At 57.5% G+C, this 43,823-nt stretch carries 42 protein-coding genes and 1 tRNA gene (1 of these 43 only partly in view); 11 read left to right on the top strand and 32 right to left on the bottom strand.

The features are described 5' to 3' along the window. Positions 1-87: 87 nt before the first annotated feature. The 8 genes from HY298_03030 to rplM form a co-directional block, all read right to left on the bottom strand. Complete coding sequence (locus HY298_03030) at positions 88-246, bottom strand: hypothetical protein (protein ID MBI3849254.1); 159 nt, start codon at positions 244-246, stop codon at positions 88-90. Further along, the gene (gene mazF, locus HY298_03025; GenBank protein MBI3849253.1) at positions 239-586 is read right to left on the bottom strand and encodes an endoribonuclease MazF; all 348 of its coding nucleotides are present in this window, start codon (positions 584-586) and stop codon (positions 239-241) included. The genes HY298_03030 and mazF overlap by 8 nt, the downstream gene beginning before the upstream one ends. Then, on the bottom strand, positions 587-829 hold the full coding sequence (locus tag HY298_03020) for an AbrB/MazE/SpoVT family DNA-binding domain-containing protein (GenBank protein MBI3849252.1): 243 nt from the start codon (positions 827-829) through the stop codon (positions 587-589). A gap of 47 nt (positions 830-876) precedes the next feature. Continuing rightward, the gene (gene argJ, locus HY298_03015) at positions 877-2,262 is read right to left on the bottom strand and encodes a bifunctional glutamate N-acetyltransferase/amino-acid acetyltransferase ArgJ (protein ID MBI3849251.1); all 1,386 of its coding nucleotides are present in this window, start codon (positions 2,260-2,262) and stop codon (positions 877-879) included. A gap of 167 nt (positions 2,263-2,429) precedes the next feature. Beyond that, positions 2,430-3,734 (bottom strand): acetylxylan esterase, encoded by a 1,305-nt coding sequence (locus HY298_03010; protein ID MBI3849250.1) that lies wholly within the window; start codon positions 3,732-3,734, stop codon positions 2,430-2,432. Then, complete coding sequence (locus HY298_03005) at positions 3,731-4,801, bottom strand: N-acetyl-gamma-glutamyl-phosphate reductase (GenBank protein ID MBI3849249.1); 1,071 nt, start codon at positions 4,799-4,801, stop codon at positions 3,731-3,733. The genes HY298_03010 and HY298_03005 overlap by 4 nt, the downstream gene beginning before the upstream one ends. Positions 4,802-4,917: 116 nt before the next feature. Then, a complete protein-coding gene (rpsI, locus tag HY298_03000; protein MBI3849248.1) occupies positions 4,918-5,319 on the bottom strand; it encodes a 30S ribosomal protein S9 in 402 nt (133 codons plus the stop codon). 38 nt (positions 5,320-5,357) lie between these two features. Further along, positions 5,358-5,792, bottom strand: coding sequence for a 50S ribosomal protein L13 (rplM, locus tag HY298_02995; protein ID MBI3849247.1), 435 nt, complete (start codon positions 5,790-5,792; stop codon positions 5,358-5,360). Positions 5,793-5,982: 190 nt separating this feature from the next. On the opposite strand from rplM, the gene HY298_02990 reads away from it, so the two are divergent. After that, complete coding sequence (locus tag HY298_02990; protein MBI3849246.1) at positions 5,983-7,239, top strand: Glu/Leu/Phe/Val dehydrogenase; 1,257 nt, start codon at positions 5,983-5,985, stop codon at positions 7,237-7,239. A gap of 40 nt (positions 7,240-7,279) precedes the next feature. On the opposite strand, the gene HY298_02985 is transcribed toward HY298_02990, so the two are convergent. Both HY298_02985 and HY298_02980 read right to left on the bottom strand, forming a co-directional pair. Beyond that, entirely contained in the window at positions 7,280-7,456 is a 177-nt protein-coding gene (locus HY298_02985; GenBank protein ID MBI3849245.1) for a type II toxin-antitoxin system HicA family toxin, read from the bottom strand. After that, on the bottom strand, positions 7,453-7,644 hold the full coding sequence (locus HY298_02980; GenBank protein ID MBI3849244.1) for a type II toxin-antitoxin system HicB family antitoxin: 192 nt from the start codon (positions 7,642-7,644) through the stop codon (positions 7,453-7,455). Before HY298_02980 ends, HY298_02985 begins: the two co-directional genes overlap by 4 nt. Before the next feature lie 42 nt (positions 7,645-7,686). On the opposite strand from HY298_02980, the gene HY298_02975 reads away from it, so the two are divergent. The 9 genes from HY298_02975 (at position 7,687) to purH (ending at position 14,998) form a co-directional block, all read left to right on the top strand. Then, the gene (locus tag HY298_02975; protein ID MBI3849243.1) at positions 7,687-7,920 is read left to right on the top strand and encodes a hypothetical protein; all 234 of its coding nucleotides are present in this window, start codon (positions 7,687-7,689) and stop codon (positions 7,918-7,920) included. A gap of 129 nt (positions 7,921-8,049) precedes the next feature. Continuing rightward, the gene (locus HY298_02970) at positions 8,050-8,205 is read left to right on the top strand and encodes a small basic protein (protein ID MBI3849242.1); all 156 of its coding nucleotides are present in this window, start codon (positions 8,050-8,052) and stop codon (positions 8,203-8,205) included. A 93-nt stretch (positions 8,206-8,298) separates the two neighbouring features. Next, the gene (locus HY298_02965; GenBank protein ID MBI3849241.1) at positions 8,299-9,012 is read left to right on the top strand and encodes an rRNA pseudouridine synthase; all 714 of its coding nucleotides are present in this window, start codon (positions 8,299-8,301) and stop codon (positions 9,010-9,012) included. Continuing rightward, positions 9,009-10,100: an SH3 domain-containing protein gene (locus HY298_02960; GenBank protein MBI3849240.1), complete on the top strand. Its 1,092-nt coding sequence runs from the start codon at positions 9,009-9,011 to the stop codon at positions 10,098-10,100. The genes HY298_02965 and HY298_02960 overlap by 4 nt, the downstream gene beginning before the upstream one ends. Further along, the gene (locus tag HY298_02955) at positions 10,100-10,996 is read left to right on the top strand and encodes a bifunctional 5,10-methylenetetrahydrofolate dehydrogenase/5,10-methenyltetrahydrofolate cyclohydrolase (protein MBI3849239.1); all 897 of its coding nucleotides are present in this window, start codon (positions 10,100-10,102) and stop codon (positions 10,994-10,996) included. The genes HY298_02960 and HY298_02955 overlap by 1 nt, the downstream gene beginning before the upstream one ends. Before the next feature lie 28 nt (positions 10,997-11,024). After that, positions 11,025-11,468: a hypothetical protein gene (locus tag HY298_02950; protein MBI3849238.1), complete on the top strand. Its 444-nt coding sequence runs from the start codon at positions 11,025-11,027 to the stop codon at positions 11,466-11,468. 16 nt (positions 11,469-11,484) lie between these two features. Further along, positions 11,485-12,369 carry a hypothetical protein gene (locus tag HY298_02945; protein ID MBI3849237.1) on the top strand — a complete coding sequence of 295 codons (885 nt, stop codon included), beginning with the start codon at positions 11,485-11,487 and terminating at the stop codon, positions 12,367-12,369. Between the two features lie 79 nt (positions 12,370-12,448). After that, a complete protein-coding gene (locus HY298_02940; GenBank protein MBI3849236.1) occupies positions 12,449-13,219 on the top strand; it encodes a LysM peptidoglycan-binding domain-containing protein in 771 nt (256 codons plus the stop codon). A 207-nt stretch (positions 13,220-13,426) separates the two neighbouring features. Continuing rightward, positions 13,427-14,998, top strand: coding sequence for a bifunctional phosphoribosylaminoimidazolecarboxamide formyltransferase/IMP cyclohydrolase (purH, locus tag HY298_02935; GenBank protein MBI3849235.1), 1,572 nt, complete (start codon positions 13,427-13,429; stop codon positions 14,996-14,998). Here purH and HY298_02930 read toward each other — a convergent pair. The 4 genes from HY298_02930 to HY298_02915 all read right to left on the bottom strand — a co-directional run bounded on the left by HY298_02930 (position 14,995) and on the right by HY298_02915 (position 19,619). Further along, positions 14,995-15,384 carry an FHA domain-containing protein gene (locus tag HY298_02930; GenBank protein MBI3849234.1) on the bottom strand — a complete coding sequence of 130 codons (390 nt, stop codon included), beginning with the start codon at positions 15,382-15,384 and terminating at the stop codon, positions 14,995-14,997. The genes purH and HY298_02930 overlap by 4 nt on opposite strands. After that, entirely contained in the window at positions 15,384-16,070 is a 687-nt protein-coding gene (locus HY298_02925) for a polysaccharide export protein (protein ID MBI3849233.1), read from the bottom strand. Before HY298_02925 ends, HY298_02930 begins: the two co-directional genes overlap by 1 nt. 28 nt (positions 16,071-16,098) lie before the next feature. Beyond that, a complete protein-coding gene (locus tag HY298_02920; GenBank protein ID MBI3849232.1) occupies positions 16,099-18,252 on the bottom strand; it encodes a polysaccharide biosynthesis tyrosine autokinase in 2,154 nt (717 codons plus the stop codon). Positions 18,253-18,329: 77 nt separating this feature from the next. Further along, the gene (locus HY298_02915; GenBank protein ID MBI3849231.1) at positions 18,330-19,619 is read right to left on the bottom strand and encodes an outer membrane beta-barrel protein; all 1,290 of its coding nucleotides are present in this window, start codon (positions 19,617-19,619) and stop codon (positions 18,330-18,332) included. A 776-nt stretch (positions 19,620-20,395) separates the two neighbouring features. On the opposite strand from HY298_02915, the gene HY298_02910 reads away from it, so the two are divergent. Then, positions 20,396-20,470 (top strand) — tRNA-Val (locus tag HY298_02910). Between the two features lie 6 nt (positions 20,471-20,476). Here the strand turns inward: HY298_02910 and HY298_02905 are convergent. From HY298_02905 to HY298_02820, 18 genes are all read right to left on the bottom strand, one after another. Then, positions 20,477-21,949, bottom strand: coding sequence for a DUF1501 domain-containing protein (locus HY298_02905; protein MBI3849230.1), 1,473 nt, complete (start codon positions 21,947-21,949; stop codon positions 20,477-20,479). A gap of 3 nt (positions 21,950-21,952) precedes the next feature. Continuing rightward, positions 21,953-25,063, bottom strand: a complete 3,111-nt coding sequence (locus HY298_02900; GenBank protein ID MBI3849229.1) for a DUF1553 domain-containing protein — start codon at positions 25,061-25,063, stop codon at positions 21,953-21,955. A gap of 84 nt (positions 25,064-25,147) precedes the next feature. Beyond that, positions 25,148-26,719, bottom strand: a complete 1,572-nt coding sequence (locus HY298_02895) for a ThuA domain-containing protein (GenBank protein ID MBI3849228.1) — start codon at positions 26,717-26,719, stop codon at positions 25,148-25,150. An 82-nt stretch (positions 26,720-26,801) separates the two neighbouring features. Next, positions 26,802-27,971, bottom strand: coding sequence for an alpha-hydroxy-acid oxidizing protein (locus tag HY298_02890; protein MBI3849227.1), 1,170 nt, complete (start codon positions 27,969-27,971; stop codon positions 26,802-26,804). A gap of 2 nt (positions 27,972-27,973) precedes the next feature. Continuing rightward, positions 27,974-28,795: a HEAT repeat domain-containing protein gene (locus HY298_02885; GenBank protein MBI3849226.1), complete on the bottom strand. Its 822-nt coding sequence runs from the start codon at positions 28,793-28,795 to the stop codon at positions 27,974-27,976. Between the two features lie 421 nt (positions 28,796-29,216). Continuing rightward, positions 29,217-29,477 carry a DUF2283 domain-containing protein gene (locus tag HY298_02880; GenBank protein MBI3849225.1) on the bottom strand — a complete coding sequence of 87 codons (261 nt, stop codon included), beginning with the start codon at positions 29,475-29,477 and terminating at the stop codon, positions 29,217-29,219. Between the two features lie 114 nt (positions 29,478-29,591). Then, complete coding sequence (locus HY298_02875) at positions 29,592-29,825, bottom strand: DUF4926 domain-containing protein (GenBank protein ID MBI3849224.1); 234 nt, start codon at positions 29,823-29,825, stop codon at positions 29,592-29,594. Continuing rightward, a complete protein-coding gene (locus HY298_02870; GenBank protein MBI3849223.1) occupies positions 29,825-30,163 on the bottom strand; it encodes a hypothetical protein in 339 nt (112 codons plus the stop codon). The genes HY298_02875 and HY298_02870 overlap by 1 nt, the downstream gene beginning before the upstream one ends. Beyond that, positions 30,160-30,456, bottom strand: coding sequence for a hypothetical protein (locus tag HY298_02865; GenBank protein ID MBI3849222.1), 297 nt, complete (start codon positions 30,454-30,456; stop codon positions 30,160-30,162). Before HY298_02865 ends, HY298_02870 begins: the two co-directional genes overlap by 4 nt. A 165-nt stretch (positions 30,457-30,621) precedes the next feature. Then, positions 30,622-32,922 carry an adenine-specific DNA methylase gene (locus HY298_02860; GenBank protein MBI3849221.1) on the bottom strand — a complete coding sequence of 767 codons (2,301 nt, stop codon included), beginning with the start codon at positions 32,920-32,922 and terminating at the stop codon, positions 30,622-30,624. Continuing rightward, a complete protein-coding gene (locus HY298_02855) occupies positions 32,915-33,715 on the bottom strand; it encodes a hypothetical protein (GenBank protein ID MBI3849220.1) in 801 nt (266 codons plus the stop codon). The genes HY298_02860 and HY298_02855 overlap by 8 nt, the downstream gene beginning before the upstream one ends. A 57-nt stretch (positions 33,716-33,772) precedes the next feature. Continuing rightward, entirely contained in the window at positions 33,773-34,603 is an 831-nt protein-coding gene (locus HY298_02850; GenBank protein ID MBI3849219.1) for a trypsin-like peptidase domain-containing protein, read from the bottom strand. A gap of 8 nt (positions 34,604-34,611) precedes the next feature. Next, positions 34,612-34,770: a hypothetical protein gene (locus tag HY298_02845; protein ID MBI3849218.1), complete on the bottom strand. Its 159-nt coding sequence runs from the start codon at positions 34,768-34,770 to the stop codon at positions 34,612-34,614. A gap of 400 nt (positions 34,771-35,170) precedes the next feature. Beyond that, positions 35,171-36,616: a DUF1501 domain-containing protein gene (locus tag HY298_02840; protein ID MBI3849217.1), complete on the bottom strand. Its 1,446-nt coding sequence runs from the start codon at positions 36,614-36,616 to the stop codon at positions 35,171-35,173. 5 nt (positions 36,617-36,621) lie between these two features. Beyond that, positions 36,622-39,843, bottom strand: coding sequence for a DUF1553 domain-containing protein (locus tag HY298_02835; GenBank protein ID MBI3849216.1), 3,222 nt, complete (start codon positions 39,841-39,843; stop codon positions 36,622-36,624). Positions 39,844-40,046: 203 nt separating this feature from the next. Beyond that, positions 40,047-41,516: a DUF1501 domain-containing protein gene (locus tag HY298_02830; GenBank protein ID MBI3849215.1), complete on the bottom strand. Its 1,470-nt coding sequence runs from the start codon at positions 41,514-41,516 to the stop codon at positions 40,047-40,049. 137 nt (positions 41,517-41,653) lie between these two features. Next, positions 41,654-42,031: a four helix bundle protein gene (locus tag HY298_02825; GenBank protein MBI3849214.1), complete on the bottom strand. Its 378-nt coding sequence runs from the start codon at positions 42,029-42,031 to the stop codon at positions 41,654-41,656. A gap of 98 nt (positions 42,032-42,129) precedes the next feature. Further along, positions 42,130-43,823 carry the 3' portion of a PSD1 domain-containing protein gene (locus HY298_02820; GenBank protein MBI3849213.1) on the bottom strand. 1,456 nt of this gene lie beyond the right edge of the window, so 1,694 of the gene's 3,150 nt are visible here — the last part of the coding sequence; the start codon falls outside the window, past its right edge; the stop codon is at positions 42,130-42,132.

The raw sequence follows: 43,823 nt of genomic DNA, 5'->3' as shown, positions 1-43,823 counted from the left end.
TTCCAGACCGACTACATTCTTCTGTTCCATAGGTGTCCTGAGGGTTGTGCCGCCATCGTGTGATGGCAGCAGGTTTTTTTGTCCCCCTCAGGATGCCTTTTTTCCACCCCCCGCCGTCCACAACTTTTGGAAATTTCTCGTCGGGTCGGTCACGTCACCTTTGATAAAGTCCACGCACTCTTCAGTCAGGTCGGCGGCATACATGACGGCACTGGACCTATCGAGTTTGCGCGGAGGCCTATTCATCTTCGAGTTCAACAAGCGGTCGGAGGCGCGCGAGAATGTCGGCCAGCGTTTCCAAATCCAGTTCGCCGATAAATTCAACGCGGCGCGCGTGCCAGTCGAGATTGCGGACTTGATCCGCCAGTACCACGCCAGTCACGGGCGCATTTTGCGGCAGGTTGGCTTCAAACGGATAGTCTTTGGCGCGGTTGGTGATCGGGCAGAACAATGCCAGGCCTGAAGGTTTGTTGTAGCTGCGGGGCGACAGGACGACGGCGGGACGCCGCCCGGCTTGCTCGTGCCCGGCTTGCGGGCTGAAGTTTATCCACACCACGTCGCCACGGTCAGGCACGTAGGCAGCCATTTACCAGATTTCCTTTCCCATGGCTTTGCCCCAATCGGTTTCCGGGTGACGGTTTTGCGAAGTGATCCTGGAAACGAGTTCCTTGAGCGAATACTTCCGCGGCCTGATCGGTTTCACGACCATGCGTCCGTTTTCCACCGAAAGACTGACCGCACTGCCTTTCTTGATGCAGGTTTGATGCGCGAACGCCTTGGGAATGCGCAGCGCCAGACTATTTCCCCATTGTTGAACCACGGTTTTCATAATGTAGCTACAAAAAGACTACCGCCCTTTCGCGGCCCGTCAAGTGTTCAACCTCCGAGTGTCGTCGGGTCGGTCACGTCGCCTTTGTTGTAGTCAACGTAGGCTTCGGTCAAGTCGGCGGCATACATCACGGCGCTGGACTTGCCGAGGTTCAGGTTGATATGCAAATCAAATTCCTTCGGCGCGACGGTCGCACAGAGTTGTTTGAACGTTGTGTCGGTCGGCTGGCCGCGCTTGAGACTCCACAAAATCTTCAGGCTACCGGGGGCGCTGTAGCCAATATCAATCTTTTCCTCAACGACCGTCGCCGGGCTGTAGCCGATGGCGTCAATGATGCGTCCCCAATTCGGATCGCCGCCGTGCCAGCTTGTTTTCACCAACGCACTGTTGGCCACGGCCCGCGCGGCGGCATCAGCGTCTTGAATAGACCTCGCGCCGTTCACCCGCACAGTCACAACGCGATGCACGCCTTCGCCATCACGCACGATCATCTTGGCGAGTTCAAGACAGACGTGGTCGAGCGCGGATTGAAAAACTTCAAAGTTCCGTGGCAGCCGACGTGAGTCGGCTCCAACTTCGCCTCCATTTTTTGAAGTGAGCCTCCTCACGTCGGCTGCTACGAGAGGAGGATTTCCCGCCAGCCCATTCGCCAGCACGAGCACCGTGTCGTTGGTACTCATGTCGCCGTCCACAGTGATGCGATTTAAACTGTTGGCCACGGCTTCCTGCAACGCGGTCTGCAATGCCTTCGCTTCGATGGCGGCGTCCGTGGTGATGAAACAAAGCATCGTGGCGTGAAGCGGCATCGCGGCAGGACGTTTGCCGGTGGCGCTCATGCCGGGCTGAATCATTCCGGCGCCTTTGCAGATGCCGCCGATGCGCACGGTCTTGCCGCCGAGTTTGAACTCAACCGCGATTTGCTTCGGCTTCGTGTCGCTGGTCATGATGGCTTCGGCAGCGTGCGCGGCGTGTTCGGCGCTTGAACCAAGCAGCGTCGCGGCCTCGATAATGCCGGTGCGGACGTTTTCCATCGGCATCGTGACGCCGATGCGCCCGGTCGAGCCAACCAACGTTGAGCCTTTCGGCAAGTTCAGCGCGCGCTCTGTGAAGCTCACCATTTCACAGGCATCCGCAAGACCTTGCTTGCCGGTGCAGGCATTGGCGTTGCCGGAGTTGACCACGATGGCCTGTGCCGCTCCGCGCTTCACGCGCTCGATGCAAACTTTCACCGGCGCGGCGCAGACCTGGTTGGTCGTAAACATACCGGCGACGGTGGCGGGCACCTCGGAAACCATGAGCGTGAGGTCGCGCTTGTTTCCCTTCTGCGAACCTTTGCCGGTGCCGAGGCGTTTGATGTCGCAGAAGACGGCCGAGGCCAGAAAGCCTTTGGGCGTAGTGATGGAGCCGGGAATGCGTTTCAATTTGATCTTCATTTTCTAAAACTCGGTCGCGTTACTCTCAACGCGTGTACGGAAATGCGATGGCGAGCGGATTCTACCGTTTGGTGTCCACGCTTTAGCGTGCGTTGGTCGTGCTTGCCGGCTAAAGCCGGGACACCAAACCGCTTTTCCGTACACGCTCTCAGCGAGACAATGCAGATTCATTTCGTTGGTTTGCCCCATTGGCGGTCGGCGAAGTTCATGAACACTTCCCAATCGTCCGCGGTCATCGAGTGTTTGCCCTCGCGAATGTAGTACCCAAGGCGGCTGTCCACGAGTTGTCGCGATGGCGGCATTTCTTTCGCGGCCAATCCTTTCACGCCGAGGAGGAGATAAACCGGATCGGCGGCTTGCAGCACTTCGAACTGGCCGGCGGGGTTGGCCCATTGGTCTTCCTGCGCGTTCGAGAACAACACCGGCCGCGGCGCACAAAGGGCCGCGAGGCAGTTTTGATCAAAGGGCAATCGCTCTGGCGAGTCATTGAATTGTTTGAACTGGGCGTTGAACCAGTGCGGGAACGCGGTGTTGATGCGTTGCACCGATTCGCCAATCTTGCCGCGACTCGGTGCCGTGCCGCCGCAACCGGCCTGATGCGGAATGGCCAGTGCGATGCGTTCATCGAACGCGGCGGCAAGCAATGCCGTCTTGCCGTTGCGCGAATGACCCACACTGGCAATGTGACGCGCGTCAACGTCGCGGTCGGTCAGGAGATAATCCACGCAGCGATGGAAACCCCACGCCCAAGCAGCGATGGACCCGCGGTTCGTCGGGTTGTTCTCCGACGGATTGTTGCGCGCAAGCCAGGCGTAGATGCCATCGCTGATTTCTTTGCGGTCAGAATCCACGTCGCTGCTGCAAAACGCGGCCAGAGCATAGCCGCGTTCGATGATCCGACTCAACGGCCAGTCAACGATTTGACCCCCGCGCGCGGCTTCGGTGGCGGCGTTGTTGGTGCAGCCTTTGCAAGAGTTGTAAAGCCAGCCGCGTGCGAGCGGCACGCGCGGATCATCGGTGAGCGCATGGTTGCCGCAGAAGTTCATCGCCAGAAACACCGGCACCGGGCCGCGACGATCATTTGGCAGCACCAGCATCAGATCGATTCTTGGCGCTCCGCCAGATCCAGTTTCCAACGTCACGAGCTTGAGCGTGGCCTTGCCGCCGAGAAAGTCGTGATGCTCGGCCAGTAGCTTGGTCTTCATCTGGTCGGGCTTCGGTGGGAGCTGGTCATACATGTAATGCTGGAACAGCGCCCGCAGCTCCGGACGACGCTCGTTAAACCATTGTGCTCGCGAGGCAACGCGGCGGCCATCAAGCATCACGAGCGGATCCGGCAGCGCAGGTTGTGATCGCAACGCGGAGGGTTCGGGATACGCCACTTTCTTGGGTGACGGAGTGGTGCATCCGGCCAGGTAACACGCCAGAAGCACGAAGGTTGGCGCAATTATGGAACAAGCGTTCTTGCTCATCCTAATCCCGCCGTTTCGGGAAAACCGCACAGAATGTTCATGCTTTGAACCGCCTGGCCGCTCGCACCTTTGACGAGATTGTCCTCGGCGCTCAGGACGATGAGCCGGCCGGTGCGCGGGTCGAGCCGCCAGGCGATTTCAATGACGTTCGTGCCAATCACGTTCTTGGTGTCGGGCAGCGTTTTGCCGTCGAGCAACCGGACGAAAGGTTCGTTTCCGTAAGCCGACTGGTAGCAGGCGGAAATCTTTTCGTTTAATTCGCCCATCCCTTGCGCGTCACTGAAATGATTTTCCGGCGCGAGATAAAGCGTGGTCAAGATGCCGCGATTGACCGGGATGAGGTGCGGCGTGAATTGAATCGTGACCGGCGTCCGCGCGGCCAGCGAAAGTTCCTGCTCGATTTCGGATAAATGCCGGTGCTTCGGAATGCCGTACGGCCTTATGCTTTCGTTACATTCCACAAACAGGAAATCCGGTTCTACTTTGCGTCCTGCCCCGCTGACGCCGCTCAGCGAATCGGCGATGATACCCGTGGATTTGATCAGACCCACCCGCAACAATGGCAGCGTGGGAAGTAGAATGCTCGTGGGATAACAGCCCGGCGAGGCAACCAGCAAGGCATCCTTGATTTGAGCGCGATAGATTTCCGGCAATCCATAGACCGCTTTGGCCAGCAATTCAGGCACAGGATGATCGTGCGCGTAGAACTCCTTGTACACCGTGGCGCTCTTCACGCGGAAATCGGCGCTGAGGTCGATGACCTGACAGCCGAGTTTGAGCAAGGGCATTGCGAACTCAGCGGCGACGCCATGCGGCAGCGCGAGGAAAATCACCTGCGCCTGTTTGGCGAGCAACTCCACGTTGGGTTCGCTGAAGCGCAGCGTTTTGGCGTGTGGCTGATTCGCGAACCTTGGAAAAATCTGGCCCAGCGTCTGCCCGGCGTATTGCCGCGAGGTGACGGCGGCAAGTTCCGCGTGTGGATGCGACAACAGCAGGCGCACCAGTTCTTCACCGGAATAACCCGATGCGCCGACGATGGCAACTTTGACCGATGTCTTGTTGTTCATGGTTCTGGTCACGAATCAGTGGTTAGTTGTTTTGGTCGAATCGTTACATATTTGCAACTGACAAAAGAAAAACCCCGCAAGTATCAACCTGCGGGGCGCGTAAATTTTTGTTCGGATTAACGCTTCGAGTATTGGAAGCGTTTGCGTGCCCCGGGTTGACCGTATTTCTTGCGCTCTTTCATGCGCGGATCACGGGTCAACAAACCTTCGGGTTTGAGCGTTGCCCGGAGGTTCGCATCAGCCGCGATCAAAGCGCGCGCGATTCCGTGCCGTACCGCGCCGGCCTGCCCGGATGGCCCGCCGCCTTGCACGTTGACGCGCACGTCGAATTTTTCCGTCGTCCCGGTCAGGAACAGCGGGCGGGTGATCTGCGTGCGCAGATAGTCGGTCGGGAAATAGGTTTCAAACGTGCGACCGTTGACGACAATCTTGCCGGAGCCGGCGGCCAGTCGCACGCGGGCTACGGACGTTTTGCGGCGACCGGTGCCGAGGAATTCCTGAATCTTGATTTCTGCCATACTGAAGGGTTGAGGGTTTCTGGTTAAAAGTTGAGGGATCACCTGGCGGCGGTCAGCGTCGCTGGTTGTTGCGCGCTGTGCGGATGCTGGTCGCCCTTGTAAACTTTTAATTTGGTCAGCAGTTGCCGTCCCAGCCGGTTTTTGGGGATCATGCCCTTGACGGCGTGCGTGATCAACTTTTCCGGATGCCGGGTGCGGATTTGAGCGACGGAGGTGTACTTCTCGCCGCCTTTCCAGCCGGAGTAGGTCATGAATGTCTTGTCGGTTTCCTTTTTGCCGGTGAGAGCAATCTTCTCGGCGTTGATGACGACGACAAAATCGCCAGCGTCCAAATGCGGGGCAAAAATGGGTTTGTTTTTCCCGCGCAAGATGTCGGCAACCTGCACAGCCAAGCGGCCCAGAATGGCGCCGTTGGCATCCACGACGTGCCATTTGCGCTGGTCCAGATTTACTTTCGGCAAATATGTTTTCATTCAAATCCTGATATAAGGAGCGGTGAAAGTAGCAAACAAAAGGTTTAAGTCAATAGCCATTTCAACTCATTCGCCAAACTTGTCGCGGCCGGCAAAACGAGTGGCTGCCCGATGTGGCTTGTAACACTTCAACATTTCAACACCCACAATTCACTTTTCCCGGTTCGCGCTTTACCATTATCCTCCCGCCATGGAAATCTACGACCATCCCACGTTTAACATGGCGTGTCGCCAGTTTGACCTGGTGGCCGACCGTCTGGCGATTCCCGATTCCGAGCGCGGCCGTCTCAAATTCCCCAAGCGCTCCATGACCGTCGCGCTGCCGATTCATCGCGACGACGGCTCGACGCAAATGTTCACCGGTTACCGCGTGCAGCATCACCTGACGCTTGGCCCGACCAAAGGCGGATTGCGCTACCATCCCGACGTGAGACTCGGCGAAGTGGCGGCGCTGGCAATGTGGATGAGCTGGAAATGCGCGCTCACCGGTTTGCCCTACGGCGGCGCCAAGGGCGGCATCGCGTGCGACCCGCGCAGGATGTCGGTGACGGAACTGGAACGGCTGACGCGGCGTTACACGCAGGAAATGATTCCCTTCATTGGCCCGCAAGTGGACGTGATGGCTCCCGACCTCGGCACCAACGAACAGACGATGGCCTGGATGATGGACACGTATTCCGTCCACATGGGTTTTAGCGCACCCAGCATCGTGACCGGCAAACCGGTTGGCATTGGTGGGTCGGTGGGTCGGCGCGAAGCAACCGGGCGCGGTGTCGGTTACCTCGTCAACCGCGCGATGGACACGATTGGCCTTGATGCCAACAAAGCGACCGCGGTGGTGCAAGGTTTCGGCAACGTCGGATCCATCGCGGCGTTCTCGATGGCCAAGCACGGCGTGAAAATCATCGCGGTAAGCGACGCGATGGGCAGCGTTTTCAACGCGCGCGGTTTGGACCTTTGGAAGTTGGAAAAGTTTGCCAATCAAAACCGCACCGTCGCCGGTTTTTCTGAAGGCGAACCGATTACCAACGAACAACTGCTTGTCACGCCTTGCGACATTCTCGTGCCAGCGGCGTTGGAACGGCAGATCACGGAAGTCAATGCGCCCAAAATCCAATGCCGCATCCTAGCCGAAGCCGCCAATGGCCCAACCACGCCAAAAGCCGACGAAATCTTCGATCAGCGCCCGGAGATTTTTGTAATCCCCGACATCCTCTGCAACGCCGGCGGGGTGATAGTTTCCTATTTTGAGTGGGTGCAGGATTTACAAAGTTTCTTTTGGGGCGAGACCGAAGTGGTGGACAAATTGTTCCGCATTCTGGAAGGCGCGTTCACGCAAACACTGACCCTGAGCCGCAAACAGAGAATCTCCATGCGTCTGGCCGCGCTGAGCCTGGGCGTGAGCCGGGTGCGGGAAGCGAAACAGATAAGGGGGTTATTTCCATAGTCAGGAACACGTCACGTTGCATGCTTGGCGAACACGAATCTTAATCGCTCAACTTTTTGAGGATGCCGCGAGCCAGGAATTCCTTGATCTCCCGATGACGCGGAACGGGCTGACATTGCTTTGTGCGCGGGTTTTGATACCAATCGTGTTTACCACCGTGACGAATGAACACGCAATCCATCGCTGTGAGTTTTTGAATAAGTTCGACGCGCTTCACGCGACTTGAAGTTCAGCGCGCCGACGCACACATGGAATTCTACCGGACGCCACGTCGTCGTAGATATCTCGAAGATTCTCCTCCAACTCCGCGACCGACTCTCCTTGCGTCATGTAGTCCGGAAACTCTTCCAGATAACCGAGCCACATGTCGCCATCCTGCCAATAGACGTAGCCGATGCCTTTCATGGCGATAATGTGTCATGGATTCCAGCCGTTGTCATTGCAGAAATGCGTCGTTTCACCGTAACGCATGAAAAGCCCCGGTTTCTCTGTCCCCTGCTTTACCGCTACGTTCGCGCCAGGACAATTCGCCAAAACTCCAACTTCCTTGCTTTGGAAGGCTCCTTCACGCAAACGCTGAACCTCAGCCGCAAACAAAAAATCTCCATGCGCCTGGCCGCGCTGAGTCTGGGCGTGAGCCGGGTGCGCGAGGCCAAACAAATTCGCGGCTTGTTCCCGTAATCGGGTTGTCCATCGCAAAGTACCGTCGGCCATCGAACCAAATAAACCATTGGCAACTCAACCAACATCGTGCTACGATGCGCCCCCACTTCAACAGCGGAGTGGGTCAACAACATTTGGAATTTATTTATGTCACAACATCGCAGTCTGCGGGCCATCGCCACCATGGGTGGCAAACGAAATGTCCTCAAGCGCTTCGAGCGCGTGGAAGTGCTGAAACGACGCGGCCAATGGAAGCCGGGCGACCGCGTGACCGGCCTGCGCAAGACCAAGCCGGACGTGTGATTCAAATGCGGAACCCGGAAGGCGAAGGGCGAAATAGGAGATTCCTCCGCCCGCTGATAGTTCGTTCCAAATTCTGCATTCCGCACCAGGCACTTGAAAGTTCGTCTGCAAAAATTTCTGGCCGAAGCCGGCGTGGCCTCCCGTCGCGCCAGCGAGCAAATCATCCTCGCCGGCCGGGTGTCGGTCAACGGCCAGACCATCCGCGAGCTGGGCAGCAAGGTTGATTCCGACCAGGACCAGGTTGCGGTGGACGGAAGCCCGCTCCGCGCGAAGCGGAAGCTTTACGTCGCCCTCAACAAACCGCGCGGTTACGTCTGCTCGAAACAGGATGAATGGAAACGTCGGACGATCGGCGATCTGCTCCCAAAGGAATGGAACAACCTCTCCTCCGTGGGGCGGCTGGACTATGAGAGTGAAGGATTGCTTTTTCTGACGAACGACGGACAGTTCAGTTTGCGGCTGACGCATCCGCGTTACGGCGTCCGCAAAAAATACCTCGCGACGGTGGAAGGGCGCGTGGCGCCCGGGATGTTGGGCCAGTTCACGCGCGGCGTGACGCACGCGGGGGAAAAATTGCAGGCGCAGAATGCCCGGCTGTTGGCGGTCAACAATTCCCAGAGCCTGGTGGAACTGGAACTGGCCGAAGGCAAGAATCGCGAAGTACGGCGGCTGTTTGAATCGCAAGGCTTGACGGTCCGCCGGTTGCAGCGCACACAGATCGGAAAGATCAAGCTCGGCGAATTGCCCAGCGGCAAATGGCGGACATTGACAGAACCGGAGATTAAATCTCTACTTCCCAAGATATGAAAACAAAATACGGGTTGCTATTGACCATGATGCTTTCCTCGGGCGTGATCGCCCAACCAGCGGCGACGACTCAACCATCGCCGGCGCCAGTCACCACCGCCGTGCCGGCGCCAGCAGTCACAGCGGCGCCGACCAACGCACCGGCAGCGCAGCCGGTGCCCAAGAAACCCGCGGCAAAGAAGAAAAAAGCAGCGACGACCAAGAAGACCGCCGCCGTTCAAAGCCCCGCGCCCGCACTTCCGCCAGGCCCGGCGGTGGTCAGTCAAAGAAACGTCAACGTGCGCGGCCGGGCCGCCATCAACAGCGAAGTCGTCACCCATCTCAACCTGGGCGACAACGTTACGGTGCTGGAAGAAATCACCCTCAAGAAACCGAAGCAGGACGAGCCAGCCAGATGGGCGCGCATCGCTTTTCCAACGAGCGCTCATGTCTGGGTTCACGGTTCGTTCGTGGACGCGACGAATAAGACCGTGTTGCCCGCCAAATTGAATGTGCGCAGCGGGCCGGGGGAAAATTACAGTGTGGTCGGATTGCTGCAGCGAGGCGAAACGGTCAAGCAAGCAGGCGCCAAGAATGAATGGCTGGAAATTGATGCGCCCACCAACGCCTACGCCTTTGTCGCGGCGCATTTGTTGACAGCAAAGCCAACTGTAGTGGCCGCGGCAGAGCCCCCACCGGCGGCACCTGCGCCCGCGACGGAAACGGCGAAGGTGGAGACGCCACCGGCCGTGGCACCCGTCGTTGAAACGCCCGCGCCGGCGCCTGCGACTGCCACTCCTGCGCCGGCCACAGAACCGCCGGCAGCGACGCCCGCGCCGCCTGAAAAGGAAGAAGAGCCGCTGCCGCCGCGCATCGTGGAACGGGAAGGTATTGTGCGCGGCACGGTGAGCATTCAAGCGCCTTCCCACTACCGGCTCGTCAGTCCGGACACGGGAAGAACGATCAATTATCTTTACTCACCCACCACGAACCTTGTGCTCAAGCCCTACAACGGATTGAGAATTGTCGTCACGGGTGAAGAAGGGCTTGACGAACGCTGGACCAACACGCCGGTCATCACCATCCAGAAGATTCACGTTGTGGAGTGATGCCGCTCACGAATCTCATCGATGGGCGGGCCATCGCCGGGCAAATCCACACCGAGACAAGCCAACGGATGGCTGCCTTAAAAGCCGGCGGCGTTCAACCCGGACTGGCTTTCGTGCGCGTCGGCGAAGATCCGGCGTCGAAAGTGTACGTCGGCAGAAAAGAAAAAGCGTGCGCTCAACTGGGAATTTTTTCCGAGACCCACGTTTTGCCGGAAGCGACGGAAGAAGCTGAATTGCTCGCGCTGTTGAGCCGCTTGAATGTCGATGAGCGCGTTCATGGAATTCTGGTGCAAGCGCCCCTGCCGCCGCACATTCGCGCCACGGTGGTTTACTCGACGGTGTTGCCGAAAAAAGATGTCGATGGATTTCATCCGGTCAACGTAGGCAAATTGCTGTTGGGCGATCCCACCGGTTTCTGGCCCTGCACGCCGGCGGGGGTGCGCGAGTTGTTGATCCGGTCGCAGGTAAAAATTGAAGGCGCGGACGTGGTGATCCTGGGTCGCGGCAACATCGTCGGCAAACCGATGGCGGCGATGCTGTGCCAGAAGGGCCGGCACGCCGACGCTACAGTGACGCTCTGCCATTCGCGAACGCGCGACCTGGCCACGCATTGCCGGCGGGCGGACATCGTGATCGCCGCGATGGGCGTGGCGGAATTTGTAAAGGCGGACATGGTGAAACCAGGCGCAGTGGTGGTGGACGTGGGCGTCAATCGCGTCAACGATCCGCAGGCCGCGAGCGGCTACCGGCTGGTTGGGGATGTGGATTTTGCGCGGGTACAACCGCTGGCCGGCAAGATCACCCCCAACCCGGGCGGCGTCGGACCGATGACGATTGCGATGTTGATGAAAAACACTGTTCGTGCCGCCGAACTGGCCACCGGCGAGGTTGGTTAACTGGAATTTCAGAATGGACTAAGAAAATATGCAACCCACCCGTATCCTGCCTGACTTGCAATGCTCGCTGCTGTGCGAAGAGGTTCGCCAGGAAATCAACGGTAATTTTTTTCTCGTCGGCATCATCAATTTCATCCGTGTGCCGCAGGTGCCGATCACGGCGCTCAAACTGATGGTGTTCAATCGCTGGACGGCGGGCGTGGGACAATTCACGGAGAGCGTGCGGTTGATCGCGCCGGACCAGACAACCGTGTTGCGCAAAAGCGAGGTGAAGTTTGCGTTGCAGGACGCGATGTTCCATGCCACCAACGTTTCTTTGTTCGGACAGGTGGAATTCAAAATGGCCGGTGTGTATTTTGTCGAAGTGCTGGTGGACGATGTCATGAAGCTGCGCTACCCGCTCTCGGTCGTCGTGGCGCCGCCGCCCGATACCAAACAACCGCCAGCGGCGACGCCGGCACCGCCCGGCTGAGCTTGTTCCCTTGCGAATGACGAATGACGAATCCCAATCTGGCCACGTTCAACATTCGGCAGTCGAGACGCAACCTTCGCCCCCGGCGTGGCAACCGCTGACGCCGCGCGGGGTGGCGGCCTTCGCGCAGGCGTCGCTGGGGACGCTCTGCTGCTGGCAACTGATCGTGGCTTTGCTGGCGGCAACCACCGTGGTTTTGTTTGTGCGGACGGACTGGTTTCCGACCGTCGAGGAGGCGATCAATCAACTCCCGCCGCAAGGCGACATCCACAACGGACTACTTTTTTGGCGGAGCAATTCGCCCGCGCTGCTGGCGGAAGGGATTTTTCTGGCCTTCGTCGTGGACTTGAATCACAGCGGCACGGTCGGCCGCTCGGCGCATGTGCAGGTGGAATTGGGAAAGGCCGATTTCAGAATCTGTTCGCTGCCGGGCTGTCTCACCGTCCAATATCCCGCAGGCTGGGTGGTGGCGCTGAATCGGACGGAGCTGGAGCCGTGGTGGGGCGCGTGGAAACCGGCCCTCATGGCCTTCATTTTTATGCTCACGGTGTTGGTTTTGATCGTGAACTGGTGGGGGCTGGCCACGCTTTATTGTGTGCCGGCCTGGATCATTGCCCTCTACGCGGACCGGGATTTAAGACTCGCGGAAAGTTGGAAACTGGCGGCGGCGGCGTTGCTGCCGGGGGCATTGCTCATGACGACGGCAATTTTTTTCTACGGGTTGAATCTGATCGATCCCGTCCGGCTGGGCCTCGGCGCCGGATTGCATATTGTGGTGGGCTGGCTTTATTTATTGTTCAGCACGTTGTGTCTGCCGCGCCGCGGCGCGCGCCTGACCGGCAAGGCCAACCCCTTTGTGGTCGCGCCTCCGGGAACCGGCCAGCCAACCACTGGCGACTGACCGCCCCGTGCACAATGCCGGCCGCTTTTCCGATCAACACGGCATTGCGTGTTGGTGTCGGTTCGTTTAGGTTCGCAACATGATTTTTTCACGCGTGCCGCCCGCCGGTATCCTTTTGTTTTTTCTGTGCCTCGCATTGACGGGTTGCTTCCCGTCGGTCGAAAGCCAGTTGGATGAGCAGAAGGAACCGCACTTCCTCACCGGCAAGAAACGGATCAACAGCCTGGACTACAAGGGCGCCATCGAGTCGTTCGAGAAGGCCCTGGAGGCCAATCCGCGTTCGGCGTCGGCCCACTTCGAGCTCGCCCTGCTGTTTGAACAGAAGGAAAATGATTACGCGGCGGCCATTTATCACTACGATAGATTCCTGCGGCTGCGCCCGCAGTCGGATTACGCCAAACCGGTCCTCGAACACGTCAACACTTGCAAACAGGAGCTGGCTAAAACCGTGTCCATCGGGCCGGTATCCCAAGCGATGCAGCGCGACCTTGAACGTCTGCACACGCTCGAAACGGAGAACGCGGAATTGAAGCGCAAGCTGGCTAATTACGAGGGCCGGAGTCCGGCGGCGACGAATCAACCGAACTCTGCTCCGTCACCACTTGCGCCGAATAATTCATCCGTCACGCAGCCGATCAGCCGTGTCCCAACAGTCCAGTCCAATCTCACGGCAACCGCGCCCCGACCCGCGATCACAACGACGAAAACCCATTCGGTGAGGGCGGGTGAAACGCCCACCGTCATCGCGAAAAAGTATGGTGTCTCCGTGACGGCGCTCATGGCCGCCAACCCCGGTGTGGACGCCCGACGGCTGCGGGTCGGTCAGACATTGAACCTGCCCGCCCATTGACGGCGAAGGACCATGCTGTCGCGACTCGCCTTGCCACCATCCCCAACGTGCGGAGACGACCTGCCGCTGCGGAGGAGGCGTTGGTCACGCCCCGGGTTTGGGCCGTCAATAGAAACCGGCATTGGCATGATTTCACGGATCTCAGGGAGGCTGTCAGTTTTACCGGTTGACTCGCGCGGTGCATCTGGAGGATTTTAGCCGCGAATTATGGCGAAGATTCAGCGCGCGTTGCTTTCGGTTTCTGACAAGACCGGACTCGTTCCCCTGGCCGAAGTTTTAGTGGCCGCTGGCGTCGAGATTGTTTCCACGGGCGGCACCGCCAAGGCACTGCGGGAGCGCGGCCTCAAGGTCATCGAGTTGAGCGACTACACCGGCTTTCCGGAGATGCTGGATGGTCGCGTCAAGACGCTTCATCCGAAAATTCACGGCGGCCTGCTCTATTTGCGCGGCAACACGAGTCACGAAACGGCTGTCCAACAGCATGGCATCGGGCCGATTGATCTGGTGGTCGTCAACCTTTATCCGTTCGAGCAAACCGTGGCCAAACCCACTGTTTCTTTGCACGACGCAATTGAGAACATCGATATCGGCGGTCCATCGATGCTGCGGAGCGCCGCCAAGAATCATGAGTTCGTAACGGTGGTCCTCGACCCAGCCGACTACGCCGAAGTCGCGGCGCAAATCAAAGCGAATGGCGAAACGACACTGGAATTGCGGCGAAAGCTGGCGACGCGCGTTTTCGCCCGCACCGCTGCCTACGATGCCGCCATTGCCGCGCACTTGGGGAAAGCGTTCGGGGCGAGGTCTTCGCCGGAGACTGCCGCGGACTCGCCGCTTCCGGCCACGTTGCGGATTGAGGCGCCGCAGGTGCAACTGTTGCGCTATGGTGAGAACCCGCATCAAGCCGCAGCGCTTTACGGTCGGTTCAACGATTATTTCAAGCAACTCCACGGCAAGCAACTTTCCTACAATAACATCCTCGATCTGACGGCTGCCGCGAGTTTAATCGCCGAGTTTTCCAGTGATCAACCGACGCTCGCCATCCTCAAACACATGAATCCGTGCGGCGTCGGGCAGGGGAACAGTTTGCGCGAAGCCTGGGACAAGGCCTTCGCGACTGATCAACAAGCGCCGTTCGGTGGCATCATTGCGGTGAATCAGCCGCTGGACTTGTCCTGCGCCGAGGCCATCGCCGAAATTTTCAGCGAGGTGATTGTGGCACCGGAATTCACGGGTGAAGCACTGGCGGTGTTGCAAAAGAAAAAAAACCTGCGGTTGTTGACCGTGTTGAAGAGGCCACTGACAGCTTCTCCGTGGGAAGTGCGCAGTGTCGGCGCGGAATCCTTTCTGATGCAGGCCCGAGACGTGAGGCGCCTCACGGCGGCGGACTTGAAGGTGGTCACACGCCGCCCGCCGACCGCTGCCGAGTTGCAAGCCATGCTTTTTGGGTGGCGCGTCGTGAAGCACGTCAAATCCAACGCCATCGTTTACGTCGGGCCGGACCGCACCCTCGGCATCGGTGCGGGACAGATGAGCCGGGTGGACGCCAGCCGCGTGGCGGTCTGGAAGGCGGGGGAAGCGAAACTCTCGTTGGTGGGCTGTGTGGTATGCAGTGATGCGTTTTTTCCGTTTCCCGACGGACTGATCGCCGCAGCGGAGGCGGGAGCGAGCGCGGCGATTCAACCCGGTGGCTCACTGCGCGATGCGGAAGTTATCGCCGCCGCCAACGAGCGCAACCTGGCAATGGCGTTCACCGGAGTCCGGCATTTCCGACATTAACGGAGCAGCCAGTAAATCAGGCAAACCTGGCCAACCGCAAGCAGCACCAGGGCGCACCAAGTGAGCCCTTCCCGAAATCGCAGTCCGATCTGGCGCGTTTCACTCAACCAGAAACGCATCTTCAGCGAACCCATTTCAATGAGGTCGCCGTTCCGAAGGACGGCTTGTTCAATCCGCTGCGAGTTGACAACGACGAGGGCGTTGGGGTGGGCGGTCAATACAAATCCGTCGGGCGTGATCAAATCGAGTTCGAGGTGCTGATCCCAAACCCCGTCTTCCTCCAGACACAGGTCGGCGGCGGACGAGCGCCCAATACGAAAAGGAAAACGGCGGGCGACCCGATGGGTGCCCGCCTGTTTGCCGGAAAGAATCTGAAGTTGAATCATCAAAAAAGCCGGCGTGGGACGTAAATCTTGTCGCCCGGATAAATCGGCAGGTCCAGTTCCGGATGGGCAATGGCTTTGGTGCAATTGACGGTTTCCTTGGTCTTCCCATCAGCCCGCGTGATTTGAACCTTTGTTTTCTTTGCATAGTCGGTGAAGCCGCCCGCCGTGGCGATGGCCTGCAATACGGTCATTTGCCCGGCGTAACCAAATCGATTGGGAGTCTTGACCTCGCCATCAACGGTGAAAAAGAGAGTTTCGGTGGTGATTACTACGGTCAAGTTGCGAAAATACTGCGGCACGTACAGGTCATGAATCTCCTTCTCCAGCTCGCGCACGTTCTTTCCCGCCGCAATAAAAGTTCGATTGTAAGGGGATATCGTGATGCTGCCGTCGTCCTTGACCCGCCCGACGTATGGGTCCATTTTGGTTGGTGCATCCTGATAAGTGATGGTCAGTGAATCCCCCACCCGCAGTCGGACTGAGGGTGCGGCACTGCTCGGGGCGGCGGGAGTGGGCGTGGGCACCGCATTTTCGGCTGGAGGTGTATCCGCGGCAGGAACTTCACTAAAGGGGTCCGCAGAGGGTGTCTCAGTCTGGCAGCCGCTGAACAGCAAGCCCGCGAGGAACAGGGGACAAAGAAGGATCCACTGCCCGGAAAGTTTCCGCAACAATTTCATAGTGGCCATGATTCAATAGCGAGTGGGAAGCAGGCAATTAATATTTTTGTTTAAGTTCAAGCTGGGCCTTTTTGCCGGGCGTGGATTTGGCGTCAACCTCCGTCTCTTCATTCTTGGAGTAATAATCGCTGTAGTAACCACTGTAGTAATAGTAATTCTCGTCCTGGGACATGTTGATATTGTTGAGCACAATCCCAATCAGGTTGCCGCCCACTTTTTCGACCATCTGCTTGGCGCGAATGGTCATCGGCTGCGGATAGCGGCGGTACTGCACGACTTGAATGGCCAGGTCCATTTCACTGGCCAGGATGGCGGCGTCGCTTAATCCCATCATCGGCGGCGAATCAAAGAAGATAAAGTCGTAGCGTTGCTTCACCTCGCGCACCAGATCCTCCATTTGCTTGGAGTTCAAGATGCCCATGGAACTGCTCGGCAACTTGCCGCTGGGCAGAAAATCCAGGGTCGGGATACTGGTGGTCTGAATCACTTCTTCCAGGGTGTTTTGTTTTAAGAGGTAATTGGTCAGACCAGCAGAGTTGGAAAGCCCGAGGATTTTGTGAAGGGTCGGACGGCGGAGGTCGGAGTCCACAAGGAGGACATGCTGGCCGTTTTGCGCAAACACGGTGGCCAGATTGAAGACGGTGGTCGATTTTCCCTCACCCGCCCCGGCGCTGACGACCACAATGGCGGTCAGTTTGTCGTCCTTGCGGGCGAAGAGCAGGTTGGTGCGCAAGACGCGATAGGCTTCCGCGTGCGGGCTTTCAGCGCCTTCGTTGATGATGTAGCCGACGTTCTGGGGAATGACACCCAGCACCGGCGCTTGCAGGGATCGCTCCACTTCGTCAATCGTTTTGACGCTGGTGTCCAGATACTCGATGAAGAAGGCCAACCCGACGCCGACGAGCAGCCCCACAATGATTCCGAGGATGATGTTCAAGGGCTTGTTGGGTTTGACGGGACGCAAAGCCGGCTCAGCTTTGTCCACGATCGACACCATGGAGGTTTTCGGAAGGAGCGCGTCGGTCGTCTCCAATCCAATTTTGTAGTTTAGCATTTCGCGGAATTTCATCTCGCTTTCCAGCAGCCGCTTTGCCTGGAAGTAAGGGCGGCTTCTTTCCGCAACCTCAATGTCCGTTTTCTTGGCGTTTTCAACCTTCGCTGACAGACTATCGACTTCTGCTTTTTGCTTTGCCAATTGCACCTTCAGGCCTTCGAGAATCCCCTCCACCCGGTCATCGATTTGCGTATTAAGCTTCTCGACCAGGGCGGTCGTTCTTTTTATTTCGGTGCTTTCCGGGCCGTAGTCTTTGTTCTGGGTGACAAGCTGTTGTTCAGCCATGTTCAAGCGACTCAACAGATCATTCAGAGCCAGGTCCTGCATGGCGGTGGGCAGGGTTTGCCGGAGCTTCAACTTATCCAATTGCATGAGCTTTGTCATCAATGAAGCCACCCCGATATACTTGGTCTCAGCTTCACTCAGCGCGACCTGGTCACGCTGCAAGATCATCGGTTCCAACGTGTATGAAGGACCATTGCCCGCAGCATCGGTATCGGAGATCTTCAGATCTTTGCGAAGTCCGTCCACTTCCTCCTGCGCTTTCTTAACCTTGTCATTCTGGTCATCCCACTGTTTTCGCAAGGCCTTTATCCCCCCCTCGGCCAATTTCTGCCGTTCATCGGTCCGATACTTCCGATAAACTTCGGCGATTTCATTGGCGATGACGGCGGCTTCCCGCGGGTCTTCGCTGAACACCCTGACCTCCATCAGGCTGGTGTTGCGGAATTGCCGGACGTCCAGTCGCCGTTTGAGTATCGCCATGCAGTCGGAGGGCTTGAGGCCTTCGGCGTTATAGCGCTTCGCCCATTTCGTGTTGAGGTCCAGGTTCTCAATCACTTTGGGGAGAACCGCCTGCGATTGGATGACCTCGAACTCCGTCTGGAGCATATAAGGATCGTAGCCGCTCCTGGGTTGCCGTTCGGTCAGGGGGTTGATGTCCGAGACCTCGCCTTCAATCTTGATCCGGACGGAACTGGCGTAAGACACGGGCAGGATATAGGTCACGACGGTGGCGGTGATGACCACCAACAGAAACACCGCCAGGATGACGGTCTTGCGGATTCGGATGATGCGCCAGTAGTCGAGGAAGTGCAGTGTGGTTTCCGGTGGCGGAGCAATTTTTGGATTTTCCATAGGTCAAAAAAAGAGAGGCCAGATCGTGTTATCCCAGCCTCCCATCGTCAATTGTTTCAATGTAATCGAAATCGTTATTAGTAGCTGGCAGTTACGCCGACATACGCCCGGTTACGGGAGAAACTGCGCCCGCTGAGATCGGAAATGAGCCGGTCATAATTATAACCCACTTCCGCCGAGAGATACTGGTTGAAGCGATAGGCCAGATTCAAGCCGACCAAGTAAAAGTTATCGACCTCGCCATCCGCCGGAATGCCGCCCGTAGCCGTCCCATCATTCAGCCTTGAGCCATTAGCCACGGAATGCTGGAACTGGCCCATGAGGTTGCCAGTCAGATTCGGTGTAATCCGGTGGTTCAGTTGCAGGTAAACGCCCGTTGACTCCTGGTCCAACACAGCGATATCGGTCGCATTGCGCCCATGCCGGACGCCGAGTTGCACGGAACTTCCCGTTGTATAGTTGTAAGTCAAACTGGCGTTCGCGTAAGGACTGATGATGTTGCCCCTGGTGCTATCGTTAAAATAATCAACGTATTGTCCGCCGACGCGCACAGAACCTGTCAAATCAGGTCGGAATGTTTGGTCGGCACCGATGTAAACGTAATGCGAGCGGTTGTTGCGGGAATCAGCCGGGACAGTGGCAGGAGGAGGAATCGGGCTCGCGATGGTTTCATTGCTCATGAAATCGACAATCCCGAATTGATACCCCAAAACCCCGACTGTTTGGCGCAGCATTTGCCAGCGCAAATCAATGTTCGCCAAGTGTTCCATGCGATCCAGCAAATAGGAGCGGCTGGGGGGTATCACGTTCTTATCATCATCCGTCTGATCATAATCGACGAAAGTGTTGGAGTAACCGAGCGCCAACCCCAGCAACGTGGTCAGTTGGGCGTTGAAATTGACGGCGGCCCGATTGCGAATGTTGTTGCCTTCAGTGCGCACCAAAGTGCCGCCCGAAGGTTCGAGCAGTTCCGGCTCCTGGGCCAGCGCAAACGAGTCGGTCAAATCCAGACTATACCGCTCCGTAAACGTATGGCTCAATATGGCGTCGAACTGATGGGTCTGATCGTATTTGTTCTTTTCCCGGTCAATGTAGTATTTCAAATCGTAAATGTAACGCAGCCCAATGTAAGTCTGGTCCAGCGGAAGATTCAGGCCCAGCTTGGGCATTACCTCAAAACCGAAACTGTCGAGTTTGTTTGTGCCGGCAGGAGCGGTGTTATAGTTATCATCGTAGAAGCCGCGCAACGTCGCCGAGATGCTCCACGGTTTGGACGTTTCCTGAGTTGATAATCCCGGCGCATAGGCCGCTTGGAGACCTGCAGCACCGAATGCGACCAGACCAGCAGAGGCAATGATTTTTTTCATAAAACGATTTTCGTTACGTTACCAATTCGCCACACGGTGAACCTGACAGTGAAAGCCGGATACATTTACTTGAAAAAATCGGATTCTGTCAAACAAATCTTCACGCTATTTTTGCTTTATTCGTGGCCAAATCGATCTGCTTTCCGGGTTACCGGTTGCCGGTTGGTCCGGCCTGATCACCCCCAAGATTCGTCCGAAAACGACCCGCCCGCCGTCGAGACGAAAGCTCACCTGCCAGCTCCGCTGAAGGATTGTAGGAGTAAGTATTGGGGATCGGTGTTGCGTGTGAACAAATCAAGTCGTCCGGAGAACACATAATCAATTGACCCCCGAATCGTAAATGCGTTCAATACTTTTCAACTTTGCCGCGCGGCGGGCCAGACAGCGCCACCGCAAACGGAATTGCCCGTGTCGTTGCTACACTGTAACAACTCCACCGTCCGGCGTCGGATTCATTCCCCCAGCCGGTCAGCCACGCTGGCCAATTTCGTCTGCTCGAAATCCATAATGCTTTTCCGCGACGCGGCGGCAACGAAATTCAAAGAGTGGTTTCACCGGGCTGTGAGGCCGTAGAAAAGACTTGCGCCATTTGGCAATATGCGGAAAGCCGTCGCGTGCCTGGAACAGTGGCGGGGCGCAATCCTGATTCAATTCCCGCGACGTTTTCAGGCCCCGCCGGCTTTGGCGGCAGACTGCGTCGGTTGGACGGTCAATCCCCGCCACTTCGCGCTTGCCAAGCCGTGCTGTGCCTTGCAACGTTTACGCGCTGGTTTTGGGCGCGGTTAGCTCAGTGGTAGAGCATTACCTTGACACGGTAGGGGTCAGAGGTTCGAACCCTCTACCGCGCACCATTCCAATCAAGTCAGAATCTTGGTCACCACTTCGCCGAACACATCCGTCAGGCGAAAGTCGCGGCCTTGGAACTTGTAAGTCAATTTTGTGTGGTCGAGTCCCAGGCAATGCAAAATGGTGGCCTGTAAATCGTGGACATGGACCTTGTCCTCGGCGACGTGATAGCCCAGTTCGTCAGTGGCGCCGTAAGTAATGCCGCGTTGGATGCCGCCGCCCGCCATCCAGATGCTGAATGCGTGGGGATGATGGTCGCGGCCGATGAGATCGGGGTTCTTGCTGCGATCCTCATTCATCGGCGTGCGGCCGAATTCGCCGCCCCAAACCACCAGCGTGTCCTCAAGCAGGCCGCGTTCTTTGAGGTCCTTGATCAAGGCGGTGCAGGCTTGGTCGGTTTGTTTGGTCTGGCGCGCCAGTCCATCGCGAATGTCGTTGGCCTTGCTGTCACCGTGTTGGTCCCAACCCCAATGATAAAGTTGCACGAACCGCACGCCGCGCTCCAGCAGGCGACGGGCGAGCAGGCAGTTGTTGGCAAACGACGCTTTGCCCGGCTCTGTGCCGTACAATTCGTGAATCGCCTGTGGCTCCTTGTCGATCTCCATCAACTCCGGCACGTTGGTTTGCATCTTGTAAGCCAGCTCGTATTGCGCAATGCGTGTGAGCGTCTCCGGATCCCCGACACTCTTGAGCTGCATTTCGTTGAGGTCCTTGAGCGCGTCGAGTGAGTGGCGGCGCGTCTCGGCGTCCATGCCGGGCGGGTTGGAAACGTAAAGCACCGGGTCGCCTTGCGAACGGCATTGCACACCCTGATAAACCGTCGGCAAAAATCCGCTGCCCCAGAGCGAAGCGCCTCCGTCCGGAGACTTGCCGCCGGAGACCAACACGACGAACGCCGGCAGATTCTGGGTCTCACTACCCAGACCGTATGTCAACCATGAACCCATGCTGGGCCGTCCCAACCGCGACGAGCCGGTGTGCAGAAAGAGTTGTGCCGGCGCGTGGTTGAACTGCTCCGTGTACATCGACTTGATGACGGCGACGTCGTCCACCACCGTCGCCAGGTGCGGCAGCAACTCGCAAAGTTCCGTGCCGCACTTGCCGTGACGCGCGAACTTATGCGGGGTGCCGAGCATTTTGGGAACGCCCTTGATAAAGGCGAAGCGCTCCTTCTTGAAAAGCGATTCGGGACAAGGTTGTCCGTTCATTTCGACGAGCTTGGGCTTGTAATCGAACAAATCGAGCGTCGAGGGCGCTCCGGCCATGTGCAGATAAATCACGCGTTTGGCCTTCGGTGCAAAGTGCGGTTTTCTAGGAGCCAGAGGATTGTCGGCGGAAACAACTGACGTTGCCGCAAAAAGTTTTTCGTTCAACAACGAGCCCAACGCCACCGAACCGATCCCCGCCGCGCATCGACCGAAGAAGTGTCGCCGCGTGATGGCTTGCAAACTCTTATTGTAATATTCGTTAGAGAACGGATTCATGAACTAACCCTTTGTAATCGTTTCGTCCATGTTCAACAACACATTCGCCACGACCGTCCACGCCGCGAGTTCCGCGATGCTCATTCCTTCGGGTGGTTTGCCCAGTTCGCTGGTGGCCATTTTTTCCGCTGCTTCGCTGTTCCGCCTGAAGCGCGCCAGTTCCTGTTCGTAAAGCGCGACCAGCCGTTTGAGCTCCTGTGGCCGCGGCGACCGCGAGAGACAAAGGCGCAAAGCAAAGGCGGCTCGATTTTCATTGTTCGTTCCCCCTTCCGTCATCATGCGCCGCGCCAGCGCCTGGGCAGCTTCGATGCAGGCCGGATCGTTGAGCAGCGTCAAAGCCTGCAAGGGCGTGTCGCTGCGCGAGCGTTTCACCACGCAGAACTCGCGGCTCGGCGCGTCAAACGTGGTCATCGCCGGATGTGGATTGGTCCGCCGCCAGAAGGTGTAAAGACCGCGACGATATTTGTCCTCACCCTTGCTCGTCTCCCATTTGTCGCCGCTATAAACGACCTGCCATAGTCCCTCCGGTTGCGGTGGCATGACACTCGGCCCGCCAAGCTTGGGACTGAGTAAACCGCTAATCGCCAGCGCCTGGTCGCGGATCATCTCCGCTTCGAGTCGCACGCGCGGGCCGCGCGCCAGCAGACGATTGTATGGGTCGCGCTGGACGAGTTCGGGTGTGACGCGCGAGCTTTGACAATACGTGGCCGACATCACGATCAACTTGTGCATCGCTTTCATGTCCCACTTCTGGCGCATGAACTCGGTGGCCAGCCAGTCGAGCAACTCCGGATGCGAAGGCGGTTCGCCTTGTGTCCCGAAATCCTGGACGGTCTCCGCGATGCCGATTCCGAAATACTGTTCCCAAAACCGGTTCATGGTGACACGCGCTGTCAAGGGATTGTCTTCGCTGACCAGCCAGTGAGCGAGGTCCAGCCGGTCGGGCAGCTTATCCGGTGTGCGCGCTTTGAGCGGATGAAACAGCGCCGGAGTGCCGGGTTCAACCTTGTCTCCTTTGCTCAAAAAGCCACCGCGAATCAACATGTGGGTTTCGCGCCCCTTCGCCAGTTCCTCCATCACCGATGTGGTGGGAATGGTCTTGTCCAGATCGGATTCCGCCTGGCGCACTTTCGCCAGTTCGTCGCGCAGGGGTTTCAACTCTGGCGCGATGGAACGATAATGCGCGGTCAAATCCTCCTTCTGTTTATCAGTGCGCTCCGCTTGAGCGACGGCCAGAATTTTGCGGATTGATTCGGGCACTGTCGGCGCGGGCGTCGGTTCGTCCAGCGCAGTCACCGACAACCGAAAGCGTCCGATGTTGGCTTCACCGAATTGTGATTCGTGACGGAGAGTGATTTTCAACCTCGTGCCCTGATCGAATTCAACGCGGTTGGAAATCGTGAAGTAGGCAGAACGCTCCACGCGGAACTTTTCGTCGCCCGCGCTGACCGCCCAGCCTGGACCAGGTTTGCCATCGATCAAATTGGTGACGCTGTGGCCGTCCTGTGAAAAATCGGCGCTGGCGCTCTGAAACACAATTGGGAGGGCGGGTTGCGATTTGTCACCCGGAATCAACTCAGCTTCAAAGCGGCTGAGGACAAAGCTGCCGTTCGGATGACGGCCCAGTGATTTTTGCGGCAGGTTGGCATCCGGTAGAACTTCCAATCGCACGCCAGTGACTTTCTTGAGATCAGTGCCCACGACGACGGTGTAAACATCGTTGGAAGGATTCTTACCGCCGGCGAGAAGCGATTTGTCTTCCGTCTTCGTGAACGTCGCGCCGCCGGCTGAAGTGAACTCCGTAGGATCGAGTACCAGCCAATTGGCCAATCCGGCGACCGTTTTTTGTTCCCACTTCGTCTGCGATTCAACCAGCTCCGGCGTTTGAGCATTATATTTCTTATCCAGCACGACGATCTCCTCACGCAATTTGCGCAGTTGCTCGGCCTGTTGTGAGGTTGGCAATTTCATCACCGGCTTTTCGTCGTCGTTGTCGGCGTCGGCGGTGTTGTTCAGGAGCGCGTAAAACTGGTAATACTCCTTCATCGTGAAGGGGTCGTACTTGTGGTTGTGACACTGGCAGCAGCCAAAGGTCGTGCCCATCCAGACCGACATCGTGGTGTTGATCCGGTCCACAATCGCTTCATGACGAAATTCCTCGTTGTCCGTGCCGCCTTCGGTATTGGTCATCGTGTTGCGATGAAAGCCAGTGGCAACTTTCTGCTCCTGCGAAGCGTCCGGCAGCATGTCTCCGGCGATTTGTTCGATCGTGAACTCGTCGAACGGCAGGTTGCGGTTCAACGCGTTGATCACCCAATCGCGATACGGCCAGATCGTGCGACGGTTGTCCTTTTCATAACCTTGCGTATCCGCGTAACGGGCGAGGTCGAGCCACGGCCTTGCCCAACGTTCTCCGTATTGCGGCGAGGCCAGCAGTCGATCGACGACTTTTTCGTAGGCCTCCGGACTTTTATCGGCCAGAAAATCGTTCACTTCCATCAATGTCGGCGGGAGTCCGATGAGGTCCAGACTGACGCGGCGGAGCAATGTGGCCCGATCCGCAGGCGGTGATGGCTTGAGTTTCTCTTTTTCCAAACGCGCGAGAACGAAGTAGTCGATGTCATTGTGCGGCCATTTTTTATTTTGGATTTTAGGCAATGCCGGGCGCGTTGGTTTGACGTAAGCCCAATGCTTCTTTTCCGCCTCTTCCGGCCAAGCAGCACCTTGCTCAATCCACGCCTGCAACAAACCAACTTGTTTTTCACTCAAGCGCTCCCCCTTGGGTGGCATCATTTCATCCGGGTCTTGGCTCGTGATTTTCTGGATCAACGGGCTGTCATTGATTTTGGTTGCGACAATGGCAGGTTTGCCGGAATCGCCGCCGCGAAAGGCGTTCGATTTTCGGTCGAGGCGGAGGCCGCTCTTCTGTTTCTGTGCGCCGTGACATTCGTAGCAGCGGCTTTCAAAGATCGGTCGGATTTCACGGCTAAAGTCCACCTTGGCTTGCTCTGCGACGAGCGTTTGGTTGCCAGGAGGCCCACCGAACAAGGTAATAAGACCGAGGAGCAGAATTCGCGGAACGAACATTTGTAAAGCTGTTTTGGCCGTTTTCACAATCTGAAAACTCGGGTTTGTATTGTTGATCATATTAACCTCCTCAACATTTCACGGCAAATGAAAATGCGGCAAAGATGTCGCTCACGGCGGTGGAATCGGCTGATCCAACGCCCACAAGATTCCATTCAGAAGCAGGCGACGAAAGGCGGGTAATTGAAAATCTTCAGGACTTCCCAGCGACGTGTAGAAAACGCGGTGGTGGTTGCTCGTGTTCACCCAGGCGACTGGCTCGATTGTTTCGTTGCCTGCGACGTGTCCGGTCATGAGTAGCGTCACCGTTGGTGCCGGGTTGCGGCTTTTGTAAAGATGCGACATTACCGGGAATTCATCTGTTGGAATTCCCGTTAACACCGGATGAGTCGAGGCGGCAATGGTTTTCAACAGCGCCGCCGGTTGGTTGGCCGGTTGCTTGCCGTAATGCCCTTGATAGTTCGCACCAAGGACATCGACATCGAACGTGCTCCACGCCTCGTGACGATCATCCGGCGGCTTCGCATCGAATGCGTGGCTGGCGGTACGGATGCCCACCGATGGTTTACCAGCGTTCAGGTGTTGGCGGATGAGTTCAAGCTGCTCCTTTGGTGGCGTGCGACGACGAACGCTGACCACGAGCAGGTCGGCATTCTTGATGGCTTCGATTCCGGAAAAAGCATTCGTGTCACTGGCATCAGCATGAAGGAACGTGCAATTGAAACCACGAAAGGCGAGTTCCTTTTTGGCGAATTCCGGGAGCGTCTCCGCCGTGTGATATTCCGGTTCATTGATGAGAAAGGTGATTTGCGGACGTTTGTCATCCTTAAAGCGGAATGGTTGTCCGCCGAGAATGTCCGCGCTGGTAATGGAGGGACACCAAAACTTTTCGATGTGTTCGACGACAAGTTCCGTGCCGGCAAAATGACTGACGAACGGACGCTTGCGCGAGTTGTACATCGTGTCGGTCATGTCACGCATCAGCAGGACGTTCTTCCCCACGCTCACCATCTGCCGGATGGAAAATGGCCGGCCCAGCACGCACATGTTGGCGTGTACACCCATGATGATGACGTTGTCGATGGCGGCTTGGTGCAGCAGATTATAGACTTCCTCACCGTTGTCCGTGATGGCGTCTTCCGGTGCGACTTCCAGCGTCGCGATCTCACGTTTCCACGGACCGCCTTGTTTGCACTGTGGCTGATCGTCGCAACCGCCGTCGGAATCATCAATCGGCAACGGGCCTTCCTTCGCCAGGTTCAAAGATTTCCATTTGCTCACGTCGGCGGGTGGTTTGACTTTGGGCGCATCCTGGGCGCGTTTGCGTTGCGGCGTGCCCTCGTAAAACTTCATCGTGTCGCTAGGACAATGAATGATGAACACGCCGCGTCGGCGAGCTTCCTTGATGACGTCGTTCATTCGCGGTGCCATTTCGGCGACGCGCTCCGTCGCGCCTTTGCACCAATGCTGGTCCCACATGTCGCAGATGATGATGGCCGTTTTCTTGGGATCCCATTCGACAGTTCTGTTGACGATCTCGTACTGGCCGCTGCCCTTGGGCGTTTCGACCCGGCCTCGCGCCGAAAGCGTGATTGGTTTGGATGAGTCCGCCGCGATCCCGGAGAGACAAACGAACAACAAGGCGGCAGCGAAAGCTGTGCGGTGGTTTTTCAGAAGGGTCATGGGTGCGATAATAGACAGGGTGACCATCTATTTTCAATCAGGGAAGTTCGCGAGTTGTTCGAGCCGGTTGGCATTCGGCTGGTCAGTCCGCGCGGCGCTGCAACAGCTCCGCCGACAATTGGTCCACGCGCGACACTCCGGAAAGCGCCATGGTTAGATCAAGCTCGGCCAGCAGCGCCCGTAATACGGCTCTGACTCCGGCCTCTCCTGCCAGTGCCAAACCATACACGTACGGCCGGCCCAACAAGACCGCTCTTGCACCCAGCGCCAGTGCTTTGACGACATCCGCTCCGGTGCGGATTCCGCTGTCAAAGAGCACGGCCATTCTTCCCGCGGCGGAAATCACCTCGGGGAGGGCGTCGAGCGCGGCCACGGCGCCGTCCACCTGCCGGCCGCCGTGATTCGAGACGATGACGCCGTCCATGCCAAGATCGGCGGCGCGGCGGGCATCGTCGGGATGGAGGATTCCCTTAAGCACCAATGGCAGACGCGTGTGTTGTCGCAAAAATCGCAGATCGTCCCAAGTCACACTCGGATCGGAGAACAGCGCCGACCAATGGGCGATGGCCGCAGCCATGTCCTCTCGCGGCGGCTTCGCCAGGCCGGCGCAAAAGACCGGATCGGAAAGATAGTTGGCGAGGCCCTCACCACGCAGGAATGGAAGATAGGCCCGTTTCAGATCGCGAGGCCGCCAGCCGAGCAGCATGGTGTCCAATATAACGACGATCGCGCGGTAGCCCGCTTGTTCGGCACGGTGCAAGAAACTCGCGGCGAGTTCCCGGCTCCTGGGCCAGTAAAGTTGAAACCAGCGGGGACTCGATCCCATCACTTGGCCGACCTCCTCCAAAGTGCGCGAGGACGCCGTGCTCAATATCATGTTCAACCCCAGTCCCGCCGCTGCGCGCGCCACGGCCAGCTCTGCCTCGGGGTGAACGATGCTCAACACACCGACCGGGGCCAGCATCACCGGAGCGGGCATCGGTGTGCCCAGCACCGTCGTTCGCAGATCGCGGGAAGCGACGTCGCGCAACATCCGGGGCACAATGCGCCAGCGCCCGAAAGCCTCACGGTTCGCCCGCATCGTTTCCTCGGCGCCCGCGCCGCCGGCGACGTAACCAAATCCGCCCGGACTGAGTTTTTCGCAGGCCCGTTGCTCCAACTCGCTAAAACTGAAAGGAACCTCCGTCACCCTCGACGCCGGTCCGGGGTTGTAGATTTCGAATTGGTAATTGCCGAATGGTGTGTCAGCCATGGTCATTTGATCCCGGCCTTGGCGGCGGCTTCCGGATCGTTGCGTTTGAGAAACATCTCAGCATTTTCACGAATGGTCGGATTAGGATTCTTCAGAGACTTAACGAGGGCTGGAACATAAAGCATTCGCTTTTCATCCTTATCGAGGAGTTTCTCCAATCCAAATGCCGCACCAAGCCAGACATTGTTGTCCATGTCTTGCATGCTGGACAAAAGCAAAGGTACGAATTGCGGCTTGGCCTCTTTGAACTTGCAGAGCGCGTCTATGGCACTTCTGCGGACGCCGGCGTCTTGATCCTGCAGGCAGCCGATCAGCGCAGGAACAGCAATGTCGGGACGGCTCGCAATTCCTCCCAAAGCCGACAGTGCGGAGTGTCGAACACCAACATTCGTGCTTTGCAGGGCGCTGACCAGGAGAGGGACTGCCGCTTCGGCATTGGTGCCAAGGTATTTTACCATCCAAGCTGCCTGGCTCCAATTTGTCGAACGGGTATCCTCAAGCAAGGCCAGCAAAGGCGTGATTGGATCCTGCCGGATTTTTATCAGGGCGGCCTTGGCGCGGGCGGCAACTACAAAATAGCTATCAGTGCTCGCGACCGTCAGCGCCGGAATCGCTGCTCGCGCCGCCGGGCCGATTTCTCCCAGAGCAGTTGCGGCTTGAGCATGATATACGTTCTCAGGGATGACGTGACGCGGAGCAATGAACCGATTGTGAATTTCCGCGTGTTGTTGGGCATAGGCGACGAACTTGCGTTTAGTGGGCGAGTCCCGCCTTTGCAGGATTGCGACGAGCCCGGTGACAGCGGGGTCTCCCATGGCGCGCAAGGCGGCGCGCTGTTCGTCCGTCGGGCTGACGTTCTCATATTCCAATCCGCGAATCCACCGCGACAAGGATTTCCCCTGATAGCTCGGTTCAGAGGTTCGCAGATTATAAAATAGAAATCCTCCGGCAACCGTCACCATCAGGATGAAAATTGCAATTCTCTTGCTCGCCCTCACACCGGCATCATTACCGCTTTGCTCTCCTCCCGCTAACGCAAAACGCCATGGGGCCACAGCGGGTTTTCACCTTTATGGATATTCAGGATGCCCGCATCGTTCCCTCCAGCACATCAACAATCGCCTTGTTGATTCTCGGATTCTCAATTGCACCGAACAGGTAATTCATCCGGTGGTTGTCCTTCTTGTCCAACTCGGCACAAATGACCTGATCTGCGTCGCAACGACAGTAGGTTTGACGGCAGGTTTACGCGCCGTACTTCTTGGCGGGCTTATCGTGGAGGACAAGCTGGGCAGTGGCGGATTCAAGTCCTTCCAACATCACCGCAGGGACTTTGCCCGCGCCGGGGACTTCCCTCGCGTCCAACATCTCGATACCCACAAGCTGTTCACCTTCTCCGATGTTGAGCGCCACCTCCTTGTTGAGCCGCACCGTGCGACACTCGCGGTTCCCCTCAACGAATCGAATGTAGAGGGCGTCAATTTCCGGGTCGTGGCTGATTTTCATTGCTCAAGCGTGTTGCAATTCCCGCGCGTGAGTGTTTTCCCGTTTGCCAAATGGACAGACTTGCGAAGTCTCAACTGTCACCACAGCGGCGGTTTTCTTCGTGATCGTCATGGCTCACGCGATTTCCAACTCGCGAACGTGGCTGATGTCCCGCTTGCCGACCGGGCGCAGCTGCGACGCTTCCACCGTCGCCACCGCCACAGTTCGACCTGCGAGGGTGACGAACTCCACCTCGTAAGCCACTCCATTTTTATGAATGTGGACGACGGTGCCGACATCACCCGCCACCAGACCTTCCTCCGGCAGGTTCTTGGTCAACACGACACAATCATGTTCTTTTATTTTCATCAGTCCTCCAAAGGATATGCTGTAATCAATCGCGGCGCAACCATGCCTTCATCCATTTGCCACACGCTGCGCACGCGCGGACGCCGACCAATGGGTGTGTTCAAGTTTCCTTCCACCGCGTATCGTGGGCCGAACCCTGTCTCCCGCGTCCGCGCCACGTCGTGCGTGCGACCGTGCTCGCGCAAGGCTTCCGCCAATCGTTCCCATTGCTCGATCCGAAAGCCGAACTCGACGAAGAAACGCGCCTTGCTCGCACCGTAACGATGCGCCGGATTCAGCAAGTAATCCGCGATCTTCTCGCACTCCACCATCAGGTTGTCTGGATTGGGCAATTTCATTTCGCCGCCGCTTCCACGAGTTTGAATTCCTCCGGCGTCAGGTCGTAGAGCGCAGACAACAACTCGTCCGGCCTCCGCTCCACCAATCGCTCCATGGCTTTTGTTTTGGCATCTGGGTTCGGCGCGAACATACAACTCGCGTGGTGGTCAACCGCGAGATTTATTTCCAAATCTTTCAACCAGCCTGACGAATAGCCGACGCCGACAACCTGCCTGGATTGATTTCTGGAGGCGAGCCGGGCTTCTTCAACTCGATAAACGCTTTTGCCCGACAGTAAGAACCGGTGCGTCATCCCAGATGACTCAGCACACATAGCTCACTTGGCTGCGCCTTCCACGAGTTTGATTTCCTCCGGTGTCAGGCCGTAGAGCGCATACATCAACTCGTCCAGCTCCCGCTCCAACGCCGCAGGCAACCGGGACTCGAGCACCACCTCGCCGGTCGTGTCGAAACCAATTCACAATGCCGGCCTTTGATGAAGCCGTCGTCGAGTTCGCCGGTAAATTACGGGCGTCGCAATCCCCTTCGTGTCCGTGGAAGGATGTTTGGTTCTCTTTTTGTCGAGCAAAGCAAGCTGCCTCTCGTCTCGCTTCGCAGGCTGCGCGCGTTGGGTTGCCTGCGATTCAAGCAGTCGCATCGCGGCCAAATCTAGATCAGTCAGGCTGCTCGACAGGGCATCGGAAAGTTGGTCAGCAGAACGCCCAGCACAGGTCTCGACAAGAAATTGGCTGATTAGAATGACACGCCGGTCATTGACTGAAAGCGTCAGGCCGCAATCCTTCAGTCGGCTCGCCTTCGATGTGGCGCGCTCGACTGCCCGCTGGAACGCAATCTTGATATCAGACCTTTTTCGGATGTCTGCAATTTGCTTCCGGCAAACCAAAACAATGTCGAGTTGGATTGGTTCTTTGGCTTGGGACTTGGGCGCAGCAACGGACATCTCGGATTTCACGGGATGGCAGTTCACGAGCGAGAAGCCAGCGCCGACTACGGCGTCAGCCAATGATGTCCAGCCATCCATCCGAGAATGGTGGTAAGTGAATACGAGCAAACCGTCCTCCCTCAACACCCGGCAAGATTCAGCAAAAACAGCACGCAGCTTCGCTGCGAATTGCTCCGCGCTGGTATCCTGCACTTCTTCGGCATGGCGCGTGGTCATGCGCTTGCCGACAAACGGCGACGGACCGAGTTGCTGCCAGGCAAAAAAGAAGTCGGCCAGTTCCGAGTAATGCACGTTGTCAAAGAACGGCGGGTCGGTCACGACCAAGTCCACGCTGGCGTCAGTCAAACCGGTTGACGACGAACTACCACAGGAGAGATGGATGGCGCGAGGAGTTGTCTTTGACGATGGAGGCCACTTCGTTTCGACGCGCCCACTGAACGGGGCGCTCCCGCCGAAAACACGCTTGCCGTTGCTGCTGCCGTTCGTTCGCTCAATCTCCAACTCGAACGGGGCTGCGTGATATTCAATGGCGCGCAGCAGCCGTGATTTGAACAGCGTGGAAAACGAGCCTGAACTCTTTGACGTTCCCCAGACGTTGCCTTCAATCGGAACTCGTTCGGGCTTCAAAATGTGGTGCGCGAACATGTGCCGGATTGCTCCCGTGCCCTCGCCTTTGTAGGAGGCGAACATGTTGTTGAACTCCAAGACGCCGGAGAAAACAGTTCGCAAGGCCGCTCGCGCTGCGTCGTCGGGCAGTTTGAGAATGGCGGCGTGCAGCCAACCGAGCGCGAGTAGCTGGCGGTCGTTGAAGAATTCACGCCACGAGCGATAGGCGTAGTTAAGCACCTGACGTGTGTTGTAGCCGTCCTTTAGTTTCAATGTCGGGAGCGGGAGTTTGCTCCGATTCAATTCTTCCGAACATTGTTGATAAGCGAGTTCATCCTTGCGAGTAACGGGCAGGTATAGCTTTTCGCCGGAACTGTTGAGGACAAGTTTGGCGAACATCCGATGCTTTGGCGGATGCCCAATTGCTTTGGCGGTCTTGGCGATTGGAAAGACATGGCGACACCTCTGGCAGGTCGCCGACGCGCCGCTTGCCGGGCCGCAATGCAAATCAAAATCGTGTTGGCAATGAGGACAGCGGCTCTGCTCGTCGTTGACATCTGCGGCGAAAATCCCAGCGCATTCCGGGCAGACAACGCGGACTTCTGGCTTGCGGTCAGGATAGGCGTTACGAACGAAGATGTAGGTCGGAAACAAATCCACGCTTGCAGAGCAAGCCGGACAGGGAAGTGTCTTAACCCAAAAAAAATACAGCGCGTCGCAAACGTGTCCCTCGGCGTCCGCAGTTTGGTAAAGCGCCCGGATGCGCTCGCCAACACCGGCTGAAAGCTGGCCGAAGGCTTTCATCAGCGCATCGCGGTCGAGCGTGCCGAGTGAGACCCGAACTGATTCGCAAGCGACGGGATTGATGTCGCGCCCCAGCGCCGTGAAGCCAAGTTTGTGGGCTTCACCAATCGTCGTTCCGCTCCCCATGAACGGGTCGAAAACCGCCAAGCCGGCGAAGTCGTGCTGCCGGTAAAACGCTTCGACAAGATTCTCGGAGTCCGGCAAAGCCGAGCCGAGCAAGATACCTCGAAAGACAGAACCCAGACGCTTCGCCCACCACTTGTGAATATGGTAAATGGGCCGATAGACCTCCTTGCGCCAACTCTCCATCTCCGCAAGTTGCGAGATGAACTCAAAGGGGAACAAATCCGACTCGATGAGCCTGCGTGCGCGCGGATGTCCGTTGGATCGAAGCGGATTATTCATCTTCCTCCGCAGCTTCCGCGACCTCCGCGATAACCTCGCGCGGCGGACGCATCGCCACTGCCTCAGTCGCTGAACCCTTGAGACGATAAGCAACGAAGTTGTGCTCCTTGCCCGCTGCTGGATTGTTCACCGACTCAGGCTTCAACGTGTTCGTCCGCAAGTCGAACGTGTACCCGACAATCAGCTTTTCCGCTTCCCGCCGCGCGAGCTTCCCGACCGCACGAAAACGGGAGTCCGCGCGAAAGTCGGCGGGAACAATCAGGGTTTGGTTGTGCGCTGTGCCAGTCGTCAGGCCAAACGGCGTGGGAGCGACATACATTTTTCGGTCACGAATCATGATGTCGCCGTAGCTGCCGAAGCCTTTCACACTTTTGTTCTTGTGAACGTAGTCGTGGTCGGCGTTGAGGAAATCACCGTGACAAACCACCAGATCGAGCACTGGATATGAGTCGCCGTCCGGCTCGGCGGGATAACGCCCGAAGATGTAGAAAATGGTCCGCCCGTTGTGGCTGCCTGATGGAACTTGGCTATTGCAGTCGTAGTTGGCTTCGCGTCCGGGATACGCAAGCCCCTTCACCTCGAAGCCGTCCGTTGATGAGACCAGGCGAAAATCGGGATAAGTGTTCCGTCCGCCGACTTCAAAGTTCAATGCGGTTTCGTCGAGCCGTGCCTTGAACCAGTTTTGGAAATGAAACTCCTTGTCCTGCCTGCTTTCGCGGCGAATTAGCTTGTTCGCGCGAATCGCATCCGCGCAGCGGACAAAAACTTCAAGGCATGGATGACCGGTTGGCATGTTGTCGTTATTTCAAAATCATGTTTTCGCGTAATCCATCGGCACACAGTGCTCCAGTCAATTTGGTACACCCCACGCCTTCTTGATTTGTTCTGGCGACGGAAGCTGGCCGGGAGGAGCAAACTTGATTAAGCCAACATCTTTTGAATTCACGACCGGATAAACCGGCTCTGCTCGCGATAAACCGGGTAAAATTGTTCCTTGTCGGTCAACGATTCCACCCTGCAATACGCCAAACGCTCTCCCTGTTCTCACCGCAAAAACAGGCCCGCCACTGTTGCCATAGGTCGCAGTAAGATTCAATTGGAACATCCTCAGGTGCTCTCGCAGGATTCCCTGCGAGGGAACGATTGAACTTATGCTGCCTCGCGTAAATGAACTTGTGATAGTTCCGATCTGCTCAAAGAGGAAATTGCCCAGCGGGTATCCGTAAGTTGCTATTTCATCGCCTTCACTGATGTCGTCGTATGGTTCGATTTCAAGGAAGGGATACCCATTCGGCAGTGCCGTATGTGGAAGAACACGAACGAGAGCCAAGTCACAGTCCGTTCTGGCCATAATTTGATCCACGCGACAAAGCAGAGCCTTGATTTGATGCGGAACGTCACCAGGAATGAGGAAAACAACGAAAGGAATTTGTATCTTCACATTGTCTTCATGGTGAAGCTTGGATTTTCGTTCTGCCGGATCAAACTCTGCCATGTGGTCCGGGACAGACTTTTCCATGAAGGCAGAGACTATGTGTTGGCACGTAACGACAACCCCGTTCGGGTCAACGCAGAATCCCGAACCAACGATTGTATATGGTTTCTGTGGGATGTTCGGATGGAAAAGCACCAACCCCACGGTTGCCCGTCTTACTTGCGCAAATATTTCGTTCTTCGCCATACCACAGATTAGTGACGAGCTGTTCCTGGAATTACCCCCTTGGCGTAAACTTCCGCGCTTTTCCCCACAAATTCCTTCGACTTTTCCTCCATACCTTTCTTGAACGCCTCTTCTTCGGCGATGCCCAGTTTGGCGGCGTATTTGCGGACGCCTGCGGTAAGCTTCATCCAGTGATAGTGCCCGTTCCTTGCGCCGCTGGCCATCACGAATCCGGCGCGGCCCTGGGCGTTGAGCGTGGAGTAGAAGAGTTGAATCCAGATGCGGCAGGAATGTCGAATGTCGAAACACGTCAGCGTCTAACGTCGAGTTCCGAGTGCCGAACTTCGGCACACCCGCAAAATGCCGTGCAGGCATTGCGTGCCCGCCGACGGTGTCTTTTTCAGATGGCGCGATCCAGTGCATGATGGCTGGCACGGATGGTATTTCAATGCGTTACAAACGCAAACCTGAACGTGGAAACTCGATAACGGAGAAGCCAAGGCTGTTTGCTGAAAAACTGGCGCTGTCGTTCGGCATTGCCCTGCTTCGGCGCAAGGTGTTACCCAATCAGTCCACTTTGCCCGTTCTTTACGCCAGCAAATCTTTGACAACCTCCCCACTGACATCGGTCAGGCGGAAGTCGCGGCCTTCAAAGCGGTAGGTGAGCTTGGTGTGATCGATGCCGAGACAGTGGAGCATCGTGGCGTGGAAATCATGCACGTTAACCGGGTTCTCGACGATGTTGTAGCCGAAGTCGTCGGTCGCGCCGTAAACCAGTCCCGGCTTGATTCCGCCGCCGGCCATCCAGAGCGAGAAGCAGCGCGGATGATGGTCGCGACCGAAATCGTCTTTCTTGATCTCGCCTTGGGAATAGGCCGTCCGCCCGAACTCACCGCCCCAGATCACCAAGGTGTCGTCGAGGAGACCGCGTTGCTTGAGGTCTTTGATCAACGCGGCACTGGCCTGGTCGGTGTTCTTCGTCTGGGTTTTGATGCCGTTGGGCAGGCCGCCGTGATGGTCCCAGTCGCGATGACAAAGCTGGATGAAGCGCACGCCGCGTTCGGCCAGACGCCGGGCCAGGAGACAATTGTTCGCATAGGACGCCTTGCCCGGTTCGGCGCCATACATCTCCAGGATTTCCTTCGGCTCTTTCGCGATGTCCATCAACTCCGGCACGCTCGTTTGCATGCGGAACGCGAGTTCGTAATTGTCAATGTGCGTGGCGATGGCCGGGTCGCCGAGCGCGCCGAGTTGTTTGCGATTCAACTCCTGCATCGCATCGATCAACTGCCGACGCGCTGTGCCGCTCAAGCCCGGCGGGTTGGAAACATAAACCACCGGGTCGCCCTGATTGCGAAACTGCACGCCCTGATAATTGGCGGAGAGAAAGCCGTTGCCCCAATAGCGCACCTGTAATGACTGGCCGCCGCTGCCGCTGGTGAGCACCACGTACGCGGGCAGGTCGGCGTTCTCGCTCCCGAGGCCGTAGGCAACCCACGCTCCCATCGTCGGGCGGCCGGGTTGTTGATTGCCTGTGCCCATGAACGTGACCGCGGGATCGTGGTTGATCGGCTCGGTGAACATCGAGCGGATGATGGCGATGTCGTCCACGATGCCGCCGATGTTCGGAATCATACTGCTCAACTCGACACCCGATTTGCCGTAACGTTTGAAGTCGTAGGCTGACCCCACACAACGCAGCACCGCCTGGCCCGCCGTCATGCCGGTGATGCGTTGGCCCATGCGCACGCTGGGCGGCAATTCCACGCCCGTCATCTCCTTGAGCTTTGGTTTGGAATCGAACAGATCGAGGTGCGACGGCGCACCGGATTGAAACATGTAGATGACCCGCTTGGCTTTGGCGGGAGAGTGCAACGCCTTGAGCGCGCCTGTGGATTTCAATCCGCCTTCTTCCGCACCGAACAATCGCGGGTTCAACAACGATGACAGCGCGAGCGCTCCGAGACCGGTGGTGCTGCGGGTGAGAAACGCGCGACGGGAAAGGGTTTTCTGGATTTCGTTTTGAAAAATCATGGCAGCTATTTGGTGATGGTTTCGTTGAGGTTCAACAGCACGTTGGCCACGGCGGTCATCGCGGCCAACTCGGCAGGATCAGCTTTCTCGGGTAGCGGCGATTCGCCAACCTTCAGCAAGTCTTCCGCGGCCTTCGTGTCCTGTTTGAAATTAGTTAATTGTTGTTCGTACGTTTTGTGCAGAACGGCGACCTCATCCAATTTCGGCACGCGACCGAGCGTGTGGCGGAAGGCGCGCACGATTCGTTTGTCCGTGTCTTTAGGTTCTTCGCGCAACACGCGTTCCGCCAGTCCGCGCGCAGCTTCGACGTACACCGGATCGTTCATCAACACCAGGGATTGCAACGGTGTCTGCGTGCGTTGACGGAGGAAGGTGCAGACCTCGCGGTTGGGCGCGTCGAACGTCGCAAAGGAAGGATAATGCGCCGAGCGCCGCCAGAAGACATACATGCCGCGGCGATAAAGGGCGTCGCCCTTGTCCTGCACGTACTTCGCATCGACACCGTCCCAGGTGCCGGGTGGTTGATAAGGCTTCACGCTCGGTCCGCCGATTTTGTCGTTGAGGAGACCCGACACCGCCAGCGCATTGTCGCGAACAAATTCGGCATCCAGTCGCACGCGCGGACCACGGGTAAAGAGGCGGTCGTAAGGGTCGCGCTCCAGTTTCTCCGGCGTGACGGCGGCGGATTGCCGGTAGGTGGCGCTCGTCACCATTAAACGCACCAAACCCTTCACGTCCCACGCGCTGGCGCTGCTTCGCTCGAAGCGCGAACTCTTACCGCCGCGCTGTCGGATTTCACCGCCGTCGCGGAACTGCACGGCCAGCCAGTCCAACAATTCCGGATGACTCGGCCATTCGCCTTGGGAGCCGAAGTCGTTGATCGTTTTGACGAGTCCCTCACCAAAGAACAGCGACCAGTAACGGTTTACCGTGACGCGTGCCGTCAGCGGATGATCTTTGGAAACAAGCCAGCGGGCCAACGTCAGCCGATTGGTTTCACCTTCCGGCAGCGGTGGCAGGACGGACGGAGTGCCGGGTGTGACCTTCTCGCCCGGATTGCGGAAATCGCCGCGCACGAGTAGGAAGGTGTCGCGCGGTGGCGTCATCTCTTCCATGACCAAGGTCGTGGGAATCTTCTTGTAGAATTCTTCCTTCTGCTTGCGCGCGTCGGCGAGCGCGGTTTCCGAGCGAAGGTAATCGACGGCGTAGTTCTCTTTGTAGAACTTTTGCAATTCAGCGCGCTCTTCGTCGCTCCGATGTCCACGCGACTTGGCGATGATGGGCAGAAAACCGTTGAAGGTCAGCAATCGCGCGTCCTCCGCCGAGAGCGCTCGATTGTAAAAGCGCAGATCGTCCACCAAACCCTTCACGGTCGATTCACCGTTCCGCGCGCCGATGCGCACTGGCTCACTGTTGGTGATGGTCTCGGTGAGGTTATCTTTCTCGGTCTTCAGATCTCGGGCGCGGCCGTTGATATACAGCTTGACGCCTGAGGCATTACCCGAGCCATCATAAGTTGCCAACACGTGCTGCCACTGGTTTTTGGGAAACTTGTCCTTCGATTGGACCTTCAGCGCATTGTCCGGCCAGGCATTGGCGAGATGCACCTCGAAACGTTCGTCGGCGTAGAAGAGATCGAAACCGCGATAGCCCGGACCCTTCTCCATCTTGCTCAACACCGCGCCGTCGCCTTCAAGTTTCACCCATGCGCCGTAGCTGAAGGCGTTGGTGCGCTCGAAACTGACGAGCGGGCCAAAATCCGCGTACGCTTTGCCGTCCAACTTCAGCGCTTTGCCGAGCCTACCATCGGCAAACTCAGGCTTCTCGGAATCGATGAGCTTGCCCTCATCTTCTCCGAAGGGAGATGGAACGCTCAGGGAATCATCGAACTTAAGCAAAGCCACCAACCCTTCGTTGTTTGGTTTCGGTGGCGGTTTGGCATTGGTTTCGCGTTCCCATTTCTCCTGCGTCTCGCCGAGTTCGTTGGAGCGATCCTGCAACGTCTTCTCGGCATCCTTGAGCGCGAAGTCCGCCTCGACGAATTGCAACGCCTGCTCCTGGGTGGGCACCGGCAATCGCGGCGGCGGGTTGTCCGTGCGGATGCGGTCCAGGCCTTTCTCTGGCACGTTGTGAAAGAAGGCGTAAAGCCGATAAAACTCCTTCGTTGTCAGCGGATCATACTTGTGGTCGTGACATTCGGTGCAACCCACCGTGAGGCCGAGCCACACGGCGCCGAGCGTGTTGACCCGATCAACCACGTACTTGTTGAGATACTCGTCCGGGTCGGCCCCGCCCTCGTCGTTGGTCATGTTGTTGCGGACAAAGCCGGTCGCGACGCGCTGCGATTGCGTTGGCTTGGGAAGCAGATCACCGGCGAGTTGTTCGACGGTAAACTCGTCGTAGGGTTTATTGTCGTTGAAAGCTTTGATGACCCAATCGCGCCACAGCCACATGAAGCGGACGCCGTCGAAGTGGTAACCGCTGGTGTCGGCGTAGCGCGCGAGGTCCATCCAGTTTTGGGCCATCCGCTCGCCGTAGTGCGGCGACGACAGCAGGCGATCCACCAGTTTTTCGTAAGCATCGTGCGACTTGTCGGCCAGGAAGGCGTCCACCTCTTCGATGGTCGGCGGCAATCCAGTCAGATCGAGCGTGGCGCGGCGGACCAGTGTGGGCTTGTCGGCTTCCGGATTTGGCTTGAGCTTTTCCTTTTCGAGCCGGGCGAGGGTGAAATAATCAATCGGGTTGCGCGGCCACTTCTGATCCTTGACCGCCGGGAGTTCGGCGCGCTCGGGCGGAATGAACGCCCAATGCTTCTTCCACTGCGCGCCTTCCTGCACCCAGCGTTTCAACAAGTCAATCTGTTCCGGCTTGAGCGGCTTGTTGTGCTTGGGTGGCGGCATGATTTCGTCCGGGTCCGTTGAAGTGATGTGCGCAACCAGGGAACTCTTCGACAAATCGCCCGCCACCAGAGCGTGATTGCCGGATTTCAATTCCTTGAAGGCGTCCGCTTGAACATCGAGACGCAGACCGGCCTTGCGTTTGCGCTCGTCCGGGCCGTGACAGGCGTAGCAGTGCTCGGAAAAGATGGGTCGGATGTCGCGGTTGAAGTCGATCTTCGCGGGGCTGGCTGGTGATTTTGCCGATGAACTCGCCGCATAAGTGCAGACCAAGAACCCGGTCAGCAGCCAACGACAGCCCTGATGGGCATTACACAGCGAAAGATTCATACGTCACGCCGCCACATTGTGCAGTAACCATAAGCCGAAAAAAGCGTTTCCGACAATCTTAAAAAAGCCGGGAGACTGTGCCGTGAAATCGAAGGCAGAGAAACTTTTTGGCCGATCAAATGTCTGGACAGTTTCATGTTGCAGATGCAACATGAATTTGTCCTAGGTCATTGGCGGTTAAACGTGCGCAGGCTTCCTGCTCGCTAAGCCAGCAAAGGTTTTACAACCTCGCCGTGCACGTCGGTCAGGCGATAGTCGCGACCTTGGAATCGGTAGGTCAACTTGGTGTGCTCCAAGCCGAACAGGTGCAGGATCGTAGCGTGCAAATCGTGGACGTGGACCTTGTCTTCGATGGCGTAAAATCCGAATTCATCCGTCTTGCCGTAAACGATGCCCGGCTTGATGCCGCCGCCGGCGAGCCAGACCGTGTAGCCGTGCGGATGATGGTCGCGGCCCATCAGGTCGGGCTGCATTTTGCCCTGCATCATCGGCGTGCGTCCGAATTCACCACCCCAAATGATTAGGGTTTCATCCAACAGTCCGCGCTCTTTTAGATCCTTTATCAGCGCGACTGTCGGTTGATCGGTTTCGAGGCAACGCTTTTTGAGGTCGAAGGCAAGGTTTCCGTCCACGCCGCCGTGATGGTCCCAGCCACGGTGATACAATTGGACGAAGCGCACGCCGCGTTCGACCAGCCGACGCGCCAGCAAACAGTTGTTCGCAAACGAGGCCCGGCCTGGCGTCGTGGCATACGCTTCGTGCATGGCGGGCGGCTCTTTGGAAATGTCCATCACGTCCGGCACGCTGGTTTGCATCCGGTAAGCCAGTTCGTAAGCCGAAATGCGCGTGGCGATTTCCGGATCGCGCAACACATCGTAACGCATCTGGTTCAGGTCGCGGATGGCGTCGAGCGATTGTCGGCGGCGTTCGGCACCCATGCCCTTGGGATTGGAAACGAACAGGACCGGATCGCCTTGCGAGCGGAGTTGAACGCCCTGGTGGACGGTGGGAAGAAATCCGCTGCCCCATGAATTGTTGGTGAGCGGTTGGCCCGCCCCTGTGGTGATCACGACAAAGGCCGGCAAGTCCTTGTTCTCAGTTCCCAAACCGTAGCTGAACCAGGAGCCCATGCTGGGCCGGCCGGCAAGTTGCGCACCGGTGTTCCAGAAGAGCGTGGCTGGGTCGTGGTTGAACGCTTCGGAATAGGCTCCTTGCACGAACGCGACTTCGTCCACGATGGTCGAAAGGTGCGGCAACAATTCCGAGAGCCACACGCCCGATTTGCCATATTGTTTGAATTTGTAGCTCGTGCCCAAGACGGAGGCGTTCTTGCCAATTTGCGCCAACCGGATGTTCTTCAAGATTTCATCCGGCATCTGCTGACCATTGCGCTTGATGAGTTCCGGTTTGTAATCGAACAGGTCGAGATGCGACGGTCCGCCGGATTGAAAAAGGTAGATGATATTTTTGGCTTTGGGCTGGAAATGCGGGCCGAGTGGCGTCGAACCAGCGGCGGTTGAGGTCGGAGCGGCGAAAAGATTTTCGTTCAGCAACGACGCCAAAGCCAGTGCGCCCATGCCGGTGCCGCATTGTTGGAAAAATTTCCGGCGCGTTATCAGCTTGCCGTATTCTTCGGAGCGAAGTTCGTCGGTAATGGTCAATGGCGTTCTCATAGGGCTTTAAGTACCCAAACACCCAAAGACCCAAACACCCAATCCTGCGAGTTGCAGTGCGTAAGATTCCCTGAGCATTTGGGTCCTTGGGTATTTTGGTGTTTGGGTATTTTCTTCATGGTGTTTGGGTGTTTTTTTCATTTTGCGTAAATTGAGCAGAAAATAAGATGCAATTCCTTCGCTTCTTGCCAAGGCACTCGGGCTTCCGGTTTGAGTGTTTCTTCGGCCACCGCCACCATCCGCAAAAAGAATTTCGTCTCTTTTGCTTCTTTCTTGCAAGTCCCGATCCGGTTCTTGTAGTCCTTCCGCGAAACCCCATCATCCGCTTCGCAATAGTTCGCGCCGATACTCGTGCCGGCTCCGACCAACTGCCCGATCAAACGGTTGTTTGCTGGATTTTGAGGAATCTTCTTCGCAAAGCGAATAATGGCCTCGCCGAACTGTGCGGTTCGCTCTTCCAAGTCGTATGGCTTTCTGTGGTTGGGTTCTTCACGCAGTTCGCCAGTCACTGGCATAGTCGTTCCATTCCAAAAATCCTCCTCACCGCGCCACGTTCGGGAATCCTGGCATTGAATCAGTTCTGGGTATTTGGGTGCTTGGGTATTTTGGTATTTCATTCCTTCGTGAGCGTTTCATCCAGATTTAACAAAACATTTCCCACCATCATCCACGCCGCCAGTTTGCGAATGTCCAGATCAGCGGGGCGCTCGGCTAAACCCTGCCTGACCAGTTCTTCGGCTGACCTGGCATCGCGCTCAAAACTTTTCAATTGCTGCTCGTAAAGATTTACCAGGCGTTGCCGTTCCAATTTCGTGGGAGAGCGGGCGAGACAAAGCCGAAACGCATATTCGATTTGTTGGTTCGGATCAGAACCGCCGTGGAGGAGAATGCGTTGAGCGAACACCCGTGCGGTTTCCAGAAATGCGGGATCGTTCAACGCCGCCAACGCCTGCAACGGCGTGTCGCTGCGCGGCCGTCGCGAGATGCACACTTCGCGGCTTGGTGCGTCGAACGTCGCGAAGGTCGGATACGTGCAGACCCGGCGCCAGAAAGTGTAAATTCCGCGACGGTAAAGCTCCGGTCCTTCGCTCGTGGGCCATTCGTCCATGCCGATCTCGGGACGCAGGAAGCCGAGCTCCTTCCACAAGTTCGCCACTTGAACGGGATACACGCTCGGCCCGCCGACTTCTGGATTCAGCAGTCCACTCACGGCCAAAGCCTGGTCGCGGATCATCTCGGCGTCCATGCGAAACCGCGGGCCGCGAGCCAGCAGCCGGTTGTAGGGGTCCTTCTCCAGCAGCTCCTCATTGGCGGTGGCGCTTTGGCGATACGCGGCCGACATGACGATCAGCTTCATGATGTGTTTCACGTTCCAGGAGTGAGGCGTGATCCGTGATGCGTGATCCGTGAGACGTGAATCGCGGTGCGCAACGGTTGGTGACATAAATTCGCAGGCGAGCCAATCGAGCAACTCTGGATGCGACGGCGCTTCGCCTTGTTTGCCGAAATCCTCGCTCGTCTTCACAATGCCGGTGCCGAACACCCGCTCCCACAGCCGGTTCACGGTCACGCGCGCGGTCAAAGGATTTTGCGGATCAACCAGCCAGCGTGCGAGCGCGAGGCGATTGGTCGGTTGATCGGTTGGCAAGGGCGGCAGAATCGCGGGGACGCCGGGCGTAACCTCCTTGCCTTTTTCCAAAAAGTTTCCGCGCACTTGAACGTAGGTCGCCCGAGGTTCGTCGCGTTCCTTCACCACGAGCGAGGTGTACTTCGTATTGGCCAGCTCCACTTCGCGTTCGTTTAGGCGGAAGATTTCCCGTTCGATCTGGCGGACGGTCGGCGACACGGTGCGGTAGTGCGCTGCAAGCAGCCGCTGTTGCTCCGGCGTGCGTTTCGCTGCCGGCACGGCGAGCAAATCCGCCACTTCGGTCGGCACCGGCCAAAGCGCGGCGGGGTCTTTCTCCGTCGTTACCGAGAGCCGAAGCCGACCGATGCTGTGGCTGTTGCCGTGATACGAATCGAACCGGAATCCGATTTTCGCGCCGTCTTTGCTGGCGAGCGGTTCCCTCAACTCGGCGATGAGAAAGTGCCGCTGGCCGAACTTTGGCGCGATGGCCCAGCCGGTTCTCGGGTTGCGATCGATCGCATGTTCGGCGCGATAATACTGTTGTTCCCAATCGGCGCTCGCCTTGCCGAAGAAGACGGTTCTGGGAGCAACGGCGTCACCTGATTTCGGCGACGCCGTCATCCCGAATTCGTCCAGAATGAAATTGCCGGTCTGGCTCCAACGACCCGGACCGTTCTTGG

This window comes from Verrucomicrobiota bacterium (assembly GCA_016200005.1).
Taxonomy (GTDB): Bacteria; Verrucomicrobiota; Verrucomicrobiia; order Limisphaerales; family PALSA-1396; genus PALSA-1396.
The sequence above is the reverse complement of the archived record's forward strand: the minus strand, read 5'-3'. Positions and strand labels throughout refer to the sequence as shown.

Excerpts from the sequence above, each read along its gene's own strand:
- HY298_02875 (MBI3849224.1), bottom strand. The coding sequence starts at position 29,825 with ATGAAAATAAAAGAACATGATTGTGTCGTGTTGACCAAGAACCTGCCG.
- mazF (MBI3849253.1), bottom strand. The coding sequence starts at position 586 with ATGGCTGCCTACGTGCCTGACCGTGGCGACGTGGTGTGGATAAACTTC.
- HY298_02895 (MBI3849228.1), bottom strand. The coding sequence starts at position 26,719 with ATGACCCTTCTGAAAAACCACCGCACAGCTTTCGCTGCCGCCTTGTTG.
- HY298_02945 (MBI3849237.1), top strand. The coding sequence starts at position 11,485 with ATGACGAATGACGAATCCCAATCTGGCCACGTTCAACATTCGGCAGTC.
- HY298_02860 (MBI3849221.1), bottom strand. The coding sequence starts at position 32,922 with ATGAATAATCCGCTTCGATCCAACGGACATCCGCGCGCACGCAGGCTC.
- HY298_03020 (MBI3849252.1), bottom strand. The coding sequence starts at position 829 with ATGAAAACCGTGGTTCAACAATGGGGAAATAGTCTGGCGCTGCGCATT.
- HY298_02880 (MBI3849225.1), bottom strand. The coding sequence starts at position 29,477 with ATGAAAATCAGCCACGACCCGGAAATTGACGCCCTCTACATTCGATTC.
- HY298_02825 (MBI3849214.1), bottom strand. The coding sequence starts at position 42,031 with ATGCCAGTGACTGGCGAACTGCGTGAAGAACCCAACCACAGAAAGCCA.
- HY298_02940 (MBI3849236.1), top strand. The coding sequence starts at position 12,449 with ATGATTTTTTCACGCGTGCCGCCCGCCGGTATCCTTTTGTTTTTTCTG.
- HY298_02960 (MBI3849240.1), top strand. The coding sequence starts at position 9,009 with ATGAAAACAAAATACGGGTTGCTATTGACCATGATGCTTTCCTCGGGC.
- HY298_02890 (MBI3849227.1), bottom strand. The coding sequence starts at position 27,971 with ATGGCTGACACACCATTCGGCAATTACCAATTCGAAATCTACAACCCC.
- HY298_02850 (MBI3849219.1), bottom strand. The coding sequence starts at position 34,603 with ATGGCGAAGAACGAAATATTTGCGCAAGTAAGACGGGCAACCGTGGGG.
- HY298_02865 (MBI3849222.1), bottom strand. The coding sequence starts at position 30,456 with ATGACGCACCGGTTCTTACTGTCGGGCAAAAGCGTTTATCGAGTTGAA.
- HY298_02950 (MBI3849238.1), top strand. The coding sequence starts at position 11,025 with ATGCAACCCACCCGTATCCTGCCTGACTTGCAATGCTCGCTGCTGTGC.
- HY298_02925 (MBI3849233.1), bottom strand. The coding sequence starts at position 16,070 with ATGGCCACTATGAAATTGTTGCGGAAACTTTCCGGGCAGTGGATCCTT.
- rplM (MBI3849247.1), bottom strand. The coding sequence starts at position 5,792 with ATGAAAACATATTTGCCGAAAGTAAATCTGGACCAGCGCAAATGGCAC.
- HY298_02920 (MBI3849232.1), bottom strand. The coding sequence starts at position 18,252 with ATGGAAAATCCAAAAATTGCTCCGCCACCGGAAACCACACTGCACTTC.
- HY298_02990 (MBI3849246.1), top strand. The coding sequence starts at position 5,983 with ATGGAAATCTACGACCATCCCACGTTTAACATGGCGTGTCGCCAGTTT.
- HY298_02955 (MBI3849239.1), top strand. The coding sequence starts at position 10,100 with ATGCCGCTCACGAATCTCATCGATGGGCGGGCCATCGCCGGGCAAATC.
- HY298_03010 (MBI3849250.1), bottom strand. The coding sequence starts at position 3,734 with ATGAGCAAGAACGCTTGTTCCATAATTGCGCCAACCTTCGTGCTTCTG.
- argJ (MBI3849251.1), bottom strand. The coding sequence starts at position 2,262 with ATGAAGATCAAATTGAAACGCATTCCCGGCTCCATCACTACGCCCAAA.
- HY298_02840 (MBI3849217.1), bottom strand. The coding sequence starts at position 36,616 with ATGATTTTTCAAAACGAAATCCAGAAAACCCTTTCCCGTCGCGCGTTT.
- HY298_02845 (MBI3849218.1), bottom strand. The coding sequence starts at position 34,770 with ATGAAGCTTACCGCAGGCGTCCGCAAATACGCCGCCAAACTGGGCATC.
- HY298_02970 (MBI3849242.1), top strand. The coding sequence starts at position 8,050 with ATGTCACAACATCGCAGTCTGCGGGCCATCGCCACCATGGGTGGCAAA.
- HY298_02975 (MBI3849243.1), top strand. The coding sequence starts at position 7,687 with ATGCGTCGTTTCACCGTAACGCATGAAAAGCCCCGGTTTCTCTGTCCC.
- HY298_02835 (MBI3849216.1), bottom strand. The coding sequence starts at position 39,843 with ATGAATCTTTCGCTGTGTAATGCCCATCAGGGCTGTCGTTGGCTGCTG.
- HY298_02905 (MBI3849230.1), bottom strand. The coding sequence starts at position 21,949 with ATGAATCCGTTCTCTAACGAATATTACAATAAGAGTTTGCAAGCCATC.
- HY298_02870 (MBI3849223.1), bottom strand. The coding sequence starts at position 30,163 with ATGAAATTGCCCAATCCAGACAACCTGATGGTGGAGTGCGAGAAGATC.
- HY298_02855 (MBI3849220.1), bottom strand. The coding sequence starts at position 33,715 with ATGCCAACCGGTCATCCATGCCTTGAAGTTTTTGTCCGCTGCGCGGAT.
- HY298_02980 (MBI3849244.1), bottom strand. The coding sequence starts at position 7,644 with ATGAAAGGCATCGGCTACGTCTATTGGCAGGATGGCGACATGTGGCTC.
- HY298_02930 (MBI3849234.1), bottom strand. The coding sequence starts at position 15,384 with ATGATTCAACTTCAGATTCTTTCCGGCAAACAGGCGGGCACCCATCGG.
- rpsI (MBI3849248.1), bottom strand. The coding sequence starts at position 5,319 with ATGGCAGAAATCAAGATTCAGGAATTCCTCGGCACCGGTCGCCGCAAA.
- HY298_03030 (MBI3849254.1), bottom strand. The coding sequence starts at position 246 with ATGAATAGGCCTCCGCGCAAACTCGATAGGTCCAGTGCCGTCATGTAT.
- purH (MBI3849235.1), top strand. The coding sequence starts at position 13,427 with ATGGCGAAGATTCAGCGCGCGTTGCTTTCGGTTTCTGACAAGACCGGA.
- HY298_03005 (MBI3849249.1), bottom strand. The coding sequence starts at position 4,801 with ATGAACAACAAGACATCGGTCAAAGTTGCCATCGTCGGCGCATCGGGT.
- HY298_02830 (MBI3849215.1), bottom strand. The coding sequence starts at position 41,516 with ATGAGAACGCCATTGACCATTACCGACGAACTTCGCTCCGAAGAATAC.
- HY298_02915 (MBI3849231.1), bottom strand. The coding sequence starts at position 19,619 with ATGAAAAAAATCATTGCCTCTGCTGGTCTGGTCGCATTCGGTGCTGCA.